The following is a 54,828-nucleotide window of genomic DNA, read 5'->3' on the forward strand; positions in this document are numbered from 1 at the left end:
CCGATGTCGCCGATGACGTTGCCGGCCTCGTCGCGGCGCGCCGCGAACCCCATCCCGGCCATGGCCCGTTCCAGGTGCCGGGCCAGGCGTTCCTCCTCACCGGACAGCGAGGGGATCTCCAGCATCGACTGCAGCAGGTCTTCGGCGTTCACGGTCGCACCTCCACCGGCGTTCCGGATATCTCGGTCAGGGGCCGTACGGTCCGGCCGTCGGCGATGAGGACCTGCCCGACGCCGCCGAGCAGGGCCTCACGGGCGGCGATGAGCTTGCGGTGCATCCCGCCGGTCGCCGCGTACGGCACCGGCCCCTCACGCGGCAGCTCACATCGCACCAGGACGCTGTTCTCGTCGGCGGCGTCGGACAGGACACCGGGCGCGGCGGTCAGCAGGACGAGCCGGTCCGCGCCCAGCGCGACCGCGACGGCGGCCGCGGCGCGGTCGGCGTCGACGTTGAGCGGCCCGCCGTCCTCCCCGGCCGCCGGCGGGGACAGGACGGGCGTGAACCCGGCGTCCAGCAGGTCCCGCAGCACCCGGTCCTCGACCTCGACGACCCGGCCGCTGTGGTCGTCGCGGACGATGACCGTACGGCCGTCGACGACGGTGCGGCGCGGGCCCTTGCGCACCGCGCGCAGCAGTCCCGCGTCCAGGCCGGTCAGCCCGATCGCCCGCACGCCGCTGGCGACCAGCGCCGCCACGATGACGGGCTTGGCACGGCCCGTCATCGCCAGGGTGAGCACGTCGAGCATGGCCAGGTCGGTGTAGCGGCTCCGCACCCCGGCGGGGGACAGGAGCGTGCGCTGCGCGACGCCCATCTCGGCGGCCAGCCGCGCGATCTGCGGCGCGCCGCCGTGCACCACGACGCACGGCGTGCCGAGCCGGGCGACGTCCTCGCAGATCGGCCGCGGATCGACGGCGCCGCCGCACTTGATGACGGTCAGCTTCATGGCCACCTCTTAGATGGGGTGCAGGCCGGGGAACTCCAGGCCGAGGCGCTCGGGCCAGCCCATGCGGATGTTGAGGCACTGCACGGCGTTGCCGGACCCGCCCTTCATCAGGTTGTCCAGCGCGGCGACGACCGTCACCCGGTCCCCGTCGGCGGCGAAACCGACGTCGCAGTGGTTGGACCCCAGCAGGATCTTGGGGTCGGGCAGGCGGTGGACGCCCTGGCGGTGCGCGATGATCCGCACGAACGGCTCACCGGCGTACCGGGTCCGGTACGCGCGCCGGATCGCCTTCTCATCCAGCCCCGAACCCCCGCGCGGGGTCAGGTGGCACAGGACCTGCACGCCGCGCACGGCCTCCACGCCCGTCGCGGTCATCCGCGCGTCCAGGCCGGTCGCCTGGGCGACCTCGGCCTCGTGCCGGTGCCCGACGGGCGCGAACACCCGCATCGCGCCGCTGCGCTCGGCGTGCAGGTTCGCCGCGCCCGCCGACGCGCCCGACCCGCTGGAGCCGGTACGCACGTCGATGCGCGCGGGCCCCTCCACCAGACCCGCGACGGGCGCCAGCGCCAGGATCGCGGCGTTCGCGCCGCAGCCGGGCACGCTGACGCGGTCGGCGGTGCGCAGCCGCTCGCGGAACAGCTCCGGGCAGCCGGTGGTGAAACCGGCCAGCAGCTCCGGCGCGGTGTGCCCGGTGCCGTAGTACCGCTCGTACACCGCCGGGTCGCGCAGCCGGAAGTCCCCGGACAGGTCGATGACCAGCGGCGCGTCCAGCCCGGGAACCAGCTTCATCGTCGCGGTGTGCGGCGTCGCGCAGAACACCACGTCGCACTCGCCCAGCTCGTCGGCGCCGCAGAACGTCATCGCGGTGTGACCGCGCAGGTTCGGGTGGATCGCGTCGACGCGGCGGCCGGGGAAACGCGTGGAGACCGCGTACCCGACCTCCACCCGCGGATGCCCGGTCAGGAGCCGCAGCAGCTCCCCGCCGAGGTACCCGGCCGCGCCCAGGACGCCCGCGCGGATCACGCCGGCCCCACCGCGAACGCGACGATCGCGCCGGCGACGTCGACGGCCTCACCGTGCGCCTCCTGCAGACCGCGGAACTCCACGTTGTGGTTGACCTCCAGCGCGTACAGGCCGCCGGGACCCTCGATCACGTCGACGCCCAGGACACCGCCGCCGACCGCCTTGGCCGCGGCCAGCGCGAGCGCGCCCAGCTCCGGCGTCACCGGGCACGGCGCGGACCGGCCGCCTCGCGCGGCGTTGGTCCGCCACCCGGCCGAGTACCGGTACGACGCGGCGACCACCTCCTCCCCGGCGACGAGCACACGGATGTCACGGTCCGGCTTGTCGATGTATTCCTGCAGGTAGATGATGTGCTGCTGCGGTGAGGGCAGCGCCGCGCGGTGCTCCATGACGATCCGCGCCTCGGCGGGGTCGCGGGCCAGCGCGGCCAGCCGCCCCCACGACCCGGTGAGCGGCTTGACCACGACCGGGTATCCCAGCTCCTCCGCCGCCTCCAGCCCGGCGTCGGGCGTGAGCGCCACCCGCGTACGGGGCGTGGGCAGCCCGGCGCGGCGCAGCTCCAGCGACGTGCGCACCTTGTCCCCGCACACCGCGATCACCTCCGCGCCGTTGACCGCCCGCACACCGCCGGCCTCCAGCAGCAGCGCGGCATAGTAGGCGCGGCTGTGGGAGATCTCCCGGTTCAGCGCCGCCGTGAACGGCCCGCCGGCCGGCCCGTCCAGGCCGGCGGTGAGGGCACGGGTGTCGAGGTGGGTGTAGCGGGCTCCGCGGCGCTCCAGCGCCGCGAAGATCCGCTTCTCCTCGTACCGCACCCGCGAGGCCAGCACCGCCAGCCCGGGACCGGGAGGGCTCACTCGCCCCAGTCCTCCTCGATCTCCGGGGCGAGCGCGAGCGTCACCGGCGCCAGGCCGGTCACCTCCAGCTCGCTGGAGCAGTCCGGGCACTGGGAGATCTCACTCAGCCGTACCGGCTCGGCCAGTTGGACCGGGCCCTCACACTCGGGACAGGTCTGGGTCATCCCGCGTTCCTCCCATCAGGGTCAGCGCCGTCGCGGCGATCCGTTCACCGGTGATTCCGTAGTGGTCGAGCAGGTGCTCCTGACCGCCGACGACCTGCGCGAACGTGTCGGGCATGCCGATCCGCGCCACACGCTTGGGCGCGTGCTCGGACAGGGTCTCGGCGACCGCGCCGCCCAGGCCACCGGACCGCCAGTGCTCCTCGACGGTGATGACCGCGGCCGCGTCCCGCGCGGCCGCCACGACGGCCTCCACGTCGAGGGGTTTGAGGGTGTGCACGTTCAGCACCGCGGCCGAGACGCCGCCGGCGGCCAGCAGGTCCGCCGCCGCCAGCGAGGCCAGCACCGGGTGCGGCCCGCACGCGAACACCGCCAGGTCGGTCCCCTCCCGCAGCGTCTGCGCGCGGCCCAGGACGGTCGGGCCGGCCTCCAGCGCGGGGGTGGCCTTGCGGCCCAGCCGCAGGTAGACCGGCCCGGGCAGGTCCACCGACTGGGCGACCGCCTCCTCGGTCGCCGTCGCGTCCGCCGGCGTCACCACGGTGAACCCGGGCAGCGTCCGCATGATCGCCAGGTCCTCCAGCGCGTGGTGCGTGGGGCCCAGGTGCCCGGCGGACAGGCCGCCGTGCGTGGCCGCGACCCGTACCGGCAGCCCGCTGTAGGCGATGTCGACCTTCAGGGACTCCAGCGCGCGCGTCGTCGCGAACGTGGCCATCGTGTTGACGAAGGGGATCTTCCCGCTGGCCGCGAGCCCGGCCGCGACCCCCATCAGGTTGTGCTCGGCGATGCCGACGTTGACGTACCGGCCGGCGGCCGGGCCGAAGTCGACGCCGGCGAACAGGCCGGTGTCGCTGTCCAGGCAGTACAGCCGCGGGTCGTCGGCCATCAGCTTGACCAGCAGGTCGCGGTAGGCCTCACGGGTCGGGATCGTCATGAGGCACGCCGTCTGGCCCGGGCGCGCAGCACCGACATCGCCCGCGCGAGCTGCCGTTCGCCCAGCCGCGCGTAGTGGCTGTCCACCCGGCCCTGCACCGACGGCAGGCCGTTGCCCTTGACCGTACGGGCGATCACCACGTTCGGCCGGCCACGCGCGCGGCCGGTGAGGGCCTCCCGCAGCCGGCGCCGGTCGTGCCCGTCGACCTCACGGACCGCCCACCCGAACGCCCGCCACCGGTCCGCGAGCGGCTCCAGCGGCACGGTCTGCTCGGTCGGCCCGGTGATCTGCAGGCCGTTGCGGTCCACGATCACGGTCACGTTGTCCAGGCCCAGCCCGGCGGTCGACATCGCCGCCTCCCACACCGAGCCCTCCTGCAGCTCCCCGTCACCGACGATAACGAAGCAGCGCCGGGCGGGGTCGGCGAGCGCGAACCCGTTCGCCAGCGGCAGCCCGTGCCCGAGCGACCCGGTGGCCATCTCCACGCCCGGCACCGCGCGGACCGGATGGCCCATGAGACGGCTGCCCGGCCGCCCGTACGTGGCCAGCTCCTCGGGCGGGAAGAACCCGCGCTCGGCCAGCACCGCGTACAGCGCGATCGCGCCGTGGCCCTTGGACAGGATGAGGATGTCGCGGTCCTTCGCGCGGGGGTCGGCCGGGTCGACGCGCAGCACGTCGAAGTACAGCGTCGTGAGGATCTCCACCAGCGACATCGAGCCGCCCAGGTGGCCGCCCTCCGGGCCGGCGCACATCGCGACGATGTGCTCGCGCACCCTGTCGGTCACCCCGCCCGCCCGCTCGGTCCTCGTCTCGGTCCTCGTCTCGGTCGTCATCTCGGTCGTCATGGCATGCTCAGCCTTCCGTCAGGGACGCCAGGACGAAGTGGCCCGGCAGGTGCACCGCCAGGCCCTCACGGATCTCGGCGGTCAGCACGCCCCCGGAGAGCCGGATCGTGGAGGCGCGCCGGTCCAGCAGGGTCGCCGCGGCGGTGAAGTCGCCGACCAGCGCGCTGCCGGCCGGGATCATGCGGGTACGGCTGACCTTCACGCCCTGCGTCGCCAGCCGCTCCAGCAGCCCGCCGTCGACCAGCGGCCACCAGTCGTCGGGGTGCATCACGACGCCGTCGGCCGAGCCGCCGTACCACTCGCACAGCGCCGTCGTGGACAGCAGCCGCTCGGTCACCGTCCCGGCGGGGGAGTGGCGGCGCAGGCCCGGAATCCGCAGCAGCCCGTCCTCACCGCTCAGCAGCTCCTCGTTCTCGGCCGTGCCGAGCCGTACGAGCAGCCGGAAGTCCACGAACGCGGCGAGCGCCGCCGGATCGGCCAGGATCGGGGCCGGCACCGGCACCGACGCGCGGACCGTACGGATCTTCGCGGTGGCGACGCCGACCTCGAAGTCCCACTCGGGCGCCGCGGTGCCGGGGGAGACCTCCGCGGCGCGCTCACGGTAGACGGTGACCTCGTCCGAATCGACGACGGCCTTCTTCAGCAGGTGCCGGACCGTGTAACGGGGCCGGCGCTGCGCGGGCGGGAACAGGTCGCTGATGGAGGCCCGCAGCTCCACCGACACCTCTGACACCTCCGGGCCGCCACGGGCGTAGGCGAGCGCGAACTCCTCACCGGGCCCCCGCCGGGTCAGTTCCGGATCATCCAGCAGCATCGTCACACTCCCAACGCCCGGCCGCCGTCGACGACCTGGACCGTCCCGGTGATGAACCCCGCGCGGCCGCTCAGCAGGAACACCGCCGCCGCCGCGACCTCCTCCGGCCGCGCCACCCGGCCGAGCGGGATGCCGGCGTCGGTGGCGACCTCCTCCTCCGGCCCCGGCAGCGCCGCCGTGGCGGTGTAGCCCGGCGCCAGCACGTTCACGGTGATCTCGCCCGCGCCCAGCTCCCGCACCAGCGTCTTGGCGTAACCCACGACGCCGGGGCGGACGATGTTCGACAGCGCGTACTCCGGGATCGGCTGGCGCACCGTCTCGCTCGTCACCATCACGACGCGGCCCCACCCGGCGGCCAGCAGGTGCGGCAGCGCCGCCTGGACCAGCCCGATGTGGGCGAGCATCCCCAGCTCCACCGCCGCCCGGTACTCCTCCAGGGAGAACGCGCCGCTCGCGCCCGCGGGCGGCCCGCCGGCGTTGGTGACCAGCAGGTGCACCGCGCCGTGCTCGGCGGCGGTCCGCTCCACCCACGCGGCCGCCCCCGCGGTGTCGCGGACGTCCAGCGCGGTGGCCGACACGGCGCCACCGAGCTCCTCACGCGCCGCCGCGAGCCGGGCCGGGTCACGGCCGCAGATCGCGACCGTGGCACCCTCCGCCACGAGCTCGCGGGCGATCGCCAGCCCGATCCCGGCCGAACCGCCGGCGACCAGCGCGACCTTCCCGGTCAGTCCCAGATCCATCTCAGGGCCTCCTCGCGTAGCCGTACCGGCGCAGCAGCGGCAGCGCCATCGCCGTGGTCACCGCGCGGTCCCGCGAACCCAGCCGCGCCGGCCACCGCAGGTCCTCGGTGATCGCGGTGACGCCGCGCTGGAACCGGTTCGGGTTGCCGGTGACGGTGTGGTTGCCGCCGAGCTCGACCGTGCCCTGCTCCGAGACCGGGTTGGCGGCGCCGCCCCGGCCGACCAGCTCCAGCACGGCCGCCACGGCCGCGCGCGGGCTGCGGGTCAGGTCCTCATAGCGCAGCGTCAGCGACGCGTCGCGGCGGGCGCGGCCGACCGCCTCGGCGGCCAGGTTGAACCCGGTCCAGTGCCACGTGCTGTTCGCCGCGCCGCGCCGCCCGGTGTACCGCTTGGGCTGCAGCCAGGACCAGGCGACCGCGCGGGGGTCACGGATCAGGTGGACGTACGCGGGCCGTACGCCCGGCAGGTGGGTGAGCAGCGCCGCGTCGGAGGCGAACTTGGAGCTGTCGACGATGACCTCGGCGCCGGTCTGGTCGGCGATCGCCTGGTAAGTCAGGGCGAGCGTGTCCGCCCAGCCGCCCGCGGGCGGGCGTTGTAGCACGTTCCATGTGTGGCGGGTACGGCAGTGGTCCTGCCAGGACACGACGTCGGCGGCGTGCTCGGCGAGGGTACGGCCGGCGGGGCGGACGCTTTCCAGGACTTTCGCCCACAGCGCGCAATCGGTCAGGGCCAGACCGCAACCGCATTGGCCGTTGCTGCCCTTTCCCAGAACGCCATTGAGCCAGAGAAATCGCAGCTCACCGACGTGAACGACACCTGGCACCTCGGCCAGGACGTTGCCGAGCACGGTACTTCCGCTCCGGCACCAACCGGTGATGTAGAGCACCGTCACTGACATTCGCAACTCCCGGGTCATAACCGGAAAGTCAGTTCATGTCCAATTGGGAGGAATGTAAGCATGAATCCTCCTGCGAACCCCGGCAGACCGAAAAAAAGTGCCCGAGAAACGGATGATCCACCAGCGATGGGAACACTACGTCCAGTCACACAGCGAGGGGAGAACCCCATGCCGCACGAGTACCGCCGCAACGGCTGGTGGAGAGACCACACCTTCCTCGACGACCTGCGACGAACCGCCCACGCCCACCCCCGAAAAACCGCCGTCGCCGTACGCCGCGACGGACACCCCACCCACGCCCTGGACTACGCCGAACTCGCCCACCTCACCGAACGCTGCGCCGCCGCCCTCACCGAACTCGGCGTCCACCCCGGCGACACCGTCGCCGTCCAGCTCACCGACCGCTGGGAACTCCCCGTCATCGCCCTGGCCTGCCTGCGCGCCGGCGCCCGCATCTGCCCCCTCCTGCCGGTCTACCGCCGCCGCGAACTCCAGACCATGCTCACCCTCACCGAACCACGCGTCCTCATCACCATGGCCGAACACGACGGCGACCCCCTCGCCGCCCTGGCCACCGAACTCGCCGCCGCCATCCCCGCGATCGCCCACGTCGCCGTCGCCGACGGCGCACCCGAAGGCACCCTGCCCTTCGAAGACCACTTCTTCGCCACCCCCTGGGAGGAACGCCACGACACCACCGGCCGCGCCCTCACCGCCGACGACCCGTACCTCATCCTGTTCACCTCCGGCACCACCGGCGAACCCAAAGGCGTCCTGCACACCCCCAACACCCTCTACGCCGCCATCCGCGGCGAAGCCGACGTCTTCGCCCTCGACGACACCCTCGTCATGACCACCACCTCCGCCTACACCCACTACACCGGCTTCGCCCAGGGCATGCTCATGCCCCTCATGCTCGGCGGCACCATGGTCTTCTCCGACACCCACGACGGCCCCGCCGTCCTGGACCTCCTCGCCGACCACCACGTCACCTTCCTGTACGCCGCACCCCACTTCGTCGCCGGCATGCTCCGCACCGGCCACCACCGCGACCTGCCCGCCCTCCGCCACCTCGTCAGCGGCTCCGCGCCCATCCCGCCCGCCTTCGTGGACGACGTCGCCGACCGCTTCGGCCTGCGCCTGCACTCCCTGTGGGGCATGTCCGAGAACGGCCCCGTCACCATCACCCGCCCCGCCGACCCACCCGGCTGGGCCGCCCACAGCGACGGCAGCCCCATCCCCGGCATGCGCCTGCGCATCGACCCCATCCCCGGCCAGCCCGAAGGCGTCGGCCGCCTCTGGGTCCGCGGCCCCGCCCAGTGCCTCGGCTACTACCGCCGCGACCACCTCTACGCCGCCGCCCTCGACGACGGCTGGTTCGACACCGGTGACCTGGCACGCCCCGACGGCCGCGACGGCATCCGCATCACCGGCCGCGCCGGCGACAGCATCCTCCGCAAAGGCTGGATCGTCCCCGTCGCCGAACTCGAAGACCTCCTCGACCGCCACCCCCACGTACGCGAGGCGACCGTCATCGGCGTCCCCGAAGGCCAGGGGGAGGACGAGACCATCTGCGCCGTCATCGCCGCCGCCACCACCCTCACCCTCGAAGACCTGCGCGACCACCTGCGCGCCGCCGGGATGACCACCACCTACTGGCCCGAACGCCTCGAACTCCTCGACACCCTGCCCCGCACCGTCACCGGCAAGGTCCGCAAGACCGAACTCCGGCAGCGCCTCACAACCAGCCCGGACGGGCCGTGACCTCCACCACCGCGCACGTCCAGCTGAAACCCGCGCCGATGCCGACCAGCATCACCCGCTCACCCGGCCCCACCACACCGCTCTCCACCAGCTCCGCCAACCCCGTGAGCTGATCCGCCGCGCCCACATGCCCCGTACGACGCCCCCACTCCCACGCCGTCGCCTCCACCTTCAACCCGAACGGCTCCAGATACCGCGTCCGCAGCGTCTCCAGCCCCACGTTCGGGAACACGAACCGCGCCACCTCACCCAGCCCGACCCCCGCCTCCTCCAACCCCAGCCCGATCGCCTCACCCAACCCCGCCGTCGTACGGTCCGCCACACCCTCCGTACCGGCCATGAACGCCCGCCGCCGCGCCCGGATGTCCACCCCCCGCCCCGGCCCGCCCGCGAACCCCACATCACCCCGGTACATCGCCTCAAGCCCCGTGTCCACGACCGTCCCCACCGCCAGCAGCCGCGCGAACCCCTCCCGCGCCAGCACCACCGCCGCCGCACCGTCCCCGTACACGATCCCGCCCACGTCACCACGCCACCGGTCGAACCCCGGCTCCACGAACCGGTCCGCGGTCGTCACCAGCACACCGCGCCGCTCCGCCACCGCCGCCAGATAGCTGGCGCCCAGCTCCACCGCGCCCAGCGCCCCGTTGCACATCTGCGCCACATCCAGCGCCGGCGCCCGCCGGTTGCCGCCCAGCACCTCACGATGCACATACGAGGCGGCCGGCCAGTAGTCCACGCCCTGGAACCACGCCGACGCGTGCAGCAACAGCGCCACCTCACCCGCCGGGACCCCCGACCGCTCCAGCGCGACGCCGCCCGCGCGCGCCGCCATCTCCGGCGGCGCCTGGGAACCGGCGACCGTCACCGACACGTAGCCGTTGGCCGCCTGCTCCGCCGCGTCGTAACGGCCCTCCGCGACGGCGCCGACGACGTCCACCGCCGCGGGCAGATGACGGGCCAGACCGGCGATGTACAGATCGTCACAGCGCATGCACGCCCCCAGAAAGCAGGAACCGGATTCGCCACCCTATGTTGATCTTTGCCTTTTTCGGGGACAAGACGGAAACATCCTTCTAAGAGGGGGTTCGCGATGAACGCCGATCCCAACGCCGCTCCCGGCGACCACAAAGTGCCCCTGCCCGGCACCGAATGGCACGTATGGCGCGACGCGCTCATCCGCTCCGCCGGATTCCCCGCCGACGGCCTCGACCGCTTCACCGCCCCCGAATGCGCCCGCGTCGCCGACGCCCACCTCGACGGCCACGCCACCACCGACCACCTCACCGCCGCCCACACCGCCGCCACCGAACACGCCGCCCGCCAAGCCGAGGCCATCGCCGCCGACCCCCTCTTCCGCGAAGCCCTCACCTGGCAGAACCCCGGCGCCGCCGCCACCATCGACCACCTCACCCGCCCACCCACACCCGGCAAGAACCCCCGCCGCCAGCGCCAGAAACGCCGCGCCCGCGAAGACGTCCTCGCCCGCTACTGGCAGCGCTACTGCGGCAAGAACGACACCATCGGCTTCTTCGGACCCGTCACCTGGGCCACCATCGACCCCACCGCGCCCGCCATCACCACCACCAGCGGCCCCCACCTCACCCGCACCCGCCAGGTCCACTACGAGTACTGGCTCCTCCATGCCTACGCCGCCCACCTCGCCACCGACCCCGCCATCCGCCCCTGGCTCCCCGTACGCCTGCGCCCCCACCTCACCCACGACGGCGACCAGGTCCACCGCCCCGACGGGCCACCCCACACCCTCACCGCCCACCAGGCCGACACCCTCACCCGCTGCGACGGCCGCCCCGCCGCCCACGCCGGCGACGCCACCGTCCTGCACACCCTCACCGAACAGGCCATCATCACCTGGGGCATCGACATGCCCTACAACCCACGCGCCGAACACACCCTCCGCACCGCCATCGCCGCCATCCCCGACCCGCACGCACGCGACCGCGCCCAATCCGGCCTCACCCGCCTCGACCACGCACGCACCGCCATCGCCAACGCGGCCGGCGACCCCGGCGGACTCGCCCGCGCCCTCACCCGCCTCGACACCGAGTTCACCGACCTCACCGGCACCGCCCCCGAGCGCCGCGCCGGCCAGATGTACGCCGGCCGCCGCCTCTGCTACGAAGAGACCGTCCGCGACCTCGACATCACCATCGGCGGACCCATCCTCGACGCCCTCGCCGGACCGCTCGGCCGCGTCCTCCTGCCCGCCGCCCGCTGGCTGTCCGCGACCCTCACCGCCACCTACGACACCGCCTTCCGCGCCCTCTACACCCGGCTCCTGCCGCCCGGCGAGAAGACCGTCCCGCTCAGCCGCCTCTGGCAACCCGCACAAGACCTCATCACCGGCGCCGAACGCCCCGCCGACACCGTCACCGCCGAGTTCACCCGCCGCTGGTACGAACTGTTCGGCCTCGACACCACCGGCCTCGCCGCACCCCGCGTCACCACCACCACCGAAGCCCTCGCCGGCCGCGCCGCCCGCCTGTACGCCGCCGAACGCCCCGGCTGGGCCGCCGCCCGCATCCACAGCCCCGACCTGCACGTCTGCGCGACCGACACCGACGCCATCAACCGCGGCGACTTCACCATCGTCCTCGGCGAGATGCACGCCGCCTGGCCCACCCTCGACTGCGCCATCTTCGCCGACCCCCACCCCGACCCCGAACGCCTGCGCGCCGCCGCCGCGACCGACATCGGCCCCCAGTTCCGCCCCCTCTACCCGACCTGGTGGCCCCGCTACACCGCCCGCATCGCCCCCGTCCTCGGCGTCACCGACCACCAGCTCGCCTTCACCGACGCACCCGGCGCCGACCCCCGCCGCGTCCTCCCGGTCACCGCCCTCACCGTCACCGACGACGAAGGCACCCTCACCGTCACCGCACCCGACGGACGCACCTGGCCCCTCAGCGACGTCTTCGCGCTCCTCACCGGCTGGCTCGCCGGTGAGACCTTCAAACTCACCGGCAGCGAACCCCACACCCCGCGCCTCACCATCGACCGGCTCGTCGTCACCCGCGAGACCTGGCGCACCACCATCGCCGCCACCGGGCTCGTCCCCGCCACCGGCCGCATCCCCGAATACCTCGCCGCCCGCCGCCTCCGCCGCGCACTCGACCTGCCCGAACGCGTCTTCGCCAAGCTCGCCACCGAGGTCAAACCCGTCTACCTCGACCTGACCAGCCCCCGGTACGTCTCCGCGTTCACCACCATGCTCCGCACCGCCGCCGCCGACCACGGCGGAGACGTCCCCATCACCCTCACCGAACTCCTGCCCGGCCCCGACCAGGCATGGCTACCCGACGCCCACGGCCGCCGCTACTGCTCCGAACTCCGCCTCCAGTTCGTCGACCCCCGCACCCCCTGACCCGCGAACCCCGCCACCGCGATCACCAGCATGCAGACCGTCAGCACCACCCCCGCCGCGAACGCACGCCGCATCCCGGCCACCGAACCCGGCCCCGACGCGTACACCGTCACCAGCACCGCCACCCCCAGCGAACCCCCGACCTGCTGCATCCCCTGCAACAACCCCGACGCCGCACCCGAGTCCGCCCGCGGCACCGACGACAGCGCCACGAACGTCGCCGCCACCGCCACCAGCCCCGTCCCCGCACCGAACAACAGCACCGGACCCAGGATCGCCACGAGCCCGCCCCCCACCCCGGTCAGCCACACCATCCCCGCGACACACAACACCGACCCCGCCACCATCACCGGCCGCGCGCCCAACCGGGGGAGGAGCCACGGCACCGCACGGCTCGCCACCACCAACGCCACCGTCGTCGGCAGGAACGCAAGCCCCGTACGCAGCGGGCTGTAACCCAGCACGTCCTGCACGAACAACGTCAAAAAGAACAGCATCCCGCTCATCGCCGCCGTCAACAGCAACCGCATCCCGTACGCCCCCCGCCGCTCCCGGCCCGCGAACAACCGCAACGGCATCACCGGCTGCCGAGCCCGCGCCTCCACCGCGACGAACACCCCCAGCACCGCCACCGCGCCACCGAACGCCGCCACCGTCCACCCCTCACCCCAGCCCCGCCGCGCCGCCCGGATGAACCCGTACACCAACAACGACGTCCCCGCCGTCGACGTCAACGCCCCCATGACATCGAACCGGCCGGGCAGCCGCTCGGACTCCGCCACCAGCCGCGGCGCCAGCACCACCACCGCCGCGCCCACCGGCACGTTCACGAACAGCACCCACCGCCACGACGCCCACATCGTCAGCATCCCGCCCACGACCAGGCCCACCACCATGCCCGCGCTGGCCGCCATCGAGAACACCGCCAGCGCACGCGCCCGCCGCGGCCCCTCCTCGAACGTCACCGCCACCAGCGCCAGCGACGCCGGACCCGCGAACGCCGCACCCACCCCCTGCGCCGCCCGCGCCGCCAGCAACCACGCCGGCGACACCGCGAACCCCCCGGCCAGCGACGCGACCGTGAACAACGCCGCACCCGCCACGAACACCCGCCGATGCCCCAGAATGTCGCCGGCCCGCCCCCCGAGCAGCAACAACCCGCCGAACGTCAGCGTGTACGCGTTCACCACCCAGGACAGATCCTCGGGGGAGAAGCCCAGACTCCAGCGAATACTCGGCAACGCCACATTCACGATCGTGGCGTCCACCACGAGAATCAGCTGACAACACGTGATCAACGCGAGCGCCGCACCCGGCGCCCGTACCCGCCCACCGACCCGCAGCGCCATCGCCGGACCTCTCCGCCGCGCCTCACCACGGCAGAGTTGATCTTAAGTCGGTCACGCCTCGTTCAGGAGACCCCATGTCCCAGCCCATCCACCGGACCGTGCCCGTACCCGGCGGCCGCATCCACCTCGTCGAACAGGGGGAGGGGCCCATCGTCCTGCTCGTCCACGGCTTCCCCGAGTCATGGCACTCCTGGCGCCACCAGCTCCCCGCCCTCGCCGACGCCGGCTACCGCGCCGTCGCCATCGACGTCCGCGGCTACGGCCGCTCCTCCAAACCCCACGACATCGCCGCGTACCGCATGCTCGCCCACGTCGCCGACAACACCGGCGTCGTACGCGCCCTCGACGCGCCCGTCGCCGCCATCGTCGGCCACGACTGGGGATCGCCCATCGCCGCGAACACCGCGCTCCTGCGCCCCGACCTGTTCCCCGCCGTCGCCCTGCTCAGCGTCCCCTACACCCCACGCTCCGACCGCCGGCCCACCGAGGCGTACAACGCCCTCGGCGGCACGGGGGAGTTCTACATCACCTACTTCCAGGAACCCGGCCGCGCCGAAGCCGAGATCGAACCCGACATCCGCACCTGGCTACGCGGCGTCTACACCGCACTGTCCGGCGAGACCCACGACGCGAGCGTCTTCCTCGTCGAACCCGGCGGCCGCATGTCCGACCACTTCACCGACCGGCCCCTGCCCGGCTGGTTCACCGAAGCCGACCTGGACTTCTACACCACGGAGTTCGAACGCACCGGCCTGACCGGAGCCCTCAACCGTTACCGCAACGTCGACCGCGACTGGGAGGACCTCGCCGCCTGGCGCCGCGCACCCCTCACCCAGCCCTCCCTGTACGCCGCCGGGGAACTCGACGCCACCACCACCTGGCTCTCCCGCGCCATCGCGGCCCACGCCACGACCCTGCCCGGCCTCGTCTCCACCCACATCCTCGAGGGCTGCGGCCACTGGATCCAGCAGGAACGCCCCGCCGAGGTCAACGAACTCCTCATCGACTGGCTGCGCGGCCTGTCACGATGACCCCTCGCCCCGGGGGAGAGGCGCCGCGTCGGCCAGCAACGTGTCCAGCACCCCGTACGTCGGGCTCGTCCGCGCCGTCATCCGCAGCTCCCGCGCCGTCGACTCCACATAGTGCTGACCCGTCGCGATCGAGGAATGCCCCAGAAGCTCCTTCAGCTCGTGCGCCGACGCGCCGTTCTCCGCCAGCCGCGTAGCGAACTCATGCCGCAGCGTGTGCACCAGCGCGCCGCGGGAGACCCGGTCGTGCACGCCCGCGAAGCGGTAACACTGGCTCACGAGGTACTGCAGGCCACCTCGCTGCAGCGGCTCGTTGCGGGTGTTGACCAGCAGGGGAGCGCTGAGGGGGAGTGCGGCGCCGAACCGCTCCATCCGCGACGCCAGGTACGCGTCGACCAGCCGCTCCAGGGGGACCTCGACCGGCACACTCCGCGTCTTTCCCCCCTTACCGGTCAGCTGTACGCGGCGGTCACCGGGGGAGCCGCCGAACGCGCCCAGCGTCACACCCAGCAGCTCCGCCGAACGCGCCCCTGTGACCAGGGGAAACGCCAAAGCGACCAGGTCACGCTCCACCCACGGGTCCCGCGCCTCGCGCGCGCCCGCCGCGATCCGCTCCAGCAAGGTCTGCGCCGTACCGTCGCCCTGGAACGGCTTCGGCGCCTTCGACGGCGCCTTCGGATGCGGAACCGCCGCCATGGGATTCCCGTCGACGAGCTCCTCGGCCACCGCGAAGTTCATGAACCGATTCCACGCCGACCACGCCCGCAGAATACTCGCCGCCGCATGATCATCCGCGAACTCCGCGAAGGCCGAACGCAGCACCCGGCCGGTCAGCCGGCCCACACGCAGCTCGCCGAAGTCGACGTCGCACAGACGCGCGGAGATCTCCCCGATGATGCGAAGGTCGCTGTCGTACCCGGCGACGGTGCCGGGGGCGGGCTTCGCCGGCCGGATCGACAGGAAGAACTCGGCTTTCGCGTCCGAGAAGAGCGCTCCGTCCGCGGCAAATTTTTCATGCATAATATAAATTATGCATGAACGGGAGGGTTTTCGCAGGAGGACACGCCTGTTGCGCGATCTCGTCCGCCGGCGCGGAACGTGCTTCTGGGCCGGGCCCTTCGCCGCCGGGACGCCCCGGCTTACGAGCCCTGGCGGTCTGGCCGCCCGACGGTCGCCGCTGCAAAGATGATCATGTTCGCCGAGCCGATCCGCCGGATTCTCCGACGTCGATCTCTCCAGTTGCTGCCACATGCCCCTGACCAGGCAGAACGGGAATTTCTGCGAACACTCGCCCGGCCGAGTCAGCCCAGGATTCCCGCCATACCGAACAGAAGAGGGATTCTGTCCGGTATATGGCGGTCTGACCATTTTGCGGGGCTCGCGCGGGTATCCAGCGAGGCCCACCGCAACGGGTCCCGAGCCCACGCGAGAGCCGACCGGATCGCACGAGGCCGGGCACCGGCGTAAGACGCGACCGTGGTCGTCGCCCCCGCCGACTCCCCCAGGCCGTCGACGGGGCGTTCACAGACCCGGGACCTGCTTTTCCCCTCCCCCGACATCCGCGCCCAGTCCTCCACGGACACCCGGTGGTACGCCCTACCTCGGCGCCTGGAAGCCGCCGATCTTCTGTTCGAGTAGTTCGGCCAGCCGCAGCGGGGTGCGGTCCTCGAACATCGGACCGATGAGCTGCACTCCCACCGGCAGGCCCTCGGAGGGCCGGCCCGCTGGTACGGCGGTGGCGGGCAGGCCGGGCATGGTGGCCAGACCGGCCCAGACGAGCTGGTCGAAGTACGGGTACCCGACGCCATCGATGTCGATCCGGCGTTCCAGCAGATCGGGGTCGTGGTCGTGCGGGAACGCGGCCGTCGGCGTGATCGGGCACACCACGGCGTCGAACTCGGCGAAGAGCCGCCGCCAGCCGTGACGGTGGAGTTCGCGACGGTTGTTCGCCTCGATCCAGTCGCGATGGCTGAACACCATCCCGCGCAGCCGTGCCGCGTCGAGACTCTGGTCGTCCGCGCTCAGTCCGGCGGCGCGGGTCCGCAGCCGCTCGTAGTCGACGGGAAAACGCGCGACGGAGCCCGAGAACAGCAACTGCGTGTAGAGCGTCGCGGCTTCGGTCAGATCGGGCAGCAGCGGACTGTGCCGTTCGACGCGGGCGCCGCCGTCGGCGAGCGCGTCCGCCACCCGGTTCACGCCCGCCCGCACAGCGGACCCGGTCGGAATGAGCGGATGCTCCCCCACCACCAGGACTCGGAAGTCGCCGAGCCGCTCGTGGCGCGGGGGTGGCAGCGTCACGTGGTGCGCCACGCCGAACGTCAGCGGGTCCGGTCCGGCCATGACGTCGAGCAGGAGCGTGAGGTCGCGGGCAGTGCGCGCCATCGGACCGACGACGGCGAGGTCGAGGTCGACCGGCAATGGCGGTGCCGGTGGCGCGACCATGCCGCGGGTCGCCGCCAGTCCGAGTGTCGGCTTGTGCGCATAGACGCCACAGAAATGCGCGGGGGTGCGCAGCGAGCCGGCGAGGTCGGAGCCGATGGACAGTGCGCCGAACCCGGACGCCAGGGCCGCCGCCGATCCGCCGGAGGATCCGCCCGGTGTGCGATCGTGATCCCACGGGTTGTTGGTGGTGCCGTAGAGCTCGTTGAAGCTCTGAATATCCTGCAGCCCCAAGGGCACATTGGTCTTACCGAGTATCACCGCGCCCGCGGCCTTGAGCCGCGACACCTGCACGGCGTCCTCGGCCGGCACATGGTCCCGGTGCGGCGGCATGCCCCAGGTCGTGGGCAGCCCGGCGATGTCGTAGGACTCTTTGACCGTCACCGGAATGCCGAGCAGCGGCCGGACCTCGCCTCGGGCGCGCGCCCGGTCGGCGCCGCGCGCGGCGGCCCGCGCACGGTCGAAGTCCGGCACGCAGATCGCGTTGATCACCTTGTCGTCGCGCTCGATACGGGCGATCGCCTCGTCGGTCAGTTCCACCGAGGTCACCTCACCGGTGCGCAAGGCAGCGGTGAGCTCTTCGGCCGACTGAAAGATCCATTCCATAAATCGACCGTATTGGCCTCTGAGAGAGGCCATAAAATGCCGATCCGCACAACGGGACGGATGTCTCAACTCATCATGTTGCTCTCCGGCCGCAGAGAAACGGCCGAGGCTCCCCAGCGGACGGCGGACGCGCGGGTCGCGGCGGGACACCCAGTCCCCACCGTCCGACTCATCCAGCATCACCTGGATGCGCCACGGACGATCCGGGCCGGTACGGCACCAGATGTCGTGTACGCCGAGCGCGAGCCTCTCCCCCCGTGCCCACCGCCGCAGCATGCCCGGCGGGTCGGCGGCCCACCACTCCCAGCTCTGGAGCACGTGCTGTACGTGGAGCTGGTCCCGTCGCAGCACCAGCACGTCGACGTCCCCGTGCTCGCGGACCGGCCGTCCGACGGCGAGCTCGATCGCGTACCCGCCGGCGATCCACCACGGGCCCTGCATCGCCGAGAAGAGCGAGACGACCTCCCCGAGCGGCGCCGGCTCCCAGTGCCCGTACGGATCGGTAGCGCTCGCCTCTCCCCCGTTTGCTGGTTGTGTTTTCTGGAGGAGGTGATTCGGTCAATCCGCCGTCTTCCTTTACAAAGTAAGGTCCGAAGAGAGGAGATCGGCGAGTACGGCGGCCTGGCTGTGCGGCACGTCCTTGGTCGCGGTGACCAGCACCAGCGGCGAAGCGGCCAGGTCACGCAGCCGCCGCAGGGCCTCGCTCCCCCGCGGCTCGATCAGCTCCCCCTCGTACCGTCGGCGGAACTCCTCGAACTTGGCGGGATCGTGGCCGTACCACTGCCGTAGCGCGGTCGACGGTGCCACGTCCTTCAGCCACAGGTCCAGGTGCGCGGCCTCCTTGGAGATCCCCCGCGGCCACACGCGGTCGACCAGGACCCGTGTGCCGGGCGTCTTCGCTTGGTCCTCATAGATCCGGACCACCGTCACCTGAGGTGCCATCCCACCAGCCTAGACAGCGGCGAGACGGATGACCGAGAAGAGGCCGCCCTGGGGGTCGCCGAGTACGGCGAAGCGGCCGGTGGGGATGTCCTTCGGGGCGACGGAGACGATACCGCCGAGCTCGCGGGCGCGGGCGGCGGTGGTGTCGCAGTCGGCGACGGCGAAGTAGACCATCCAGTGCGGGGCGACCTCGGCCGGCCCCTGGTCGTCGATCTGGAGCATCCCGCCGAGGCGCGGGCCGCCCGGGCCGTGCCACTCGGTGTAGGTGGTGGGGCCGAACGGGTGGGTCTCGCCGTCCCAGCCGAACGTCGCCCCGTAGAAGGCCTTGGCGGCGTCGACGTCGCGTACGGCGAGTTCGCTCCAGCAGTACGCGCCGGGCTCGTTGACGAGAGACGCGCCGTGGAAGGTGCCGGGCTGCCAGAGTCCGATGTGGGCGTTCTGGGTGTCGAACAGCAGCGCGTACCGGCCGAGTTCCGCGGCGTCGGCGGGGCCGGTGAAGAGCCGTCCGCCCGCTTTGACGGCCGCGGCGGCGCTGGCCTCGACGTCGGCGACGCTGACGTAGGTCGTCCACAGCGCGGGTGTGCCGGGAGGCGCCTCGGCGACGTGCGGCATGAGCGCGGTGACCGGGCGGCCGCCGAGGTGGAGCATCGTGTGCCCGTCGGGTGAGTCGACCTCGGCGTCCCAGCCGAACAGGCCGGTGTAGAACGCGGTCGCGGCCTCGACGTCGGGGGTGACCAGGTCGGCCCAGCAGGGCGTGCCCGGCTCGTACGTGGATCTGTCCGGCATGATCGGCTCCCGTCCCGCGGCGGCGCGTTCCCCCGCAGACTAGGCCCTGCCCGCCGGGATCCGCCGGAGGAAGGGCCGGTGTCGGGCGCGGGGACGTATGGGGACAATGGCCGTGCCGGATCACGTGCCGCCGACTGCCAACCCGGAGTGCCCATGGCCCGCCTCGCCCAGACGTCCGATCTGTCCGACGTGCAGAAGGAGATCCTCGCTACCGTACGGCGGTTCGTGGACCGGGACGTCATCCCGGCCGCGCAGGAGCTGGAGCACGCCGACGCCTACCCGGAGCGCATCGTGGAGACGATGGCCGCGATGGGGCTCTTCGGGCTGACCATTCCGGAGGAGTACGGCGGGCTGGGCGAGTCGCTGCTGACGTACGCGCTGGTGGTGGAGGAGATCGCGCGCGGCTGGATGAGCGTGTCGGGTGTGATCAACACGCATTTCATCGTCGCGTACCTGCTCATGCGGCACGGGACGCCGGAGCAGCGGGAACGGCTGCTGCCGCGGATGGCCTCGGGTGAGCTGAGGGGCGCGTTCTCGATGTCGGAGCCCGACGTGGGTTCCGACGTGGCCGCGATCCGGACGAAGGCGACACCGGCGCCCGACGGCGGGTTCGTGCTGAGCGGCCGGAAGATGTGGCTCACCAACGGCGCGCGGTCCGGGATCGTGGCGACCCTCGTACGGGACGAGCTCGGCGCGGACGGGCCGCACCGGAACATGACGGCGTTCCTGGTCGAGAAGGAGCCGGGGTTCGGGACGACGCGGCCGGGCCTGACGATCCCCGGCAAGCTGGAGAAGATGGGCTACAAGGGCATCGAGACGACCGAGATGCTCCTGGACGACGTCCGGGTGTCCGGCGATGACGTGCTGGGCGGCCCAGGGCGGCGCGGGCGCGGGTTCCACCAGATGATGGACGGCATCGAGGTGGGACGGGTGAACGTCGCGGCGCGGGCGTGCGGGATCGCGTTGCGGGCGTTCGAGCTGGCGGTGGCGTACGCGGGGCGGCGGTCGGCGTTCGGGCGGCCGATCGCCGAGCATCAGGCGATCGCGTTCAAGCTGGCGGAGATGGCCACCAAGGTGGAGGCGGCGCATCTGATGACGGTGAACGCGGCGCGGTTGAAGGACGCGGGCGGGCGGGGTGACGTGGAGGCCGGGATGGCCAAGCTGCTGGCGTCGGAGTACTGCGTGGAGGTGACGCAGGAGGCGTTCCGCATCCATGGGGGGTACGGCTACTCCAAGGACGCGGAGATCGAGCGGCTGATGCGCGAGGCGCCGTTCCTGCTGATCGGTGAGGGCACCTCGGAGATCCAGAAGACCATCATCAGCCGGGGCCTGCTGCGCGAGTACGGCGCGTGAGCGGCGGCGAGGGGCTGCTGGCGGGCCTGCGGGTGGTGGAGGTGTCGAGCTTCGTGGCGGCTCCGCTGGGCGGGATGACGCTGGCGCAGCTGGGCGCGAAGGTCGTACGGGTCGATCCGGACGGCGGTGGGCCCGACATCGGGCGGTGGCCGGTGACGGCGTCGGGCACGTCGCTGTACTGGACGGGTCTGAACAAGGGCAAGCGGTCCGTGACGGTGGACTTCCGTTCGCCGGAAGGGCGGGCGCGGGTCACCGATCTGGTCGTACGGGCCGGGGTGCTGCTGACGAACGCGAGCGGGCGGGGGTTCCTGGATGACGCGGCGCTGCGGGAGCGGCGGCCGGACCTGATCCATCTGCAGATCCGGGGGCGGCACGACGGGCGCCCGGCGGTGGACTACACGGTGAACGCGGCGACGGGGTTTCCGCTGGTGACGGGGCCGCCCGAGCACTCTGGGCCGGTCAACCACGTGCTGCCGGCCTGGGATGTGGCGTGCGGGCTGTACGCGGCGCTGGGCATCGCCGCGGCGGAGCGGCGGCGGGCGCGTACGGGCGAGGGGTGTTTCCTGCGGGTGGCGCTGGAGGACGTCGCGCTGGCGACGGCGGGGAACCTGGGGTTCTTGGCCGAGGCGCAGTTCGGGGTGGCGCGCGAGCGTGTGGGCAACCATCTGTACGGCAGCTTCGCGCGGGACTTCGTGTGCGGCGACGGCGGGCGGGTGATGGTGGTCGCGTTGACGTCGCGGCACTGGCGTGACCTGGTGGCGCTGACCGGGATGACGGCGGCGGTCGCGGCGCTGGAGGAGGGATTGGGCGCGGACTTCGGGCGGGAGGCGGACCGGTACGCCTATCGGGAGGCGCTGGCGGCGTTGTTCGGGCGCTGGTTCGGTGAGCGCCCGCTCGGTGAGGTGTGCGCGGCGCTGGGCTCGACGTCGGTGCTGTGGGAGCCGTACCGGAGTTTCACCGAGCTGGTCGCCGACCCTGGCCTGCGGGAGAACCCGCTGATGAGCGTGGTGGACCAGCCCGGTGTCGGGGAGTACCTGGCGCCGGGTTCGCCGCTGTCGGTCGACGGCACGCGCTCGCCGGCGAGCCCCGCGCCGCGACTGGGCGAACACACCGAGGAGGTGTTCGGCGCCGGGAAGGACACGCGGTGAGAGGGCACCGCGCTACCCCACCGCGCTACCCAACCGACGTAGTCGTACTCCGACACGTCGGCCGGGACCTCGACTCCGGCGGCGACGAGGTAGGCCGGGTGGTGCCCGAGCGAGACCGCGATCGGCGCGCGGCCCTCCGCCGCGAACCAGCGGCGCAGGTGCTGGGCGCCGTGCTTGCCCGCCTCGATGTTCACGCTGGCCGAACGCCCGTCGTCCTGCACCTGCACGCGGTACGCGCGGTGACCGACCGGTCCGGTGTCGGGCCGTTGAGCTCGGACCGCCGCGGTGGTTCACGGCGCTGGATCGCCTGGCCACGTCGATGGCCGGGATCGTTCGGGCCGGTCGTCAGCGGCGCGGGGCGACGGGCTCGGGGGCCGGACTCCTCTGGCGGCGGGTTTTGTCGTAGGGGGGCGATAGCGTCCGGGCAATGCGCCCTGCCGAGGTTCACCGGGTCACCGTCGCGCAGGCGGTCGACCGTTACATCGACATGGTCCGTGCCAAGACCGCCACGGGGGCGCTGTCGCCGGGTACGGCCGAGGTGTACACGCGTGACGTGCACACGTTCGCGCGGCTCGCCGGGGGTGAGCGGGTGCTCGACGACCTGAGCGGGGAGGACGTCGACGACGTTCTGTTGCGGTTCGCGCTCAAGCCGGACGGGCGGCGTGGTGGCCGGCCGCCGGGCGGTGAGGAGGCGGGGGCGCGGCAGAGCGGTGCGTCGCAGGCGCGGTTCCGGCGGTCGGTGTCGGCGTTCTTCCGGTACGCGACGGTCTCCGGGTGGGTGCAGCTCGACCCGATGGCCGCGACGACGGTCGTACCCCGTCAGCGTGGCGGGCTGCGGCCCGAGCGGCGGGCCCTGACGCGGGAGCAGGCCGAGGGGCTGCTCGGTACGGCGCAGAGTCTGGCGTCGGCGGTGCCGGACGGGCGCAGGCGCGCGGACCAGCGGACGGAGCTGCGTGACGCGCTGATCGTTCTGCTGCTGGCGACGGTGGGCCCGCGGGTGTCGGAGCTGACGCGTGCCGATCTGGACCATTTCTACGTCAACGCCGGGGTGCGTTACTGGCGGATCTTCGGCAAGGGCGGGGCGACGCGTGACGTACCACTCCCCCGCGAGGTCGCGCGGGTCCTGGACGCCTATCTGGCCGAGCGCCGTGCCCGTACGGTCGAGACCGGGGCGCTGCTGCTGTCGTGGCGGGGCCGGCGGCTGGCGCGGGGTGACGTGCAGGCGGTGATCGACCGGGTGCTGGCGCGGGTGGACCCGCAGCATCGGCGCGGGGTGACACCGCACGGGCTGCGGCACACGATGGCCACGCACCTGCTCGCCGCGGCGACCGACATGGACGCCGTACGCCGGGTGCTGGGGCACGCGGACCTGTCGACGCTGGGCCGCTACCGCGACGACCTGCCCGGTGAGCTGGAGGCGGCGATGCGCGCTCATCCGCTGCTCGGCGCCCCGGCCGAGTCCCCGGACCCGGGCTGAGCAGATCGACACGGGCCTCGGCCACCGCCCGGTCCGAGCCCTTCCGGTCCGCAGGTCCGCCGTCGGCGGAGGCGATCACGAACCGGGCCCGCGGCCGGTACGAACGGGGCCTGCGCGTGGTATCCGGATCGAGGACGAGCGGACCCGCGACGGCGAGCCGGCGCGAACCGTCTCGAAAGGCCCGTTAGCAGGCGCCCGCGAAACGAGGCGGCAGGCCGAGGTCCTGCGGCCGGTCTTGGCCCGATAGGCGCTCAGGCCGCGCCGTAACGCGTCCCTGACCGAGACCGGGCGTCTGCGCCTGGCGCGTTGTGTCGTCGATGACGGCCGGTCACTACGGCGGGCCGCCGAACGCTTCCCGCACCCCCGCCCGACGGTGGGCCGGCCTCTCCCCCGTCGCCGCTTCTCCCGGGCCGCGTGTCGCCCGTATCGCCGTCTCGTAGCGTACGAGCCGCCGCGATATCCACAACCGTTCTGTGGATAACCCTGGGGGTTTCGCCCGGCCACATCCACACAGTTGGTGATTTATCCACCGCCGATGTGGATCGCCCTGTGGATAACCGAGGGGGTCACCGCGACTCGGCGGCGAGGCGCAGTCCGAGGCCGACCAGGACGACGCCGGAGACCTGTTCGAGGCGCCGCCGTACCGAGGGCCGCCCCAGCGCCCGCCCGGCGCGACCGGCCAGCCAGATCAGGGTGAGGTACCACACCGCGTCGATGAGCGCCCACACCAGTGACAGCGCGACGAGCACCGGCAGGACGCTCGCGCCGGCCGGTACGAACTGGGGGAGGAACGACACCGCGAACACGCCCGCCTTCGGGTTGGCGACGTTGGTGAGCAGCCCGACCCGGAAGGCCCGCCACGCCGAGCCCGTACGCGACGGCGGCTCGTCGAAGGCTACGGCGGCGGGACGGCGGGACCTCCACAGCGCCCGCGCCCCGAGCGTCAGCAGGAACACCGCCCCGGCGATCCGCATCGCGTCGTAGGCGATCGTGGAGGCCAGCAGGAGCGCGGACAGGCCGAGCGCGGCGGCCAGGCCCCACAGCACGACGCCGCACTCGTTGCCGAGCATCGCCGCCACGCCCGCGCGGCGGCCCTCGGTGACCGACTGCCGCACGATGATCGCGGTGCTGGGTCCGGGGACGAGGGCGACGACGGCCGCGGCGCCGACGAAGGCCAGGAGGGTCTGCAGCATCCCCTCATGCTGGCCGCCGCGGCGCCGGCGGGGCAACCGGGTTCAGGGCCGCGAAGGGACCGACGCCGGGTTGATGGTGTCGCCCGGGCCGGTGGGCGACGGGTGCGGCGTCCCGGACGTACGGGAGGGCGTCGGGCGCGGCGAGGACGGCGGGGGCGTGGGCTCCAGCGGCGGCGGCACGCCGGGGATGGTCGTGGGCACCTCGGTCGGCTGCGGAGGGGGCGGATCGGAGGGCTCGCAGGAGAACAGCAGCAGCACGAGCAGGGCCAGGAGCACGAGCAGCGCGGCCAGCGAGGCGACCGCGGCGGCCAGGCCCCTGGTGTCCCCGGCCGGCGCCGGCGCGGCGGGCTGCGGCTCGGGCGTGTGCAGTGCCGGGCCACGCGGCCCGGCCACCCAGTACTGCTGGAAGTTGGGGCCGCCGCGCCGGCGGCCGCCCAGGCCCCAGCCGCGTTCGAGGAGCACCGGCCGCAGGAAGCGATCGGCGCCCGGCCGGCCGTCCTCGTGCAGGGTGGCCACCCACGGGGCGGCGCCGTCGGAGTGCGCCGCGACCACGGGCGCGGGTTCGCCCGGCGCGGACGCGGGCGGGGTGCGCGGGAACGCTCCGACGCGGGGCGCCTCGGCGGCGACGGCGGCGCGGAAGCGGTCGCGGGCCGCCGCGTCTCCGGCGGCGGCGGTGGTCAGCAGGGCGACCTCGACCGTACGGCCCTGCGGGTCGGCGCCGAGGTAGACGATTCCGGCCGCGGACTCGTGGAGGCGGGACTCCAGGCGGAACGGCCCGAGCTCACCCGGATCCCCGAACTGCAGCGGCTTCGGCATGTGCGGCCCTGCCCCTCCCATCAGCTCCGGGGTACCGGCGCGCGACACACTAACAGCCCGACCGCGCAGCGTCCGTTAAGGCCAATCGCATAGGGTCATGCACGTTGGCGCTGCACGGGACCCTGACCTTGAGGGACTACATTGACCATCGCTGTAGGGGACATCGACCAGGCCGCGGCGCTGCTGCAGCAGAGCGTAGCCGAAGTCAAGAAGGTCATCGTCGGCCAGGAGCACATGGTCGAACGCATGGTGATCGCCCTGCTCGCGCGCGGGCACTGCCTTCTCGAGGGCGTTCCCGGCGTCGCCAAGACGCTCGCCGTCGGCACGCTCGCGACGGTCGTCGGGGGGTCGTTCGCCCGGTTGCAGTTCACGCCGGATCTGGTGCCGTCCGACATCGTCGGCACGCGCATCTACCATCCGTCGACGGAGCAGTTCGACGTCGAGCTGGGCCCGGTCTTCGTGAACTTCGTCCTGGCCGATGAGATCAACCGGGCGCCGGCGAAGGTGCAGTCGGCGCTGCTGGAGGTCATGGCGGAGCGGCAGGTGTCGCTGGGCGGCAAGACCCATCCGCTGCCGCGGCCGTTCGTCGTCATCGCGACGCAGAACCCCATCGAGTCCGAGGGCGTCTATCCGCTGCCGGAGGCGCAGCGGGACCGGTTCCTGATGAAGGTGAACGTCGCCTATCCGGGTGCGACCGAGGAGATGCAGATCCTGCAGCGGATGAGCGTCGATCCGCCCGACGCGACCCAGATCCTGCAGCCGGACAGTCTCATCGCGCTGCAGAAGGCCAGCGACGAGATCGCCGTGCACGAGCTGGTCGCCGACTACATCGTGCGGCTGGTGATGGCGACGAGAGAGCCCGAGCAGTATCGCCTGGCCGACCTCAAGGGCGTCATCGACATCGGCGCCAGCCCCCGTGCGACGCTCGGCCTGGTCGCCTCGGCGCGTGCGCTGGCGCTGCTGCGGGGCCGTGACTACGTCCTTCCCGACGACGTGCGCGACGTCGCGATCGACGTGATGTCGCACCGGGTGCTGCTGTCCTTCGACGCGATCGCCGACGGCATCGACCCGGTCGGCATCATCCAGCGGATCCTGGCGGCCGTGCCGCCGCCGCGTGTGGTGTGGAACAGCGAATACGCCTCATGACCGGGCCTGCGAAACGGCCGGGCAAGCTGAGCGACCTGGCGCCCGAGCACTCGCTGAAGCGCCTGGAGCTCGCCGTCACGCGCCGCCTCGACGGGCTGCTGCACGGCGAGCACTTGGGGATGCTGCCGGGTCCGGGCAGCGACTTCGCCGAGGCGCGGCTGTACCAGCCCGGCGAGGACGACGTCCGTCACATGGACTGGGCCGTCACGGCCCGTACGACGGTGCCGCACGTACGTGACCTGATCGCCGACCATGAGCTGGAGACGTGGGCGCTGGTGGACATGTCCTCCAGCATGGACTTCGGCACCGCGAACATGGAGAAGCGCGACCTGGTCGTCGCCGCGCTCGCCGCGATCGGGTTCCTCACCACACGGCTCGGTGACCGCCTGGGGGCCTACATCGTCCACGACGGCGGGCTGCGCCGCTGGCCGGCGCGTACGGGCCGGGCGGCGATGTACGCGCTGTTGCAGGCGCTGCTGGACTCGCCGCGCGGCGAGGGCGGCGGGCAGGGTCCGCCGCTGGCGGAGGCGATCACGAGCCTGGCCCGCAGCCAGTACAAACGGGGTCTGCGCGTGGTCATCTCCGACTTCCTCGACGCCGAGCGGACCCGCGACGGCGAGCCGGCGTGGGAACGGCCGATGCGGCGGCTGGCGGTGCGCCATCAGGTGATCGCGGTCGAGATCATCGATCCGCGTGAGCTGGACCTGCCCGACGTCGGGCCGGTGATGATGACCGATCCGGAGACCGGCGAGGTCCGCGAGATCATCTTGTCCGCGAAGGTACGCGCCGCGTACGCGGCGGCCGCCGCCGAGCAGCGGGCGCGTACGCGCGAGGCGATCCGCGGGTGCGGTGTCCCCCATCTCGTGCTGCGCACCGACCGCGACTGGGTCGGCGACGTGGCGCGGTTCGCGCTGCAGCAGCGCCGTGTCGCCGGCCGGGCCCAACCTCAGGGGAGCCGCGCATGACCTTCCTGTCTCCCGGCCGCCTGTGGCTCCTGGCCATCATCCCGGTGCTGGTCGGCGCGTACCTGCTGATGCAGAACCGCCGCCGTCAGGCCGCGGTGCGGTTCACGAACCTGGCGCTGCTGGCGCAGGTCGCGCCGCGTAAGCCGGGGTGGCGGCGGCACGTCGCCGCGCTGCTGTTCCTGCTGTCGGTCATCTTGATGACCGTCGGGTTCGCGCGGCCGGCCAAGCCGGTCAAGGTACCGCGTGAGCGCGCCACCATCATGGTCGCGATCGACGTGTCGCTGTCGATGAAGGCCACCGACGTGGCGCCGAGCCGGCTGGACGCGGCCAAGTCCGCCGCGAAGAAGTTCGTGCAGGACCTGCCGATCCGTTTCAACGTCGGCCTCGTGAGCTTCTCCGGGAGCGCCTCGGCGGTGGTCGCGCCGACCTTCGACCGCGAGGCGATCGGGCACGCCATCGACGGGCTGCAGCTCGGCAAGGGCACCGCGATCGGCGAGGCGGTCTTCACCTCGATCCAGTCGATCCGCTCCTTCGACGCCCGCGCGAACGAGGATCCCCCGCCCGCGCACATCGTGCTGCTGTCCGACGGCGACAACCAGAGCGGCCGGTCGGTCATGGAGGCCGCCGACGCCGCCCGCGCGGCGAAGGTCCCGGTCTCCACGATCGCCTTCGGCACCCCGTACGGCGTCGTCGACATCGACGGTGAGACCGTCCCGGTGCAGGTCAACAAGGCGACGCTGCGCGGCCTGGCCGAGGACACCTCCGGCAAGGCGTACGAGGCGCAGGCCGGTTCGGAGCTGTCGGAGGTCTACCGCCACATCGGCAGCTCGCTGGGGTACCGCATCGAACGCCAGGAGGCGGCCTCGCAGTACATCCTCGTCGCGCTGCTGTTCGCCCTGGCCGCCGGCGGCCTGTCCCTGGTGTGGTTCCAGCGGCTGCCCTGACGGCCGCTCAGCGGCGCGAGGCGGGGCGTACGCCGCGGGAGACGTACCCGATGATCGCGATGAGGAGCAGCACGCCGAGGCCGTCGCTGAGGCCCTCCCACAGGCTGCCGAACGGCCCGTCGCCGCTGAACAGCAGGAATGAGGCGAACACCGTCGCCGCCGTCCCGGCCCCGGGCACCAGGGCGTAGGACCACGGGTGCTGCTGCGCCCACGCCCGCGTACGGTCATGGCCGCGGCGCAGCAGCGCGCCGCCGGCGCCGATGAGGAAGAACACCGCGAGGCCGAAGGACAGCGGCCCGGCCACGGTCAGGTGACCGCCCAGCACGTGCAGGGCCAGGTCGAGCCCGCCCGCCACCGCTCCCCCGGCAAGCGCGGCCGGCCAGGGCCCCTGTGAGGCCGCTCCCACCGCGATCCAGGTCGAGTCCGAGCGGCGCGGCACATCCGGTTCATACGTCATATCTTGATGATGCGGGTACGGGGGCGCGAACGCCATCAGGGATTCCCCCGAGCCGCCCCTGACGCTACCCCCACCAACTCCGGGTTCCAGGTCGCGCGCCCGGCGCTGGTACGGTCTGCCGACGTGGGGGAGCACTACTTCGCGAAGCGGCCGCAGGCCCAGAGCCGCCCGGGCACCGTCGACCTCGTCCTGCCCGATCTGCACTTCCGGCTGGCGACCGACCGGGGCATGTTCTCCCCCGACCGCGTCGACCTGGGCACACGTGTCCTGCTGGACACCGTGCCGCCACCGCCGGCCACCGGTGACCTGCTCGACCTCGGCTGCGGGTACGGGCCCATCACCCTCACCATGGCGGCTCGATCGCCGCAGGCGATCGTTTGGGGCGTGGACGTCAACGAGCGTGCGCTCGAATGCGGGTGGGCCAACGCCCAGGCCGCCGGCCTTGACAATGTAAGGTTCAGCTTGGACGACGTGATCCCGGCCGGCCTGCGGTTCGCGGCGATCTGGTCCAACCCGCCGATCCGCGTCGGCAAGCCCGCCCTGCACGCGCTGCTCACCACCTGGCTCGCCCGCCTGTCCCCCGGCGGCGTCGCCCACCTCGTCGTGCAGAAGAACCTCGGCTCGGACTCCCTTCAGCGCTGGCTCGGCGAGCGGGGCTGGCCCGCCGAGCGCCTGGCCTCCCGCGCCGGGTACCGCGTCCTGGCCGTCCGCGCCGCCGAGAACACCGGCCAGACCACCGATCAGACCGAAGGAACGCCGTGACCACCGACGCCCGCAGGCAGCTGCGCGCCACCGACGTCAAACGCCTCAACCGCGGCTGGCGGCGCCGTACCGAGAGCCGCCTGGGCCTGCTGGTGGAGTCGGTCACCCAGCCGTTCAACATCGGCTCGATCGTGCGCTCGGCCGCGGCGTTCGGCGTCGACCATCTGTGGCTCGCCGGCAACGCCACTCCCCCGACCCACCCCAACGCCCGCAAGACCGGGCTCGGCACCGAGCGCCTCGTCACCTGGGACCCGGCCGTGCCCGTCACCGAGGCCGCCGACGCCGCCCGCCTGGCCGGGTTCCGCATCATCGCGGTCGAGCTAACGAGCGACGCCGTGCCCCTGCACGAGGCGCCCCTGGACGGCGACGTCTGCCTGGCCGTCGGCGGGGAGGACCACGGCTGCTCCCCCGCTCTCCTCGCCGCCGCCGACGCGGTCGCCTACATCCCCCAGGTCGGGCGGGTCGGCTCCCTCAACGTCGCCGTCGCGACCGCCATCGCCCTCGCCGAGACCCGGCGGCGCGAATGGGCCGGCTGAGCCGCCCCGCCGTGCCTCAGGACCGTGCCATGTAGTCCGAGAACTCCTGCAGCGAGATCTCCCCGTCGCCGTTCTGGTCCATCTGCTTCACGACCCCGGCGGCCGTCTCGTCGGTGATCTCCTCGCCGAGCGCCGACATGAGCTGCTTCAGCTCGGCGGCCGAGATGTGGCCGTCCTTGTTGGCGTCGACGATCTCGAACGTTGCCGCGTAGGTGCTGGCGTCCGCCATGTTCACGAGCCTTCCAGTTCGGAGTCACGGCCCTCGCGGGCCACAGCGGACACACAACCTAGCCCAAAAGCCACATGTCGCACGTGGAGAACGCCAGGTCGCCGCCGGCCGGGGCGACGTGTCGCCGGCCGGTACGGGGCGTGCGGTCACGGCCCGCCGCCTTTACACAGTAAGGTTCGAGCGGCGAATCGCGTTCCGGCGCCGCGAGCCGTCATACTCGGGCACGTGTCACCGGAGTACGCGTTCCTCGACCATCCCGGGCCCATCCCGTTCGCGCACCGCGGCGGTGCGCGCGACGGCCTGGAGAACACCCTCCCCGCCTTCGAGCACGCCGTCGAGCTCGGCTACCGCTACCTGGAGACGGACGTACGCGCCACCGCCGACGGCGTCCTGCTCGCCTTCCACGACCAGGACCTGGAGCGGGTCACCGACCGCCGCGGCGACATCGCGCGCCTGCCCCACTCCGAGGTGTCCCAGGCCCGCGTCGGCGGGCGCGAGCCGATCCCGCTGCTCGAGGACGTCCTCGGCGCCTGGCCCCGGGCCCGCTTCAACATCGACGTCAAGGCCGAGAACGCCATCGTGCCGCTCACCGAGGCGCTGCGCCGGACGAACTCCTGGGACCGGGTGTGCGTCACCTCCTTCTCCTCCCGGCGGCTGCGCGACGTACGCGCCCGCATGCGCGTACTCGCCGGGCGTGAGGTCTGCGCCGCGCTCGGCCCCCGCGGCGTGGCCGCGCTGCGCGCCTGCTCCCTCGCGGGCCGGGCCGCCGCTCCCCTGCGCCCGGCCGCGACCGCGGCGCCGTGCGCCCAGGTGCCCCACCGGCTCGGGCGGGCGCCGTTCGTCACGCCCGCCCTCGTCGCCGCCGCGCACGCCCTCGGGCTGCAGGTCCACGTCTGGACGGTCAACGACGCCGCCGCGATGGGGCACCTGCTCGACCTCGGCGTCGACGGCATCATCACCGACGAGATCGAGACGCTGCGCGAGATCATGAAGGCCCGCGGGCTCTGGGCGACGGCCAGCACATGAGCGAGCCCGCGCGCGTCGAGGAGCGCGCCGCCGGGCCTGCGGACGGCGAGCGGCGCCGCGAGCAGCGCGGCTGGTACTTCTACGACTGGGCCAACTCCGCCTTCTCCACCACCGTCCTGACGGTCTTCCTCGGCCCGTACCTCACCTCCGTCGCCAAGGCCGCCGCGGACGCCGACGGTTTCGTGCACCCCTTCGGGCTCGACGTCCGCGCCAAGGCCGTCTTCCCGTTCGCCGTCACCATCTCCGTCATCGTCCAGGTCGTCCTGCTGCCGGCCACCGGCGCGATCATCGACCACACCGGGCGCAAACGCGGCACGCTCGCCGTCTTCGCCTACATCGGCGCGTTCGCCACCATCGGCATGTACTTCGCCGGCGGCGGCCGCTACCTGCTCGGCGCGGGCCTGCTCATCGTCGGCAACCTGGCCTTCGGCTGCTCCTCGGTCGCGTACAACTCCTTCCTGCCCGACATCGCCACCGCCGACGAACGCGACGCGGTCTCCTCACGCGGCTGGGGCATCGGCTACCTCGGCGGCGGCCTGCTGCTCGTCCTCAACCTCGTCCTGTACCTCCAGCACGACGCCTTCGGGCTGTCGGAGGGCATGGCGGTGCGGATCAGCCTCGCCTCGGCCGGCCTGTGGTGGGCCGCGTTCACGCTCATCCCGCTGCGCCGCCTGCGCGACCGCCACCGCGTCCGTACCGGCGAGTCCGCGCTCGGCGCCGTACGGGCCGGGTTCGCCCAGCTCGGCTCGACCCTGCGGGACCTGCGCGGGAGGCCGGTCACGCTGATGTTCCTCATCGCCTACCTGCTCTACAACGACGGCGTGCAGACGGTGATCACCCTGTCGTCCACGTACGCGACCGACGAGCTCGACCTCGGCCAGTCGGTCGTGATCGGCGCGGTGCTGCTCGTGCAGTTCGTGGCGTTCGGCGGGGCGCTGCTGATGGGACGGCTCGCCCAGCGCCACGGCACCAAGCGCGTCATCCTCGTCGCGCTGGTCGCCTGGACGGCCGTGGTGCTGGTGAGCTACACGCTGCAGACCGGGTCGGCCGTGGAGTTCATCCTGCTCGCCGGCGCCATCGGCACGGTCCTGGGCGGCACGCAGGCGCTGTCGCGGTCGCTGTTCTCCCACCTGGTCCCGCGCGAGCGCACCGCGGAGTACTTCGGCTTCTATGAGATCAGCGACAAGGGCACCAGCTGGCTGGGGCCGTTCGTGTTCGCGGTCGCGCTGCAGCTCACCGACAGCTACCGCAGCGCGATCGTCTCGCTCGTGGTGTTCTTCGTCGCCGGTTTCGCCCTCCTGCTCACCGTCGACCTGCCGCGCGGCATCCGCGAGGCCGGCAACCCCCTCCCCGCCGCGCCCGACGGACACCGGGCGGCCCGGTGAGCGCTACTCGCCGATCTTCTTGGAGTACAGCGTGATGACCGTGTCGGGCCGGACGCGGCGGCCCGCCGGCGGGCTCTGCCGCACCACCACCCAGTTCCGGTCCCAGATCAGCAGGCGGCCCCGGCCGGTCGCGTCCTTCTCGCGCAGGTTGTAGAGCCCCGCGGCCTGCATCGTGTTCTGCGCGAGCTGGTGGTTCCTGCCGACGACGGCCGGGACCTTGATCAGCCGTACCCGGGGCCGTGCCGGTGTCGACGCCTGCGGACTCGAGGGCGCCGCCGCGCCGCAACCGGTGAGGGCGAGCGCGGCGAGTGTGGTGAGAGCGATGGTGCGCATGGTGCGCATGACGTGTCCTCCCTTCGTCCCGTGGTGATGAGACGCGGCCGGACGCGTCGCGGACGACCCGGGTCAGCGTTACGTGTCGCCCCGGATACATGCGGCGACGAGCGTACGGTGAGGGCGTCGCGCGTCACCGGAGAGCGCCCGCCACTGCGGGCTCAGGGGGCCGGACACTTTCGGCGATATCGGCGAGATTCCACTGCAAAGACCTGGGGTTGAACGCCGTAGCTTCGGGGAATCTTGTGACGGTATCCAGCGTTGCTCCACTAAGAGAACGCAAGCCGTCTGGGAGGCACGTCACGATGGCCGAGCGCGCACTTCGCGGCACCCGACTCGGAGCCACGAGCTACGAGAACGATCGAAACACCGACCTGGCACCCCGTCAGGAGGTCATGTACGACTGCCCGAAGGGCCACCGGTTCACCGTCATCCTGGCCGCCGAGGCCGAGGTGCCGATGACCTGGGAATGCCGGAGTTGCGGCGCCACGGCCCTGATGGTGGATGGCGAGATGCCGCAGTCCAAGAAGGGCAAACCGCCGCGTACCCACTGGGACATGCTCATGGAACGCCGCTCGATCGAAGACTTGGAGGAAGTCCTCGCCGAGCGCCTCGCGGTGCTTCGCGCCCAGCGCAGAAGGACCGCGTAGCGACCGAACACGCCTTTGACGGGCCGTGCCGCCAAACCCCTCGGCGGCGCGGCCCGCGGCGTTTCACGCTCAGCGCGGATCGCGATCCTCCTCGATCACCTCTCCGCGTACGACGCCAGGGCCGCCCGCGCCCGCCGCAGAGCCCTCCTGCGGGCCTGACCCGTCCCGGGGGCGGGGCGTGCCCCCGAAGCCCTCGAACGAGGCCGCCGCGCGACTCTGCGCGACCCGCACGCGCCGCCCGACGTACGCGGACAGCGCCCACCGTACGGCGGGGCGGGTGAAGGGGAGCACGAACAGGAACCCGAAGACGTCGGTGACGAACCCGGGCGTCAGCAGGAGCACGCCGCCGACGAGCACCAGCGCGGCGTCGGCGAGCTCGCGATCGGGCAGGCCGCCCTTCTGGAACGTCGAGGTCAGCGCCCGCCACGCCCGCCGGCCCTCGCGCCGGACGATCCAGGCGCCGACGAGGCTCTCGATGATCAGCAGCGCCACTGTGGGCCATCCGCCGATGAGGTGCCCGACTTGGAGGATCACGTAGATCTCCAGGATGGGGACCACCAGGAAGGCGATGAGCAGCGAGACCGGAAGCATGGCTCCATTGTGACCCGTGGAAGGCATCGTTTGCGCCCGCGGGCGTCACAGGAGCCGCCACTGTCACGGGACCGCGGTGAGCCGTTCGTCGCCGCGCCGGTCAGGGCCGTCCCCGGGGCCGCACTGGAGTTCCAGGCCCGATCATGAGGAGTCTCCCGGACCATGGCCTCCATCCGCCACGAGATCGTCATCGACGCCTCCCCCGAGCACATCTGGGACGTGCTGCGCGACGTCGGCGCGGTGCACGAGCGCCTGCTGCCCGGCCGGGTCGCCGGAACCCGCCTCGGGGGTGACCAGCGGTTCCTGACCTTTCCCGACGGGCACGTGGTCCGCGAGGTGATCCTCGCGATCGACGACGACGCCCACCGCCTGGCCTACTCCGTCGTCGCGGGCGCCCGTACCGAGCACCACCACGCCTCGTTCGAGGTACACCCGGAGGGCGAGGACGCCGGCCGGCTGATCTGGACCACCGACCTGCTGCCGCACACGCTGGCCGCCAGACCCGGATCCGCGTCGAACGCGGCGCGGCGGAGATGAAGCAGGCGATCGAGGCCTCGGCCGTACGGGAGTCCGTCACGGGACGGCGGTGAACAGCTCGCAGGCGTGGCCGCGGGGGTCGCGGACGTAGACGCCACGGCCACCGCCGAGATGGTCGATCTCACGGTTCCAGCCGTGGCGCGGGCCCGCGCCGTAGGCGATCAGAAGTATGCGATTCTCCGCACCGTCGCCCTCCGGTTCGGCCTCGACCACTCCCGCGCCCGCCGCATGGTCCGCGACGCCTCCGCACGCGACCGCCGCAGCGCGTCGCCGCGCCTCACCGGCGAGGACCGCGCGCCGCTGGAGGGCTCGCGCGCCTGGCAGCGGAGGGCGTTCGCCGAGCCGACCGCCGCCTGCCGCGAACGCCTCGCCGGCGAGCAGGGCGCGTGAACACGGACGCAACATCGTGTAACTCCCCCGTCACATCCGTCGTCCAGAATGACGGCCACGCGCGACGAAGGGAGGCGAGGCGACGGTGTCCACACGGCTGTGCCTCGACCTCCGCCGCGTCTGCCACGTGACCGCCTGGACCCGCGGTCACGTCGCCCACGGTCACTGACGACCGGGACACGTCCCCGTCCCGTTCGCCGACCGTTGGGAGTTCCGCATGTCCATCGACGCCCTCGCACGCCCGCTGCCGTACGCCGGCCGCACCCTGCCACCGCCTCCCCCCGGCTGCACCTTCGATCCCGGCGACTGGCAGATCATCGCCCGGTTCTGGTATCCGATCGCGCTCAGCGCGGACGTGACCGAGCAGCCGCTCGGGGTCACCCTGCTGGACCGGCCGCTGGTCGCCTACCGCTTCGAGGGCCGGGTCGTGGTGGCCGACGACCTGTGCCCGCACCGGGGCATGCGCCTCTCCAAGGGCCGCGCCATCGACGACGGCCGGGGCATCAAGTGCCCGTACCACGGCCTGCGCTTCGCCGCCGCGGGCCGATGCGTCTCCGTCCCCGCTCACCCCGACAGCAAGATCCCGGCCCGGATGAACCTGCGCGCCTACGGCGCCGTCGAGCGGTACGGCCTCGTGTGGACGTGCCTGGCGAGCCTGGCCGGCGACCCCGAGGAGCGGGCCGCGATCCCCCCGGTCCCCCACTGGGACGACGAGGGGTACCAGCGGGTGACCTGCCCGGCCTTCGACGTCGCCGCGTTCGCGGGCCGGCAGGTGGAGGGGTTCCTGGACGTGGCGCACTTCGGCTTCGTCCACGAGGCGACCTTCGGCGACCCCTCCGACGTCGAGGTCCCCCCGTACGAGCCGGTCCCCACCGAGGACGGGTTCGGCGCCGACTACCGGTCGACCGTCGGCAACTACCCGCACGGGAGCCAGGTCGGCGAGCCGGGCTTCCTCTGGCTTCGCCGGTTCCGGCTGCACGTCCCCTTCACCGCCACGCTGGTCGTGCACTTCCCCGGCGGCGGGCGGCTGTCCATCATGAACGCCGCCTCACCGGTCTCCGCGCGGCGAACGCGCATGTTCTCCCCGATCGCGAAGAACTTCGACACCGGCCAGGACCCCCAGGAGGTCCTCGACTTCAACCTGTGGATCTTCGAGGAGGACCGCGCCGTGGTCGAGGCGCAGAAACCGGAGAACCTTCCGCTGGACCCCCGGCTGGAGGTCCACATCCCCGCCGACCGCTCCTCCATCGCCTACCGCCGCGCGCTGCGCGGGCTCGGCCTGAGCCGGTTCTTCACCGCATGACCGCCGCGCTCCTCGACACGGTCGTCCACGCCCAGTCCCGCGCCTCCGACCGCACGCTGCTCCTGGAACTGCGGTCCTCCGGCGGCGGGCCGCTGCCGGCGGCCGAGCCCGGGTCGCACGTCGACGTCCACCTGGAGTCCGGTTCGGGCCCTCTCGTACGGCAGTACTCCCTCCTCGACGTCACCGACCGGAGCCGCTACCTGATCTGCGTCCAGCACGAGCCGGGCGGACGCGGCGGCTCGCGCCACGTCCACGAGCGGCTGCGGGTCGGCGACCGGCTGCGCGTCTCGGCCCCGCGCAACACCTTCCGCCTGGAGGAGGCGCCCCACCACGCCGTCCTGGTGGGCGGCGGCATCGGCGTGACCCCGCTGCTGGCCATGGCCGGGGCGCTGCACGCCCGCGGCGCGTCGTATGAGCTGCACTGCTACGCCCGCGGCGCCATGCCGCTGGCGGAGTACGCCGCGTCCCGGCCGTTCGCCGACCGGGTCCGTGCCCGCTCCAGCGCGGACGGCGACTCGGTACGCGCCGCGCCGCCGGACTGGCGGCTCACGCCGGACGGCGTCGTCTACGCCTGCGGCCCGCCCGGCTTCCTCGACGCGGTGACGCGGCACGCCACCGCCGCGGGCCTGCCCGGCTCCGCCGTACGGACCGAGCGGTTCGGGCCCGCGGAGCCGACCGCCGCCGGCGGGGCGTTCACCGTGGTCGCGGCCTCCACCGGCGAGCGGATGACGGTCGCCGAAGATCAGACGATCGCCGAGGTCCTGGAACGCCACGGGTACGGCGTGGTGCTCTCGTGTGAGCAGGGCATCTGCGGCTCGTGCCTGACCCCGGTGCTGGAGGGCGTCCCCGACCACCGGGACGAGGTCCAGACCCCGGCCGAGCACGCCTCCGGCACCTGGATCAACCCCTGCGTCTCGCGCGCCCTGACGGCCGCGATCACCCTGGAGGTCTGACTTCAGGAGGGGCGGCGGCCGGTCAGGCGGCCGACGCGGTGTTCGAGACCCCACTGGGTGAGCTTGAGGAACGCCTCGACCATGATGTCGCGGCTCATCTTGCTCGCCCCGTGGGTGCGCTCGACGAACGTGATCGGCACCTCGGCGACCCGCAGGCCGCAGCGTACGGTGCGCAGGGTCAGGTCGACCTGGAAGCAGTAACCCTGCGACGTGACGTCCTCGATGCCGATCTTGCTCAGCGTCGTCGCGCGGTAGGCGCGGAAGCCGCCGGTGGAGTCGTGGACGGGGAAGCCCAGCAGCATCCGGGAGTAGGTGTTCGCGCCGCGCGACAGCGCCTCGCGCTTCTTCGGCCAGTTCTCCACCCGGCCGCCGCTGACCCACCGAGACCCGATCACCAGGTCGTTGCCCTCCAGCGCGCTGAGCAGCCGCGGCAGCTCCTCGGGCTGGTGGGAGCCGTCGGCGTCCATCTCCACCAGCACGTCGAAGCCGCGCTCCAGCCCCCAGCCGAACCCGGCGACGTACGCGGCGCCGAGGCCCTCCTTGCCGGTGCGGTGCAGCACGTGCACGTGGTCGTCCGCGGCGGCCAGGCGGTCGGCGATCTCGCCGGTGCCGTCCGGGCTCGCGTCGTCGGCGATGAGGATCTCCGCGTCCGGGACGGACGCGCGGACGCGCGCGACGATGCCCTCGATGTTCTCGCGTTCGTCGTACGTCGGAATGATCACGAGAACCCGCCCGACGTCCTCCGTGGTCTCCACCGGCTAGGTCCCCCTGCTCGTCCGTGTCCTCCAGGCGGCGACCGCCGCCGCCGCGAAACCAAGCAGCGCCAGCACCCATTCCGGGGTGGCGCCGAGATGATCGGAAAGCGTACGCGACGAGCGGAGTGGTACGCGCTCGACCTGCAGTACGGGTGTGAATTCCGCGGAGCGGTCCAGCACCTTTCCGTCCGGGGCGATGATGCCGCTGATCCCGCTCGTCGAGGCCACCACCATCGTGCGGCCGTGCTCGACCGCGCGCAGCCGCGACATCGCGAACTGCTGCGGCGGCAGGCTGGTCCGCCCGAACGTCGCGTTGTTGGTCTGCACGACGAGCAGCGGCGCGTCCGCGACGTCGCGGACGAGGCCGTCGTAGGCGACCTCGAAGCAGATCACGTCGCCGATCCGCACCGGGCCGAGCTGCAGCGACCCGCGCGTCTTGCCCTTGACGAACTCCCCGACCATGTCGAAGCGCGTGATGACCTTCCGCAGGAAGCTCCGGAAGATCGGGATGTACTCCCCGAACGGCAGCGGGTGGCGCTTGACGTAGTAGGCGCCCGGGCCGGTCTTGGGGTCCCACACGATGCCGCGGTTCTCCACGTGCTCGCCGTCGCCGTGGTCGATCACGGCGCCGACCAGGACGGGCACGCCGATGTCACGGACGGCCGCGTCGATGACCTGGCGTGCCTGCGCGTCCTGATAGGGGTCCAGGTCGCTGGAGTTCTCCGGCCAGATCACGATGTCGGGCCGGGCGACCTTGCCCGCGCGCACCTCGCTGGCCAGCAGGTGCGTCTCGCGCGCGTGGTTGTCCAGGACGGCCTCGCGCTGGCCGAGGAAGTCCAGGCCGGCGCGCGGGACGTTGCCCTGCACGACGGCGACCGTCACCTGGCGGCCGGCCGTCGGCCGGGGCACGAGCAGCCCCGCCAGGGCCAGGACGAGGACGCCCGCCAGCAGCAGGGCGACGGTCCGCGTGGCGTGCGCCGCCTCGCGCCGGCCCCAGACCGCCAGCGCGGCGGCGGCCAGCAGCCCGCCGATGAGCGCGGTCACGAAGCTGATCAGGGGCGCGCCGCCGACCGGCGCGAGGCCGGTGAGCGGCGAGGCGGTCTGGCTGAAGGCCAGGCGGCCCCACGGGAAGCCGCCGAAGGGCACCCGGCCGCGGACGAACTCCTCGGTGATCCACAGCGCGGCGGTCCACAGCGGCCAGCCGGGCAGCCGGGTGGCCAGGGCGACACCGGTGCCCAGCAGCGCGAAGTAGAGGGCCTCGAAGACGCTCAGCGCCAGCCACGCGTCGATGCCGACCGGCCGCAGCCCCTCGAACAGGGGGAAGCAGAAGGCCAGGCCGTACAGCAGGCCGAGGCCGGTCGCGCCGCGCCAGGGGCGCTCGCGCAGGATGAGGGCGAGCATCGCCGCCGACAGCGGGGCGAGGGGCCACCAGCCGATCGGCGGGAAGGCCGCGGCGAGCAGGAGGCCGGCGAGGACCGCCAGGCCCGGCCGGCGCAGCCGTGCGGGGATCGATCGCCGCGGTCGGTCATCGGCGACGCCGGGGATCTCCTCGGCGAGCGTCTCCTGCGCCACCAGTGCTCCTCGTCGCGTGGTCCGTTCCTGCGGAACGGTATCGCCTGGCGGGCGCGGAGACGAATGGGGGTCGCCACGGGCCGGGACGGAAGAGAGCCCGGGCGGTCCCTTCGAACCGGACCCGTCTCGTCGGCGGCGAGCGCGTTGGTCCGTTGTCTGATGGGTGCCCAGGCTCTTACCGGGTCTCACCGGTGCCGTCCGGGGTGCTCCCGGCCGGGCGTACGGGTCGTCCTGCGTCTGGCTTCGACGGTGGCGCCGTTGTGCGACGCGTGTCATTCCCCCCGTCGCGGCGCAGGTCCCGCGACGCCCCGGCCGGCCGGCCGGTCATCCTCTGGTGGACGTCTAGGAAACTTACCGGTATGGGCCTTGATGTCAACCCGCTTGGGGAACAACGACGGTCCCCCTGGCCGTGACCACGACGATCGGATCGGCGAGCGCCTCGGCCGCCGAGGCGCTCTTGTCCGGGCGTGACCGGCACACCACCCGCGCCTCGAACGCCAGCGTGCGGCTGCGGCGTCCCACGCGGGTCACGGTCGCGGTCGCCTCCAGCACGTCCCCGGCCCGTACGGGCGCGCGGAACTGCACGTCGTCGTAGGAGGCGAACAGGCCCTCGTCGCCGTCGGTGCGAACGCACACCTCGGTCGCGACGTCGCCGAACAGCCCCAGGACGTACGCGCCGTCCACCAGGTCCCCGCCGTAGTGGGCGTGGGCGTACGGGATGTAGCGGCGGTGGGTCACGGTCAGGCCGGTGCGCGGATCGCCGGTCACGACTGCTCCTCGGGGGTCCAGCTCGGCAGCAGGGCGTGCACCAGGTAGGAGGCGACCTCGCCGGGGGTGGTGCCCTTGCCGAAGATGCGGTCGACGCCGAGCTCGTCCTCGGTCACCGTGTCGAAGCGCGGCCCGCCGACGATGAGCAGCGGGCGGCCCATACCGGGCCCGACCGCTGTCGGATAGGCGTCGTGGAAGGCGGCGGCCATCTGCTTGGTGTTGTGCAGGTGGGCGTTCTTCTGGGTGACGACCTGAGAGACCAGGACGGCGTCGGCGTCGTCGGCCTTGGCGCGCGCGACGAGCTCCTCGACGGTGACCTGGGCGCCCATGTTCACCACCTGGATCTCCCGGTGGTACTCCAGGCCCTTCTCGCCGGCGAAGCCCTTGACGTTGAGGATCGCGTCGATGCCGACGGTGTGGGCGTCGGTGCCGATGCAGGCGCCCACGACGACCATGCGGCGGTTCAGCACGGTGCGGATCGCCAGCTCGATCTCCTTGGCCGGCAGCAGCGGGTACTCCCGGCCCTCGGGGACCTCGATCCCGGCGTAGTCGATCAGGTGGTTCACCTTGCCGTACACGATGAAGAAGGTGAAGTGGGGGCCCATCGGCTTGGCGTGCACGACGCTGGCCGGGTCCAGGCCCATCTGGCGGGCCAGCGCCAGCGCCGCCAGCTCCGCGCGCTTGCCGGCCGGGACCGGCAGCGTGAAGGAGGTCTGCACCATCGCGTCGCCGGTCGTGTCGCCGTACGGGCGGATGATCGAGGGGATGTCCTGGGTCTCCGGGCCGTCACCCGTGGTCGGCCGGCTCGTGGTCTGCCGGCTCGTGATCTGCTGCTCTGTCACCGCTGCACGCTCCCTGCGGGTGTGTGGGCCGTGTGGGGGTCTTCGGTCTCGAGGATGTCCAGGGCGGGCGCGAAGTAGGCGTCGGCGCGCTCGACGACGCCGTCGAGGCCCTTGCCGCCGTCGGCGGGCCGCCGCGTCACCCCGAAGGTGCCCTCGGCGATCGCCGTGAGGAGCGTGTCGTCGCAGACTCGCTCCAGCAGGTCGACGGACTCGGACAGGACCTGTTTGGCGCGCTGGACGACGAGGCCGTCCGGGCGGGGCACGAAGTCCTCGGCGAGGGCTCCGCAGGCGTCGCGTACGTAGCGGACGTTCTCCAGGGCCAGGTCGCGGTCGGACAGCCACGGCGTGTGGATGCCCTCGGTCATCATGCCGATCAAGATGATCGACTGCCCGGTCATCACCCCGGCGAGGTTGAAGAACGCGTCCAGCAGGTAGCCGGCGAACACGTTGCCGGTCATGTGCTTGGTCGGCGGCATGTACTTCAGCGGCGCGCCGGGGAACAGCTCCCGTACGAGCTGGGCGTGGGCCAGTTCGAGCCGGAAGGAGTCGGGGATGGCGGGGTTGATCTCGAAGGCGTGGCCGAGGCCGAGCTGGGAGTCGGCCAGGCCCGCCTCGCGGCCGAACCGCTCGTTGAGAAGCTGGCTGACGATGACGGTGTGCGCGGCGTCGACCGCGTCGGCGGTGGTGAGGTAGTTGTCCTCGCCGGTGTTGATCACGATGCCGGCGCGGGCGTGGACCTGGCGGGAGAACCGCTGGTCGATGAAGGTACGCCGGGGGTTGATGTCGCGGAAGATGATGCCGTACATGCAGTCGTTGAGCATCATGTCCAGGCGTTCGAGACCGGCCAGGACGGCGATCTCGGGCATGCACAGCCCCGAGGCGTAGTTCGTCAGCCGCACGTAGCGGCCCAGTTCCTTGGACACGTCGTCCAGGGCGCCGCGCATGAGGCGGAAGTTCTCCTGCGTGGCGTAGGTGCCGGCGTACCCCTCGCGCGTGGCGCCCTCGGGCACGAAGTCCAGCAGCGACTGCCCGGTGGAGCGGATCACCGCGACGACGTCGGCGCCCTCGCGGGCGGCGGCCTGGGCCTGCGGGATGTCCTCGTAGATGTCGCCGGTCGCGACGATGAGGTAGATCCACGGCTGGGGCGGGTCGCCGATCGCGCGCAGCATCTCCGCGCGCTCGCCGCGGCGGCGGTCGATCCGGCCGATGCCGTCCCGTGCCGCGCTCCGCGCCAGGGCCGCGGCGGCGTCGGCGTCCGCGCCGGAGGGCAGCCGGAAGCTCACCGTGCCGAGCGCGGCGGCCTGGGCCAGCGCGGACAGGTCGGCGTGGGACTCGCGGCGCAGCGCGTCCCAGACGGGCAGCGCGACGCCGTGTTCGAGGCCCACCTGGTCGCGTACGGCGTCGACGAGGTGGTTCACCCAGGGCAGGCCGTCGGAGTCGGCGCCGGCGAGGCCGGCGAGGCGGAGCTGGGCGCGCTCCACCGACACGGTCGTGTGCGTGCGGGCCATCTCGATGACCGGCTCGGCCGCGCGCTCGGCCAGCAGGCGTGCCTTGCGCACGACCTGCGGGTCCAGGTCCAGTTTGCTCATGACGTCTCCACCCGTTCGCTGAAGATCTTCATTACGCCCGGCTCGGTGCGCAGCAGGTCCAGCGCCATCCGCGCGTGACCCGGGGCGTACCCGTTTCCGATCAGCATGGTCACGTCGGCGGCCAGGCCCTCGGCGCCGAGGGCCGCGGCCGAGAACGACGTGGCCATCGAGAAGAACACGACCGTGCCGCCGGCCGCGGTGGCCAGGATCGCGCCGTGCTCACAGCCCTGCACGTCCACGCAGACCACGGTGACATCGGCCCCTTCGCCGCCGACGGCCTCGGCCAGCGCGATCGGGTCGCGGGCGTCGGCGATCACGACGTCGTCGGCGAGCCCGGCGGCGCGCAGCCGCTGCGCCTCCGCCTCGAAGGGGACCACGCCGATGGTGCGCGCGGCCCCGGCGCGGCGGGCGGCGGCCAGGGCGAGTGAGCCGCTCTTGCCGGCGGCGCCGATCACCGCGACGACCGGGGCCGTACGGGCGGCGACGACGCGGTGGGTCAGGGCGGGGGCGCCGCAGACGTCCATGACGGCCAGGCTGAGGGCGGGCGGCAGGTCCTCGGGCAACTCGGCGGCGATCGAGCGGGCGAACAGGATCGCGTGGCCCTCGGCGGGCACCTGCTCGCCCCGGCCGTCCCAGCGGCGCAGGTCGTCCGCGACGTGCAGCGGGGTGAGCGTGAGCGAGACGAGGGTGGCGATCCGCATCCCGGGGCGCAGGCCCAGCGGGGAGGCGGGGCCGGCCTCGTCCACGACGCCGATCAGCATGCCGCCCGAGCCGGTGACCGGGTTGTGCATCTTGCCGCGGCTCTTGATGATCTCCAGGACCTCGGCGCGGATGGCGTCGGGATCGCCGCCGTGCGCGGTGTGCAGCTGCCGGTAGGACGCGGCGTCCAGGTTCAGGCGTTCGAGGCGGACGCGCACCTCGTCCTCCCGGATCCGTGGATCGGGATCGAGGCGCAGGGCCGCCTGCGGCAGCACGCCGGGCGGTTCCAGGACGCGGTGCAGTCCGACCGGAGAGCCGTTCATCCATCTCCTCAGATAGCTCGGGTAGCGTGTGTAGCGGAATATCTGCTGGAGGAACCTAGTTTAGGGAAAGAATTTCCCGTACTGTCCCGCTGATACTGAACATCATCCGCTACTGACGATATTTGGGGTGAAGCTCGTGACCGCTCTCGCCGAAGCCTCGGTGGCCCCTGAGGGCCATCTTCAGCCGTACACGTACCAGCGACGCGAGCTGGTCGAGCCGGACTGGCGGCGCTTTCCCGGCTGGAGTGAGATCACCCAGGCCGAGTGGGAGTCGGCCCAGTGGCAGCGGGCCCACTGCGTGAAGAACGTCCGCCAGCTCAGGCGCGTCATGGGCGACCTGCTCGACGAGGCGTTCTACGCCGACCTCGAACGCGACCAGCGGGAGCGGGCGACCATGTCCATGCTCCTGCCGCCCCAGATGCTCAACACCATGGACACCGCGAGCACCGAGGCGTTCTACGCCGACCCCGTGCGCCGCTACATGCTCCCGGTCTTCAGCGACCGGCGTACCGACTGGCCCTCACACCCGTTCGCCAGCCGTGACTCCCTGCACGAGGCCGAGATGTGGGCGGTGGAGGGACTGACCCACCGCTACCCCACCAAGGTACTCGCCGAGCTGCTGCCGACCTGCCCGCAGTACTGCGGCCACTGCACCCGCATGGACCTCGTCGGCAACTCCACCCCCCAGATCGACAAGCACAAGTTCACGATCAAGCAGCCGGACCGGCTGGAGGAGATGCTCGCCTACCTCGGCCGCACCCCCCAGGTCCGCGACGTGGTCGTGTCCGGCGGCGACGTCGCCAACATGCCCTGGGCCCGCCTGGAGGACTTCGTCGGCCGGCTCCTGGACGTGGAGAACATCCGCGACGTCCGCCTGGCCACCAAGGCCCTCATGGGCCTGCCCCAGCACTGGCTGCAGGACGACGTACGGGCCGGCATGGAGCGCCTGGCCACCAAGGCGCGGCGGCGCGGCGCCCAGCTCGCGATCCACACCCACGTCAACGCGGCCCAGTCGATGACGCCCCTGGTCGCCAGGGCCACCCAGGCCATGCTCGACGCCGGCGTACGCGACGTGCGCAACCAGGGCGTGCTCATGCGCGGCGTCAACCACACCGTCGAGCAGCTCCTGGACCTGTGCTTCGCGCTGCAGGACAACGGCGTGCTGCCCTACTACTTCTACCTGTGCGACATGATCCCCTTCAGCGAGCACTGGCGGCTGTCGCTGGGCGAGGCGCAGCGTCTGCAGCACGGCATCATGGGCTACCTGCCCGGCTTCGCCACCCCGCGGATCGTCTGCGACGTGCCCTACGTCGGCAAGCGCTGGGTGCACCAGGTCGCCGACTACGACACCGCGCGCGGCATCTCGTACTGGACGAAGAACTACCGCACCGGCATCGAGGCCGACGACCCGGAGGCGCTGGAGCGCCAGTACGAGTACTACGACCCGATCCACACCCTCCCCGAGACCGGCCAGGACTGGTGGCGCGACCACGCCGGCGACGACGGTGACGCTCATGGCCGCGACCTCGACGCCGCCGCCGCCAGCCGCGCCGCCTCCGAGGCGATGCGCGACCAGTAGCCCTCCACGGGGAACACCACGCCGATCCGGCCGGCGGAGACCGCACGGCCCGCCGCCGGCCCGGACCGCGCCGCCCGGATGCTGCCGGTCAACATCGCCCGCGAGCTCTCCTGCTCGAAGGAGGGGATCGTGGCGTTCTTCGAGCGGAGGCCCCTCGGCGGGCCGGGAACTGAACCCACGCGGGCCAGGGGACGAGCTCCGCGATGAGCCCGGCCCCCCTGGAGCACGGGCTCCCTACGGCGTGAGGAGCGTGCCGTCCACGCGGCGGGGGATGCCCGGGGGCTCGTCGCGCAGTTCGAGAGGCAGGATCGCCTGCGGGGCGTCCTGCCAGGTCACCGGGCGCAGGAAGCGGCGGATCGCGGACGCGCCCACCGACGTGTGCAGTGCGCTGGTCGTCGCCGGGTACGGGCCGCCGTGGTGCATCGCGTGACCGACCGCGACGCCCGTCGGGTAGCCGTTCCACACCAGGCGGCCCGCCTTCTCCCGCAAGACCGTGACCAGCCGGGCGGGCAGGGCGGTCTCGTCCTCGCCCGCGTGGACCGTCGCGGTCAGGCCGGCCGGCAGAGACGCCAGCGCCCCCAGGAGCTCCTCCTCGCTCTCGTACTCCACCAGGATCGCGGCCGGGCCGAAGCACTCCTCCAGCAGCGGGCCCTCCAGCGCCGGAACCTGTACGGCGAACAGCACCGGTGACAGCGGGTCCGGGCCGGCGGCCACGACCTCCAGCCGGTCCCGGAGCGTCGCCACAACCTGGGAGAACGCCTCACCGATGCCCGCGTTCAGCAGCACCGCCGCGTCCCGCCCGGCGACCAGGCGCGCCAGCTCCTCGCGCAGCGGCGAACCCGCCGGGACGAACGCCAGGCCCGGTTTGGTGCAGAACTGGCCCGCGCCCAGCGTGAAGGACGCCGCGTACCCCTCGGCGATCCCCGCGGCCCGCTCGCGCGCCGCCGCGGGCGTCACCACCAGCGGGTTCAGGCTGCCCATCTCGGCGTAGAACGGGATCGGGTCCGGGCGGGCGTTCGCGGCGTCGAACAGCGCGCGCCCGCCGCGCAGCGACCCGGTGAAGCCGACCGCCCGGATCGCCGGATCGGTCACCAGGCCCAGGCCGGCCGGGCCGCCGTGGACGATGCCGGCCGTGCCCTCCGGCGCGCCCGTCTCCCGTACGGCGGAGGCGAGCAGGTCGAAGCAGAGCTGGGAGGTGGCCGGGTGGGACGGGTGCGCCTTCACCACGACCGGGCAGCCGGCGGCCAGCGCCGAGGCGGTGTCGCCGCCCGGCACCGAGAACGCCAGCGGGAAGTTGCTCGCCCCGAACACCCCGACCGGGCCCAGCGGCACCAGCATGCGGCGCAGGTCCGGGCGCGGGCCCATCGGCGTCGGGCCGGCGTGGTCGATCACGGCCTCGACGTAGGAGCCCTCGTGCAGCACCTCGGCGAAGAACCGCAGCTGGAAGCACGTACGGGTGAGCTCGCCCTGCAGGCGCTGGTCCCCGAGCGCGCTCTCGCGGTCCGCGACCCGTACGACCTCGGGCCGGGCCGCCTCCAGCGCGCCGGCCATCGCCCGCAGCAGGGCGGCGCGGCCGTGGCGGCCCATCGCCTCCAGCCCGGGGAAGGCCGCCGCCGCCAGCGCGCACGCGGCGGCGGTCTCCTCGGCCGTGCTCTCGGCCGCGACGGTCGCGACGACCTCGCCGGTACGTGCGTCGACACTGCTCACCGCGGTCACCCGCGATCACTCTCCTCCGAGCCGGGGACGGGGACGCGCGTCACGGCTGCCCACGCGTACGGGCGGCGCGGTATTCGGCCACGACCAGGTCGGTCAGCTCCCGCAGCGAGGTCTCCCCCGCGGCCTTGTCGAAGGTGATCCGGCCGTGCTGGAGCAGGTTGACGCGGTCACAGACCTCCAGGACCTGCGCGTAGTTGTGCGCGATGATGATCACCGAGACCTCGCCGCGTTCCTTCAGGCCGCGTACGAGGTCCAGGATCAGCGCGCCCTCCTTGGCGCCCATGGCGGCGAGGGGCTCGTCCAGCAGCAGGATCCTGGCCGAGGAGTAGACCGAGCGCGCCACCGCGATCGCCTGCCGCTGCCCGCCGGACAGCTTGGCCACCTCCACGTCCACCGACGGGATGTTGACGCCCATGTCGTCCAGATGGGCCTTGGCGAGCCGCCGCATGGCGCGGTTGTTCAGCAGGGGCCAGCGCACGTGCTCGCGGCCCAGGAACATGTTGTGGTAGACGCTCAGCTCGTTGATCAGCGCGAGGTCCTGGTAGACGGTGTCGATGCCGAGGCCGCGCGCGTGCTCGACCGACTTGAAGGAGACCTCCTCGCCGCCCAGGAGAATCCGCCCGGAGTCCGGCTGGTGAAAGCCGCACAGGATCTTCATCAGCGTCGACTTGCCCGCGCCGTTGTCGCCGATGAGCCCGAGGACCTCGCCCTGCTCGAGGCGCAGGTCGATGTCCTCCAGCGCCGTGACGGCGCCGAAGCTCTTGGTCAGGTGCTCGGCCCGCAGCACTTCGCTCATGAGCGTCCCGCCCTTCGCAGCCGCGCGAGATGGACGTTGAGGATCATCGAGATGAGGATCGCCGCGCCCAGGATGATGTTGAACGGGTTGGCGCTGATGCCGATCAGGTTGAAGCCGTTCTGCAGCTCGGCGAGCACGAGCGCGCCGAGGAGCGCGCCGATCACGGTGCCCGAGCCGCCGGCCAGGGCGGTACCGCCGATGACGGCGGCCGACACGGCGGTGAACATCGCGCCGGTGCCGCCGGAGCTGGGGTCGATCGTGCTGGTGCGGAACGCCTCCAGGATGCCGGCGAACGCCGCGAGGCCGCCGGTCACCATGAAGTTGCCGACCTTGATCCGGGCGACCTTGATGCCGGCCTCGCTCGCGCCGAGCAGGTTGCCGCCGACCGCGACCGTGTGCAGCCCCCACCGGGTGCGGATCAGCACCAGGTGGAAGACCGCGACGATCGCCACGCACCAGATGAGCTCGGACCAGTCCGCGTGCCCGAACCAGCCCGCCAGGCCCTGCGCGGCGGGCGGGATCTCCGCCGGGTAGGCGTGCGAGGTCGTCAGCGTGATGCCCTGCACCAGGAACAGCGTGCCGAGCGTCGTGACGAACGAGGGCACCCGCAACAGCACCGTAACCAGCCCGTTGACCGCGCCGAGCGCGGCGCCGGCCAGCACCGCCACGACGATCGCCAGGATCGGGTACATGCCGTAGTAGTCGACGAAGTAGTGCATGAGGAACGGCGCGAGGGTGAAGACCATGCCCGCGGACAGGTCGATCTCGCCGCTCACCAGCAGCAGCACCTCCCCGACCGCCACGATCGCGTACGGCGCGGTGCCCTGGGAGATGTTGACCAGGTTGTCGTGGCTGAGGAACGCGGACCGCGAGGTCTGGAAGTAGATCAGCAGCGCGATCGCCACGACGAGGATCGTCGCCTCGCGGCGGCGCAGGAACGCGTCCGCCGCCCGGCCGAGGGCCCGGGGGCGGCGTGGTCCGGGCGCCGGCGCCTCCGGGGCCTCGGCCTCGTTGACGGCGCCGCTCATCACTTGTGGGCGATCGGGCCGGAGTGGTTCAGAAGCTGCTGTTTGGTGCTCGACCCCTCGAAGCGGGTCTTGGTCGCCAGGTAGGGCTGGACGTTGTCCTTGGTGACGAACAGCAGGCCCGTGTTGGTCTCCGAGGGCGCCGCGAGCCCGCCGGAGAGCTTGTAGAGGTACAGGTAGAGCACGGGCAGGAAGCCCTGGAGGTAGGGCTGCTGGTCGATGGTGAAGTCCAGGCTGCCCGCCTGGATCGCGGTGAGGGTGGCGGGGTTGAGGTCGAAGCCGCCCGCGGCCACGCCCTTCTGCTTCAGCCCGTACTTGGCCACGACCTTGCCGACGTTCTCGGTGGAGCCGGCGTCGACGGCGAACATGCCCTTGACGTTCTTGTGGCCCTGGGCGTACGCGTCGATCGTGGACAGTTCCTTGGGCAGCTCGGCGCCGCTGGCGACCGCGGTGAAATTGATCGGCTTGCCGGACGCCTTGATCGCGTCCTTGGCGCCGTCGATGCGCGGCTGGATGTTGAGGGACCCGGGTGTGGCGATGAACCCGACCGCGTCTCCGCCCTGCATGAGCGAGGAGATGCGCTGGCCGAGCTGGTAGCCGGAGGTGTACAGGTCCTGGCCGATGTAGGCGAGCCGGTTGGTGCCCGGGTCGCCCTTGGCGCCGTCGGCGTTGTAGGACACGACCGGGATGCCGGCGTCCAGGGCCTTGTCGACCGGCGCGCGGAACGCCGTCTTGTCCACGACCGCGACCGCGATGCCGTCGGCCTTCGCCGAGATCGCGGAGTTCAGCGAGTTGATCATCTGCGGGACGACGGAGTCCTGGGACCCGGTCCACTGGAAGTCACAACCCAGCAGCGCGCACGCGTCCCGGGCGCCGTACTGGGTCGGGGTGAAGAACGGGTTGGTCGTCACGTGGTTGACGAACACGAACTTCCACTTCGGCGTCGAGGGGAAGGCGCCCACACCGCCCTTGGCCGCCGAGCCGGCGTCCTTCTTGTTGTCCGAGGAGCACGCGGCCAGCAGTGCCGAGGCCGCCGCGGCGGCGCTCACCATGCCGGCGCCGCCGAGGAGCCGGCGTCGCGTCGCGCCCTCGATGCCGAGCGTGTCGATGGCCTCTTCGACCTTGGGGTGGACATTCGTCATCGCAGCCTCCGGAATCAACGGCGGAATCAATGGCGGGATCAGTCGGCCGCGTACGCACGGCCTTCCCCCCGCCGCCCCGATCCAGGCGGTCGTTCGATATTTCGAATGGCGTTCGACGTATCTGCCGCTTGACGCTAAATTGCGGCGATTGGCGTGTCAAGAAGGGTTTACGAAGACCCAGGCGGCAGCAGGTCCGAGGTGGCGCTCTCGGCCGCGTCCGCGTAGTAACGCCGCAGCATCGCCACCCCGATGGCCGCGCGCCGCACGCGCTCCTGCGCCGTCGCCACCGCCACGGCCTCCAGGTGCCGGCCGGAGGGGTAGATGCCCGGCGCGTTGCGGACCGTGAACTTCAGGTGGATGGGCGCGGCGACCCGTACGAGGCCGGGGACCTCGTAGTAGCGGACCGTCCCCCCGAAGTCGTCGGCGCCCTCGACGTAGACGTCCAAGGGGACGGCCACCGCGGCACGTACGGCGGCGATCTGGGCGAGGGTCAGGTCGATGGGCAGGTTGATCGTCGTTACGCCGAGGTCCTCCAGCAGCCGCGCGGTCGCCGGGTTGGCGGCCGGCAACGACACCGAGGACTTCAGGATGAGGTTCTCGGGCAGGTCACCGGTGCGTTTCATCCGGCCGAGCACCCAGAGCTGGCCGACGTCGGCGACCAGGACGCTGCGCAGGCCGAGTCCGACCGCCCGCACGACGTCCTCGATGCCGTACACGAGCTGGTCGGCGCCCCGCAGCGCGCCCGCGGCGACCGCGCCCGAGGAGGCGGTCACCTGGACGCCGACGTCCCACGAGGCGCGCGGCCCGACGAAGAGACAGACCTCGATGTCGTGCTCGGCGCCGAGGGCGACCATCTCGGTGATCTCGGCGTCGGTCTGCAGCATGATGCCGCTGCCCTGGCTGATCCGGTGGACGCGCACGCCCTGCTCGCGGGCGGCGGCGATGACGGCGCGGAAGGCGGCCGGCCCCTCGACCGAGGGGATCTCCACCCGGAACTGCCCGCCGTCGGGAAAGCGCCGGGCCGAGACCGGCAGGTCGCCCAGGTCTCGCTCCGGCAGGCCCAGAGAGGACAGGTAGCGCCGGGTCCTCCCCATCGGGTCGTCGGTCATTGACGCTCCTGTTCGAGATTTCGAATGCGATTCGGAAATCTGTCGACACTCGGACGGTAATCGCGGGTTCTGGCACCGTCAACGGTCAAGCCGGACACCGGGGACGTGCGCGGGCGTAACCGGTCATTGACACGGCGGGCGGCCGGTGCCTACGCTGCGCCCGGGATTTCGCACAGCGTTCGGCGGGGTGGTCATCGATGGGACGTGCGGTGCCGGCCGTCACACGTGCGCTCGACATCCTCGAGCTGTTCCTCGACCGCCCCAGCCTGTCCGCCCCGGAGATCACCGAGAGCCTCGGCCTGCCCCGTACGACCGTCCACGAGCTGGTCACGACCCTCGCCGACCGCTCCTACCTCATCCCCACGCCCGGCCAGCCGACGCGTTACCGGCTCGGCATGCGGCTGTTCCAGCTCGGCAGCGTCTTCGCCGACCAGCTCGACCTGGCCCACGAGTCCCGCGAGACCGCCCAGCGGGTCGCCGCCGCGTGCGACGAGACCGTGCACGTCGCCGTCCTCGACGGCGCCGACGTCGTCTACGTCGCCAAGGTCGACAGCACCCACCCGGTGCGCATGGTCTCGGCGGTCGGCCGCCGGCTGCCCGCCAACTGCACCGGCGTGGGCAAGATGCTGCTGTCCGGGCTCACCCCGGACGGCCTGGACGCCCGCTGCCCGCGCGACCGCGAGCTGCCCGGCATGACGCCGCACAGCATCACCTCCCCCGCCCGGCTGCGCGCGCACCTGGAGGAGATCCGCGCCGCCGGGCTCTCCTACGACGAGTGCGAGTCCAACGAGGCGGTCTTCTGCGTCGCCGCGCCCATCCACGACCACACCGGCGACATGGTCGCCGCGATGAGCGTCTCGGCCCCGAGCCTGCGCTGGAACGCCGCGCGCCGCGAGGAGTGGAGCGCGCTCATCCGCGACGGCGCCGCCGAGCTGTCCCAGCGCCTCGGCCACCGCCCACCAGCCACCTGACCGGTCACGCCGGTACACGGACACCCGGACGCGCATCGCGGACGGCCCGCGGTTCCCCCACCGGTGGTGCGGCACGAAGATGAGCGGCACCGGAACGGAGCTGGACCGGCTTACGGCGGGGCGTCGCACTCATCAGATGGGGTTCCGGGGTCTCTTCCGGTCCGGGTCGGGCCGGTGTGGCAGGAGGCCGGCGTAACGGCGGGGACTCATCGATGAGTGATTGCGGACCTCGCTGACCGTCCTGCATGCTGGGGCACGTGCAGAAGACCGAGGCCGTCGTGGCGCGCCTCGAGGAGCTCGTGTTCAGCGCGCTCTCGACCTGCTGGACGTACGGCGGGCGCTCAAGGTGCACATCGCCTCCCTGGCCGCGGCCGGCCACGGCCGCGCCGCAATCAGCGTGATGGAGACCGCGCTCACCACCATGCGCGACGCCGCCGAGCAGGGCCCGGACGCGATCCACGACGCCGACGTCCGCTTCCACGAAGGGCTCGCGGCCGCGTCGGGCAACCAGATGCTCAGCTTCCTCATCGAGGCCATGGAGGGCCCGCTGCACGCCGGCCGGATGCGCAGCCTGCGAGGGCACCTCGCCCGCGGCGGCACCGTCGAGGACGTCATCGACCAGCACGCCCGCATCCTCGAACGCGTCAAGGCCCGCGACCCCGCCGGCGCCGCGGCCGCCATGAGCGACCACCTCGAACAGACGGCGCGTGACCTGCACGCCGCGCTGATGCCCGAAATCTGATCTCCCCGGCAGGAGGCCCGTGTGCGCATCACCGGACTGTCCACCCACGTCGTCGGAACCCCGTGGCGCAACCTCACCTACGTCCAGGTGCACACCGACGAGGGCTTAAGCGGTGTCGGTGAGGCGTGGATGCTGAACCACACCGACGCGCTCATCGGCTACCAGGCGCTGAAGTTCGACCCGTTCGGCAGCGGCACGATGGAACTGGACCACACCGAGACGATGCGCTCGGTCAGCCTCGTCGAGGCCGTACGCGACGCCATCGGCGAGGAGACCGAGCTGCTCATCGAGATGCACGGCCGGTTCTCCCCCGCCACCGCCATCCGGCTCGCCGGCCTGCTCACGCCGTTCAAACCCAGCTGGATCGAGGAACCCTGCCCTCCGGAGAACCTCAAGGCCCTCGCCAAGGTCTCCGCCCACACCGACCTGCCCATCGCCACCGGCGAACGCATCCACGACCGCATCGAATTCCGCGAACTGTTCGAACTCCAGGCCGCCGACGTCATCCAGCCCGACATCTCCCACATCGGCGGCATCACCGAAACCCGCAAACTCGCCGCCACCGCCGAGACCCACTACGCCATGATCGCCCCCCACAACGTCGGCGGCCACTTCACCCTGCCGGACGCTCCCGGCCTCGGCATCGAACTCGACGTCGAGGCGCGCGCGGAGTTCCCCCGCCAGCGCGCCAACTTCGACCTGTTCGCCGACAACTGGCAGCTGCGCGACCCCGAGCGCACCGGACCGGGCGGCCCGGCGTGACCCGCTCGCTCCTCGTCCGCGCCCCCGGCGCGTACTCCCTCGTGACCGGTGACCCACCCGACCCCGGCGCGGGCGAGGTCGTGGTCGGCGTGGCGGCGGCGGGCATCTGCGGCAGCGACCGCGAGCTGGTCGAGGGCACGAGGCCCGCGGCGTTCGCCCGCTATCCGATCGTCCCGGGCCACGAGTGGTCCGGGGTCGTCACCGCGGCCGGGCCGGGAGTGGACCCGGACCTCGTGGGGCGGCCGGTGGCCGGCGAGGGGTTCGGCAACTGCCAGGTGTGCGACCGGTGCCGCGAGGGCGCGGCGAACCTGTGCTCGGCCGGCTACGACGAGACCGGGTTCACCCGCGCGGGGGCGTTCGCGGACTCCCTGGTGCTGCCCGCGCGGCTGCTGCACGTCCTGCCCGGCGACGCCGACCTGCGCGCCGCCGCGCTCCTCGAACCCGCTTCGGTGGCCGCCGCGGCCGTCCTGACCGCCCGCGTGGAGCCCGGCGAGCGGGTCGCGGTGGTCGGCGCGGGCACGCTCGGCGCGCTGTGCCTGCAACTGCTGCGGCTGCGCTCCCCCGTCGAGCTGGCCGCCGCCGACCCGCGAGCCGGCCGTACGGCCGTCGCCCTGGCCTGCGGCGCGACCCACGCCGGGGCCGGGCCGCTCGAATCCGGCGCCTACGACGTCGTGATCGAGACGGCCGGGGTGGCCGGCAGCGCCGCGGCGGCGATCGCGCTGGCGCGCCGGGGCGG

57 protein-coding genes and 1 pseudogene (2 of these 58 running past the window's edge) are annotated in these 54,828 nt (G+C 72.5%); 22 read left to right on the forward strand and 36 right to left on the reverse strand.

Annotated elements, in window-relative coordinates; all coding sequences use genetic code 11:
* The 10 genes in view from QWU11_RS27070 to QWU11_RS27115 are tightly spaced (at most 9 nt apart) and all read right to left on the reverse strand, a layout consistent with a single transcriptional unit that may run on beyond the window.
* Positions 1–152, reverse strand: partial view of a M20/M25/M40 family metallo-hydrolase gene (locus tag QWU11_RS27070; protein WP_290117236.1) — the start only. Its footprint begins 892 nt before the window's first position; 152 of the gene's 1,044 nt are visible here — the first part of the coding sequence; the start codon lies at positions 150–152; its stop codon lies beyond the left edge, outside the window.
* Positions 149–943 (reverse strand): acetylglutamate kinase, encoded by a 795-nt coding sequence (gene argB, locus QWU11_RS27075; protein ID WP_290117237.1) that lies wholly within the window; start codon positions 941–943, stop codon positions 149–151. Before argB ends, QWU11_RS27070 begins: the two co-directional genes overlap by 4 nt.
* Before the next feature lie 9 nt (positions 944–952).
* Positions 953–1,966: an N-acetyl-gamma-glutamyl-phosphate reductase gene (gene argC, locus QWU11_RS27080; RefSeq protein WP_290117238.1), complete on the reverse strand. Its 1,014-nt coding sequence runs from the start codon at positions 1,964–1,966 to the stop codon at positions 953–955.
* On the reverse strand, positions 1,963–2,820 hold the full coding sequence (gene lysX / locus QWU11_RS27085) for a lysine biosynthesis protein LysX (RefSeq protein ID WP_290117239.1): 858 nt from the start codon (positions 2,818–2,820) through the stop codon (positions 1,963–1,965). The genes argC and lysX overlap by 4 nt, the downstream gene beginning before the upstream one ends.
* Entirely contained in the window at positions 2,817–2,984 is a 168-nt protein-coding gene (locus tag QWU11_RS27090; RefSeq protein ID WP_290117240.1) for a lysine biosynthesis protein LysW, read from the reverse strand. The genes lysX and QWU11_RS27090 overlap by 4 nt, the downstream gene beginning before the upstream one ends.
* Positions 2,959–3,912, reverse strand: coding sequence for a transketolase C-terminal domain-containing protein (locus tag QWU11_RS27095; RefSeq protein ID WP_290117241.1), 954 nt, complete (start codon positions 3,910–3,912; stop codon positions 2,959–2,961). Before QWU11_RS27095 ends, QWU11_RS27090 begins: the two co-directional genes overlap by 26 nt.
* Positions 3,909–4,757 carry a transketolase gene (locus QWU11_RS27100; protein ID WP_290117242.1) on the reverse strand — a complete coding sequence of 283 codons (849 nt, stop codon included), beginning with the start codon at positions 4,755–4,757 and terminating at the stop codon, positions 3,909–3,911. The genes QWU11_RS27095 and QWU11_RS27100 overlap by 4 nt, the downstream gene beginning before the upstream one ends.
* A 7-nt stretch (positions 4,758–4,764) precedes the next feature.
* Complete coding sequence (locus tag QWU11_RS27105; RefSeq protein WP_290117243.1) at positions 4,765–5,571, reverse strand: family 3 encapsulin nanocompartment shell protein; 807 nt, start codon at positions 5,569–5,571, stop codon at positions 4,765–4,767.
* Positions 5,572–5,573: 2 nt separating this feature from the next.
* Entirely contained in the window at positions 5,574–6,311 is a 738-nt protein-coding gene (locus QWU11_RS27110) for an SDR family oxidoreductase (protein ID WP_290117244.1), read from the reverse strand.
* A 1-nt stretch (position 6,312) separates the two neighbouring features.
* Positions 6,313–7,209: a sulfotransferase gene (locus tag QWU11_RS27115; protein ID WP_290117245.1), complete on the reverse strand. Its 897-nt coding sequence runs from the start codon at positions 7,207–7,209 to the stop codon at positions 6,313–6,315.
* A gap of 168 nt (positions 7,210–7,377) precedes the next feature.
* On the opposite strand from QWU11_RS27115, the gene QWU11_RS27120 reads away from it, so the two are divergent.
* Positions 7,378–8,973 carry an AMP-binding protein gene (locus QWU11_RS27120; protein ID WP_290117246.1) on the forward strand — a complete coding sequence of 532 codons (1,596 nt, stop codon included), beginning with the start codon at positions 7,378–7,380 and terminating at the stop codon, positions 8,971–8,973.
* On the opposite strand, the gene QWU11_RS27125 is transcribed toward QWU11_RS27120, so the two are convergent.
* Positions 8,948–9,967, reverse strand: coding sequence for a ketoacyl-ACP synthase III family protein (locus tag QWU11_RS27125; protein ID WP_290117247.1), 1,020 nt, complete (start codon positions 9,965–9,967; stop codon positions 8,948–8,950). The genes QWU11_RS27120 and QWU11_RS27125 overlap by 26 nt on opposite strands.
* Positions 9,968–10,066: 99 nt before the next feature.
* On the opposite strand from QWU11_RS27125, the gene QWU11_RS27130 reads away from it, so the two are divergent.
* Positions 10,067–12,358, forward strand: coding sequence for a lantibiotic dehydratase (locus tag QWU11_RS27130; RefSeq protein WP_290117248.1), 2,292 nt, complete (start codon positions 10,067–10,069; stop codon positions 12,356–12,358).
* Here QWU11_RS27130 and QWU11_RS27135 read toward each other — a convergent pair.
* A complete protein-coding gene (locus QWU11_RS27135) occupies positions 12,310–13,707 on the reverse strand; it encodes an MFS transporter (RefSeq protein WP_290117249.1) in 1,398 nt (465 codons plus the stop codon). The genes QWU11_RS27130 and QWU11_RS27135 overlap by 49 nt on opposite strands.
* Positions 13,708–13,781: 74 nt before the next feature.
* Between QWU11_RS27135 and QWU11_RS27140 the strand changes: the two genes are divergently transcribed.
* Entirely contained in the window at positions 13,782–14,738 is a 957-nt protein-coding gene (locus tag QWU11_RS27140; protein ID WP_290117250.1) for an alpha/beta hydrolase, read from the forward strand.
* Here QWU11_RS27140 and QWU11_RS27145 read toward each other — a convergent pair.
* The 4 genes from QWU11_RS27145 to QWU11_RS27160 form a co-directional block, all read right to left on the reverse strand.
* Positions 14,730–15,755, reverse strand: coding sequence for a tyrosine-type recombinase/integrase (locus QWU11_RS27145; RefSeq protein ID WP_290117251.1), 1,026 nt, complete (start codon positions 15,753–15,755; stop codon positions 14,730–14,732). The genes QWU11_RS27140 and QWU11_RS27145 overlap by 9 nt on opposite strands.
* A 576-nt stretch (positions 15,756–16,331) precedes the next feature.
* Positions 16,332–18,056 (reverse strand): amidase, encoded by a 1,725-nt coding sequence (locus QWU11_RS27150; protein WP_290117252.1) that lies wholly within the window; start codon positions 18,054–18,056, stop codon positions 16,332–16,334.
* A 300-nt stretch (positions 18,057–18,356) separates the two neighbouring features.
* Positions 18,357–18,722: a DUF488 family protein gene (locus tag QWU11_RS27155; RefSeq protein ID WP_290117253.1), complete on the reverse strand. Its 366-nt coding sequence runs from the start codon at positions 18,720–18,722 to the stop codon at positions 18,357–18,359.
* A 9-nt stretch (positions 18,723–18,731) separates the two neighbouring features.
* Complete coding sequence (locus tag QWU11_RS27160) at positions 18,732–19,508, reverse strand: VOC family protein (RefSeq protein ID WP_290117254.1); 777 nt, start codon at positions 19,506–19,508, stop codon at positions 18,732–18,734.
* Positions 19,509–19,661: 153 nt separating this feature from the next.
* On the opposite strand from QWU11_RS27160, the gene QWU11_RS27165 reads away from it, so the two are divergent.
* Positions 19,662–20,861: an acyl-CoA dehydrogenase family protein gene (locus QWU11_RS27165; protein ID WP_290117255.1), complete on the forward strand. Its 1,200-nt coding sequence runs from the start codon at positions 19,662–19,664 to the stop codon at positions 20,859–20,861.
* Positions 20,858–22,009: a CoA transferase gene (locus tag QWU11_RS27170; protein ID WP_290117256.1), complete on the forward strand. Its 1,152-nt coding sequence runs from the start codon at positions 20,858–20,860 to the stop codon at positions 22,007–22,009. The genes QWU11_RS27165 and QWU11_RS27170 overlap by 4 nt, the downstream gene beginning before the upstream one ends.
* Positions 22,010–22,041: 32 nt before the next feature.
* On the opposite strand, the pseudogene QWU11_RS47460 reads toward QWU11_RS27170, so the two are convergent.
* A pseudogene (locus QWU11_RS47460) lies at positions 22,042–22,287 on the reverse strand (UbiD family decarboxylase domain-containing protein); the annotation flags it as partial.
* A 149-nt stretch (positions 22,288–22,436) separates the two neighbouring features.
* Here QWU11_RS47460 and QWU11_RS27175 point away from each other — a divergent pair.
* Entirely contained in the window at positions 22,437–23,486 is a 1,050-nt protein-coding gene (locus QWU11_RS27175) for a tyrosine-type recombinase/integrase (RefSeq protein WP_290117257.1), read from the forward strand.
* 566 nt (positions 23,487–24,052) lie between these two features.
* Here QWU11_RS27175 and QWU11_RS27180 read toward each other — a convergent pair.
* Both QWU11_RS27180 and QWU11_RS27185 read right to left on the reverse strand, forming a co-directional pair.
* Positions 24,053–24,679, reverse strand: a complete 627-nt coding sequence (locus QWU11_RS27180) for a LysE family translocator (protein WP_290117258.1) — start codon at positions 24,677–24,679, stop codon at positions 24,053–24,055.
* Positions 24,680–24,721: 42 nt separating this feature from the next.
* Positions 24,722–25,495, reverse strand: a complete 774-nt coding sequence (locus tag QWU11_RS27185; protein WP_290117259.1) for a hypothetical protein — start codon at positions 25,493–25,495, stop codon at positions 24,722–24,724.
* Between the two features lie 141 nt (positions 25,496–25,636).
* Here QWU11_RS27185 and QWU11_RS27190 point away from each other — a divergent pair, with 141 nt between their 5' ends.
* The 3 genes from QWU11_RS27190 to QWU11_RS27200 are packed head-to-tail and all read left to right on the forward strand — an operon-like array spanning position 25,637 to position 28,550.
* Positions 25,637–26,641: a MoxR family ATPase gene (locus QWU11_RS27190; RefSeq protein WP_290117260.1), complete on the forward strand. Its 1,005-nt coding sequence runs from the start codon at positions 25,637–25,639 to the stop codon at positions 26,639–26,641.
* The gene (locus QWU11_RS27195; RefSeq protein ID WP_290117261.1) at positions 26,638–27,606 is read left to right on the forward strand and encodes a DUF58 domain-containing protein; all 969 of its coding nucleotides are present in this window, start codon (positions 26,638–26,640) and stop codon (positions 27,604–27,606) included. Before QWU11_RS27190 ends, QWU11_RS27195 begins: the two co-directional genes overlap by 4 nt.
* The gene (locus QWU11_RS27200; RefSeq protein WP_290117262.1) at positions 27,603–28,550 is read left to right on the forward strand and encodes a VWA domain-containing protein; all 948 of its coding nucleotides are present in this window, start codon (positions 27,603–27,605) and stop codon (positions 28,548–28,550) included. The genes QWU11_RS27195 and QWU11_RS27200 overlap by 4 nt, the downstream gene beginning before the upstream one ends.
* A 7-nt stretch (positions 28,551–28,557) precedes the next feature.
* Here the strand turns inward: QWU11_RS27200 and QWU11_RS27205 are convergent, their stop codons facing one another.
* Positions 28,558–29,007 carry a hypothetical protein gene (locus tag QWU11_RS27205; RefSeq protein WP_290117263.1) on the reverse strand — a complete coding sequence of 150 codons (450 nt, stop codon included), beginning with the start codon at positions 29,005–29,007 and terminating at the stop codon, positions 28,558–28,560.
* Positions 29,008–29,130: 123 nt separating this feature from the next.
* On the opposite strand from QWU11_RS27205, the gene QWU11_RS27210 reads away from it, so the two are divergent.
* Both QWU11_RS27210 and QWU11_RS27215 read left to right on the forward strand, forming a co-directional pair.
* Positions 29,131–29,769, forward strand: a complete 639-nt coding sequence (locus tag QWU11_RS27210) for a methyltransferase (protein ID WP_290117264.1) — start codon at positions 29,131–29,133, stop codon at positions 29,767–29,769.
* On the forward strand, positions 29,766–30,305 hold the full coding sequence (locus QWU11_RS27215) for a TrmH family RNA methyltransferase (protein WP_290117265.1): 540 nt from the start codon (positions 29,766–29,768) through the stop codon (positions 30,303–30,305). Before QWU11_RS27210 ends, QWU11_RS27215 begins: the two co-directional genes overlap by 4 nt.
* 16 nt (positions 30,306–30,321) lie before the next feature.
* On the opposite strand, the gene QWU11_RS27220 is transcribed toward QWU11_RS27215, so the two are convergent.
* Complete coding sequence (locus tag QWU11_RS27220; protein ID WP_290117266.1) at positions 30,322–30,534, reverse strand: EF-hand domain-containing protein; 213 nt, start codon at positions 30,532–30,534, stop codon at positions 30,322–30,324.
* A 225-nt stretch (positions 30,535–30,759) separates the two neighbouring features.
* On the opposite strand from QWU11_RS27220, the gene QWU11_RS27225 reads away from it, so the two are divergent.
* Positions 30,760–31,560, forward strand: a complete 801-nt coding sequence (locus QWU11_RS27225; RefSeq protein WP_290117267.1) for a glycerophosphodiester phosphodiesterase — start codon at positions 30,760–30,762, stop codon at positions 31,558–31,560.
* The gene (locus QWU11_RS27230) at positions 31,557–32,945 is read left to right on the forward strand and encodes an MFS transporter (protein WP_290117268.1); all 1,389 of its coding nucleotides are present in this window, start codon (positions 31,557–31,559) and stop codon (positions 32,943–32,945) included. The genes QWU11_RS27225 and QWU11_RS27230 overlap by 4 nt, the downstream gene beginning before the upstream one ends.
* A 3-nt stretch (positions 32,946–32,948) precedes the next feature.
* Here QWU11_RS27230 and QWU11_RS27235 read toward each other — a convergent pair whose 3' ends face one another.
* A complete protein-coding gene (locus QWU11_RS27235) occupies positions 32,949–33,287 on the reverse strand; it encodes a PASTA domain-containing protein (RefSeq protein WP_290117269.1) in 339 nt (112 codons plus the stop codon).
* A 296-nt stretch (positions 33,288–33,583) separates the two neighbouring features.
* On the opposite strand from QWU11_RS27235, the gene QWU11_RS27240 reads away from it, so the two are divergent.
* On the forward strand, positions 33,584–33,928 hold the full coding sequence (locus QWU11_RS27240; RefSeq protein WP_290117270.1) for an RNA polymerase-binding protein RbpA: 345 nt from the start codon (positions 33,584–33,586) through the stop codon (positions 33,926–33,928).
* Between the two features lie 69 nt (positions 33,929–33,997).
* On the opposite strand, the gene QWU11_RS27245 is transcribed toward QWU11_RS27240, so the two are convergent.
* On the reverse strand, positions 33,998–34,519 hold the full coding sequence (locus QWU11_RS27245) for an FxsA family protein (protein WP_290117271.1): 522 nt from the start codon (positions 34,517–34,519) through the stop codon (positions 33,998–34,000).
* A 162-nt stretch (positions 34,520–34,681) separates the two neighbouring features.
* Between QWU11_RS27245 and QWU11_RS27250 the strand changes: the two genes are divergently transcribed.
* Complete coding sequence (locus QWU11_RS27250) at positions 34,682–35,056, forward strand: SRPBCC family protein (protein WP_290117272.1); 375 nt, start codon at positions 34,682–34,684, stop codon at positions 35,054–35,056.
* Between the two features lie 36 nt (positions 35,057–35,092).
* Here QWU11_RS27250 and QWU11_RS27255 read toward each other — a convergent pair whose 3' ends face one another.
* Complete coding sequence (locus QWU11_RS27255) at positions 35,093–35,461, reverse strand: hypothetical protein (RefSeq protein WP_290117273.1); 369 nt, start codon at positions 35,459–35,461, stop codon at positions 35,093–35,095.
* A gap of 202 nt (positions 35,462–35,663) precedes the next feature.
* Between QWU11_RS27255 and QWU11_RS27260 the strand changes: the two genes are divergently transcribed.
* Positions 35,664–36,749: an aromatic ring-hydroxylating dioxygenase subunit alpha gene (locus tag QWU11_RS27260; RefSeq protein WP_290117274.1), complete on the forward strand. Its 1,086-nt coding sequence runs from the start codon at positions 35,664–35,666 to the stop codon at positions 36,747–36,749.
* Positions 36,746–37,702: a PDR/VanB family oxidoreductase gene (locus tag QWU11_RS27265; protein WP_290117275.1), complete on the forward strand. Its 957-nt coding sequence runs from the start codon at positions 36,746–36,748 to the stop codon at positions 37,700–37,702. The genes QWU11_RS27260 and QWU11_RS27265 overlap by 4 nt, the downstream gene beginning before the upstream one ends.
* Positions 37,703–37,704: 2 nt before the next feature.
* On the opposite strand, the gene QWU11_RS27270 is transcribed toward QWU11_RS27265, so the two are convergent.
* The 6 genes from QWU11_RS27270 to QWU11_RS27295 form a co-directional block, all read right to left on the reverse strand.
* Complete coding sequence (locus QWU11_RS27270) at positions 37,705–38,457, reverse strand: polyprenol monophosphomannose synthase (protein ID WP_290117276.1); 753 nt, start codon at positions 38,455–38,457, stop codon at positions 37,705–37,707.
* A gap of 3 nt (positions 38,458–38,460) precedes the next feature.
* Positions 38,461–40,029, reverse strand: coding sequence for an apolipoprotein N-acyltransferase (gene lnt, locus QWU11_RS27275; RefSeq protein WP_290117277.1), 1,569 nt, complete (start codon positions 40,027–40,029; stop codon positions 38,461–38,463).
* 372 nt (positions 40,030–40,401) lie between these two features.
* The gene (locus QWU11_RS27280; RefSeq protein WP_290117278.1) at positions 40,402–40,797 is read right to left on the reverse strand and encodes a hotdog domain-containing protein; all 396 of its coding nucleotides are present in this window, start codon (positions 40,795–40,797) and stop codon (positions 40,402–40,404) included.
* Positions 40,794–41,639 (reverse strand): OAM dimerization domain-containing protein, encoded by an 846-nt coding sequence (locus QWU11_RS27285; protein WP_290117279.1) that lies wholly within the window; start codon positions 41,637–41,639, stop codon positions 40,794–40,796. The genes QWU11_RS27280 and QWU11_RS27285 overlap by 4 nt, the downstream gene beginning before the upstream one ends.
* Positions 41,636–43,228, reverse strand: coding sequence for a lysine 5,6-aminomutase subunit alpha (locus QWU11_RS27290; protein WP_290117280.1), 1,593 nt, complete (start codon positions 43,226–43,228; stop codon positions 41,636–41,638). Before QWU11_RS27290 ends, QWU11_RS27285 begins: the two co-directional genes overlap by 4 nt.
* Positions 43,225–44,250: a zinc-binding dehydrogenase gene (locus QWU11_RS27295; protein WP_290117281.1), complete on the reverse strand. Its 1,026-nt coding sequence runs from the start codon at positions 44,248–44,250 to the stop codon at positions 43,225–43,227. Before QWU11_RS27295 ends, QWU11_RS27290 begins: the two co-directional genes overlap by 4 nt.
* Positions 44,251–44,377: 127 nt before the next feature.
* Between QWU11_RS27295 and QWU11_RS27300 the strand changes: the two genes are divergently transcribed.
* The gene (locus QWU11_RS27300; protein ID WP_290117282.1) at positions 44,378–45,829 is read left to right on the forward strand and encodes a lysine 2,3-aminomutase; all 1,452 of its coding nucleotides are present in this window, start codon (positions 44,378–44,380) and stop codon (positions 45,827–45,829) included.
* Here the strand turns inward: QWU11_RS27300 and QWU11_RS27305 are convergent.
* The 6 genes from QWU11_RS27305 to QWU11_RS27330 all read right to left on the reverse strand — a co-directional run bounded on the left by QWU11_RS27305 (position 45,763) and on the right by QWU11_RS27330 (position 51,617).
* The gene (locus QWU11_RS27305; protein ID WP_290117283.1) at positions 45,763–46,008 is read right to left on the reverse strand and encodes a hypothetical protein; all 246 of its coding nucleotides are present in this window, start codon (positions 46,006–46,008) and stop codon (positions 45,763–45,765) included. The two genes, QWU11_RS27300 and QWU11_RS27305, sit on opposite strands and share 67 nt — an antisense overlap.
* Before the next feature lie 55 nt (positions 46,009–46,063).
* On the reverse strand, positions 46,064–47,536 hold the full coding sequence (locus tag QWU11_RS27310; RefSeq protein WP_354670907.1) for an aldehyde dehydrogenase (NADP(+)): 1,473 nt from the start codon (positions 47,534–47,536) through the stop codon (positions 46,064–46,066).
* 49 nt (positions 47,537–47,585) lie between these two features.
* On the reverse strand, positions 47,586–48,341 hold the full coding sequence (locus QWU11_RS27315; protein ID WP_290117285.1) for an ATP-binding cassette domain-containing protein: 756 nt from the start codon (positions 48,339–48,341) through the stop codon (positions 47,586–47,588).
* Positions 48,338–49,369, reverse strand: a complete 1,032-nt coding sequence (locus QWU11_RS27320) for an ABC transporter permease (RefSeq protein WP_290117286.1) — start codon at positions 49,367–49,369, stop codon at positions 48,338–48,340. The genes QWU11_RS27315 and QWU11_RS27320 overlap by 4 nt, the downstream gene beginning before the upstream one ends.
* Entirely contained in the window at positions 49,369–50,508 is a 1,140-nt protein-coding gene (locus QWU11_RS27325) for a sugar ABC transporter substrate-binding protein (protein WP_290117287.1), read from the reverse strand. The genes QWU11_RS27320 and QWU11_RS27325 overlap by 1 nt, the downstream gene beginning before the upstream one ends.
* Positions 50,509–50,675: 167 nt before the next feature.
* Complete coding sequence (locus QWU11_RS27330) at positions 50,676–51,617, reverse strand: U32 family peptidase (RefSeq protein ID WP_290117288.1); 942 nt, start codon at positions 51,615–51,617, stop codon at positions 50,676–50,678.
* A gap of 197 nt (positions 51,618–51,814) precedes the next feature.
* Between QWU11_RS27330 and QWU11_RS27335 the strand changes: the two genes are divergently transcribed.
* From QWU11_RS27335 to QWU11_RS27350, 4 genes are all read left to right on the forward strand, one after another.
* Entirely contained in the window at positions 51,815–52,588 is a 774-nt protein-coding gene (locus QWU11_RS27335; RefSeq protein WP_290117289.1) for an IclR family transcriptional regulator, read from the forward strand.
* A 220-nt stretch (positions 52,589–52,808) separates the two neighbouring features.
* On the forward strand, positions 52,809–53,330 hold the full coding sequence (locus tag QWU11_RS27340) for an FCD domain-containing protein (protein WP_290117290.1): 522 nt from the start codon (positions 52,809–52,811) through the stop codon (positions 53,328–53,330).
* Between the two features lie 21 nt (positions 53,331–53,351).
* Positions 53,352–54,092 carry a mandelate racemase/muconate lactonizing enzyme family protein gene (locus tag QWU11_RS27345; RefSeq protein ID WP_290117291.1) on the forward strand — a complete coding sequence of 247 codons (741 nt, stop codon included), beginning with the start codon at positions 53,352–53,354 and terminating at the stop codon, positions 54,090–54,092.
* Positions 54,089–54,828 carry the 5' portion of an alcohol dehydrogenase catalytic domain-containing protein gene (locus QWU11_RS27350; RefSeq protein WP_290117292.1) on the forward strand. 262 nt of this gene lie beyond the right edge of the window, so the window shows 740 of its 1,002 coding nt (coding positions 1–740); it begins with the start codon at positions 54,089–54,091; its stop codon lies beyond the right edge, outside the window. Before QWU11_RS27345 ends, QWU11_RS27350 begins: the two co-directional genes overlap by 4 nt.

It is taken from the genome of Actinomadura sp. DC4, assembly GCF_030406325.1.
Classification (GTDB): Bacteria; Actinomycetota; Actinomycetes; order Streptosporangiales; family Streptosporangiaceae; genus Actinoallomurus.

Excerpts from the sequence above, each read along its gene's own strand:
- QWU11_RS27265 (WP_290117275.1), top strand. The coding sequence starts at position 36,746 with ATGACCGCCGCGCTCCTCGACACGGTCGTCCACGCCCAGTCCCGCGCC.
- QWU11_RS27145 (WP_290117251.1), bottom strand. The coding sequence starts at position 15,755 with ATGCATGAAAAATTTGCCGCGGACGGAGCGCTCTTCTCGGACGCGAAA.
- QWU11_RS27130 (WP_290117248.1), top strand. The coding sequence starts at position 10,067 with ATGAACGCCGATCCCAACGCCGCTCCCGGCGACCACAAAGTGCCCCTG.
- QWU11_RS27150 (WP_290117252.1), bottom strand. The coding sequence starts at position 18,056 with ATGCTGCGGCGGTGGGCACGGGGGGAGAGGCTCGCGCTCGGCGTACAC.
- QWU11_RS27110 (WP_290117244.1), bottom strand. The coding sequence starts at position 6,311 with ATGGATCTGGGACTGACCGGGAAGGTCGCGCTGGTCGCCGGCGGTTCG.
- argB (WP_290117237.1), bottom strand. The coding sequence starts at position 943 with ATGAAGCTGACCGTCATCAAGTGCGGCGGCGCCGTCGATCCGCGGCCG.
- QWU11_RS27125 (WP_290117247.1), bottom strand. The coding sequence starts at position 9,967 with ATGCGCTGTGACGATCTGTACATCGCCGGTCTGGCCCGTCATCTGCCC.
- QWU11_RS27335 (WP_290117289.1), top strand. The coding sequence starts at position 51,815 with ATGGGACGTGCGGTGCCGGCCGTCACACGTGCGCTCGACATCCTCGAG.
- QWU11_RS27135 (WP_290117249.1), bottom strand. The coding sequence starts at position 13,707 with ATGGCGCTGCGGGTCGGTGGGCGGGTACGGGCGCCGGGTGCGGCGCTC.
- QWU11_RS27095 (WP_290117241.1), bottom strand. The coding sequence starts at position 3,912 with ATGACGATCCCGACCCGTGAGGCCTACCGCGACCTGCTGGTCAAGCTG.
- QWU11_RS27105 (WP_290117243.1), bottom strand. The coding sequence starts at position 5,571 with ATGCTGCTGGATGATCCGGAACTGACCCGGCGGGGGCCCGGTGAGGAG.
- QWU11_RS27295 (WP_290117281.1), bottom strand. The coding sequence starts at position 44,250 with ATGAACGGCTCTCCGGTCGGACTGCACCGCGTCCTGGAACCGCCCGGC.
- QWU11_RS27250 (WP_290117272.1), top strand. The coding sequence starts at position 34,682 with ATGGCCTCCATCCGCCACGAGATCGTCATCGACGCCTCCCCCGAGCAC.
- QWU11_RS27090 (WP_290117240.1), bottom strand. The coding sequence starts at position 2,984 with ATGACCCAGACCTGTCCCGAGTGTGAGGGCCCGGTCCAACTGGCCGAG.
- QWU11_RS27165 (WP_290117255.1), top strand. The coding sequence starts at position 19,662 with ATGGCCCGCCTCGCCCAGACGTCCGATCTGTCCGACGTGCAGAAGGAG.
- QWU11_RS27325 (WP_290117287.1), bottom strand. The coding sequence starts at position 50,508 with ATGACGAATGTCCACCCCAAGGTCGAAGAGGCCATCGACACGCTCGGC.
- QWU11_RS27155 (WP_290117253.1), bottom strand. The coding sequence starts at position 18,722 with ATGGCACCTCAGGTGACGGTGGTCCGGATCTATGAGGACCAAGCGAAG.
- QWU11_RS27200 (WP_290117262.1), top strand. The coding sequence starts at position 27,603 with ATGACCTTCCTGTCTCCCGGCCGCCTGTGGCTCCTGGCCATCATCCCG.
- QWU11_RS27330 (WP_290117288.1), bottom strand. The coding sequence starts at position 51,617 with ATGACCGACGACCCGATGGGGAGGACCCGGCGCTACCTGTCCTCTCTG.
- QWU11_RS27260 (WP_290117274.1), top strand. The coding sequence starts at position 35,664 with ATGTCCATCGACGCCCTCGCACGCCCGCTGCCGTACGCCGGCCGCACC.
- QWU11_RS27220 (WP_290117266.1), bottom strand. The coding sequence starts at position 30,534 with ATGGCGGACGCCAGCACCTACGCGGCAACGTTCGAGATCGTCGACGCC.
- QWU11_RS27290 (WP_290117280.1), bottom strand. The coding sequence starts at position 43,228 with ATGAGCAAACTGGACCTGGACCCGCAGGTCGTGCGCAAGGCACGCCTG.
- QWU11_RS27140 (WP_290117250.1), top strand. The coding sequence starts at position 13,782 with ATGTCCCAGCCCATCCACCGGACCGTGCCCGTACCCGGCGGCCGCATC.
- QWU11_RS27320 (WP_290117286.1), bottom strand. The coding sequence starts at position 49,369 with ATGAGCGGCGCCGTCAACGAGGCCGAGGCCCCGGAGGCGCCGGCGCCC.
- QWU11_RS27255 (WP_290117273.1), bottom strand. The coding sequence starts at position 35,461 with ATGTTGCGTCCGTGTTCACGCGCCCTGCTCGCCGGCGAGGCGTTCGCG.
- QWU11_RS27185 (WP_290117259.1), bottom strand. The coding sequence starts at position 25,495 with ATGCCGAAGCCGCTGCAGTTCGGGGATCCGGGTGAGCTCGGGCCGTTC.
- QWU11_RS27160 (WP_290117254.1), bottom strand. The coding sequence starts at position 19,508 with ATGCCGGACAGATCCACGTACGAGCCGGGCACGCCCTGCTGGGCCGAC.
- QWU11_RS27100 (WP_290117242.1), bottom strand. The coding sequence starts at position 4,757 with ATGACGACCGAGATGACGACCGAGACGAGGACCGAGACGAGGACCGAG.
- QWU11_RS27205 (WP_290117263.1), bottom strand. The coding sequence starts at position 29,007 with ATGACGTATGAACCGGATGTGCCGCGCCGCTCGGACTCGACCTGGATC.
- QWU11_RS27235 (WP_290117269.1), bottom strand. The coding sequence starts at position 33,287 with ATGCGCACCATGCGCACCATCGCTCTCACCACACTCGCCGCGCTCGCC.
- QWU11_RS27115 (WP_290117245.1), bottom strand. The coding sequence starts at position 7,209 with ATGTCAGTGACGGTGCTCTACATCACCGGTTGGTGCCGGAGCGGAAGT.
- QWU11_RS27195 (WP_290117261.1), top strand. The coding sequence starts at position 26,638 with ATGACCGGGCCTGCGAAACGGCCGGGCAAGCTGAGCGACCTGGCGCCC.
- QWU11_RS27230 (WP_290117268.1), top strand. The coding sequence starts at position 31,557 with ATGAGCGAGCCCGCGCGCGTCGAGGAGCGCGCCGCCGGGCCTGCGGAC.
- QWU11_RS27245 (WP_290117271.1), bottom strand. The coding sequence starts at position 34,519 with ATGCTTCCGGTCTCGCTGCTCATCGCCTTCCTGGTGGTCCCCATCCTG.
- QWU11_RS27315 (WP_290117285.1), bottom strand. The coding sequence starts at position 48,341 with ATGAGCGAAGTGCTGCGGGCCGAGCACCTGACCAAGAGCTTCGGCGCC.
- QWU11_RS27120 (WP_290117246.1), top strand. The coding sequence starts at position 7,378 with ATGCCGCACGAGTACCGCCGCAACGGCTGGTGGAGAGACCACACCTTC.
- QWU11_RS27240 (WP_290117270.1), top strand. The coding sequence starts at position 33,584 with ATGGCCGAGCGCGCACTTCGCGGCACCCGACTCGGAGCCACGAGCTAC.
- QWU11_RS27175 (WP_290117257.1), top strand. The coding sequence starts at position 22,437 with ATGCGCCCTGCCGAGGTTCACCGGGTCACCGTCGCGCAGGCGGTCGAC.
- QWU11_RS27180 (WP_290117258.1), bottom strand. The coding sequence starts at position 24,679 with ATGCTGCAGACCCTCCTGGCCTTCGTCGGCGCCGCGGCCGTCGTCGCC.